51 protein-coding genes and 1 pseudogene (1 of these 52 cut by a window edge) are annotated in these 56,779 nt (G+C 73.2%); 26 read left to right on the top strand and 26 right to left on the bottom strand.

Features of this window, described 5'->3' with window-relative positions:
• From F1615_RS18580 to F1615_RS18565, 4 genes are all read left to right on the top strand, one after another.
• Window positions 1-372: the 3' end of a V-type ATP synthase subunit A gene (locus tag F1615_RS18580; protein WP_149550113.1), read on the top strand. 1,401 nt of this gene lie to the left of the window's left edge; 372 of the gene's 1,773 nt are visible here — the last part of the coding sequence; its start codon lies off the left edge, out of view; its stop codon occupies window positions 370-372.
• The gene (locus F1615_RS18575; RefSeq protein ID WP_149550112.1) at window positions 369-1,784 is read left to right on the top strand and encodes a V-type ATP synthase subunit B; all 1,416 of its coding nucleotides are present in this window, start codon (window positions 369-371) and stop codon (window positions 1,782-1,784) included. The genes F1615_RS18580 and F1615_RS18575 overlap by 4 nt, the downstream gene beginning before the upstream one ends.
• Window positions 1,781-2,389 (top strand): V-type ATP synthase subunit D, encoded by a 609-nt coding sequence (locus F1615_RS18570; protein WP_208818351.1) that lies wholly within the window; start codon window positions 1,781-1,783, stop codon window positions 2,387-2,389. Before F1615_RS18575 ends, F1615_RS18570 begins: the two co-directional genes overlap by 4 nt.
• A gap of 120 nt (window positions 2,390-2,509) precedes the next feature.
• Window positions 2,510-3,235 (top strand): hypothetical protein, encoded by a 726-nt coding sequence (locus tag F1615_RS18565; RefSeq protein WP_149550111.1) that lies wholly within the window; start codon window positions 2,510-2,512, stop codon window positions 3,233-3,235.
• 61 nt (window positions 3,236-3,296) lie between these two features.
• Here F1615_RS18565 and F1615_RS18560 read toward each other — a convergent pair whose 3' ends face one another.
• The 4 genes from F1615_RS18560 to F1615_RS18545 all read right to left on the bottom strand — a co-directional run bounded on the left by F1615_RS18560 (window position 3,297) and on the right by F1615_RS18545 (window position 7,230).
• Window positions 3,297-3,578 carry a hypothetical protein gene (locus F1615_RS18560; RefSeq protein WP_149550110.1) on the bottom strand — a complete coding sequence of 94 codons (282 nt, stop codon included), beginning with the start codon at window positions 3,576-3,578 and terminating at the stop codon, window positions 3,297-3,299.
• A gap of 102 nt (window positions 3,579-3,680) precedes the next feature.
• The gene (locus F1615_RS18555; protein ID WP_149550109.1) at window positions 3,681-4,754 is read right to left on the bottom strand and encodes a TerC family protein; all 1,074 of its coding nucleotides are present in this window, start codon (window positions 4,752-4,754) and stop codon (window positions 3,681-3,683) included.
• 401 nt (window positions 4,755-5,155) lie between these two features.
• Entirely contained in the window at window positions 5,156-6,637 is a 1,482-nt protein-coding gene (locus F1615_RS18550; protein ID WP_149550108.1) for a SulP family inorganic anion transporter, read from the bottom strand.
• An 11-nt stretch (window positions 6,638-6,648) separates the two neighbouring features.
• Window positions 6,649-7,230, bottom strand: coding sequence for a carbonic anhydrase (locus tag F1615_RS18545; RefSeq protein WP_149550107.1), 582 nt, complete (start codon window positions 7,228-7,230; stop codon window positions 6,649-6,651).
• Window positions 7,231-7,937: 707 nt separating this feature from the next.
• On the opposite strand from F1615_RS18545, the gene F1615_RS18540 reads away from it, so the two are divergent.
• Window positions 7,938-9,323, top strand: coding sequence for an MFS transporter (locus F1615_RS18540; protein WP_149550106.1), 1,386 nt, complete (start codon window positions 7,938-7,940; stop codon window positions 9,321-9,323).
• A 43-nt stretch (window positions 9,324-9,366) separates the two neighbouring features.
• On the opposite strand, the gene F1615_RS18535 is transcribed toward F1615_RS18540, so the two are convergent.
• The 4 genes from F1615_RS18535 to lnt form a co-directional block, all read right to left on the bottom strand.
• A complete protein-coding gene (locus F1615_RS18535; protein WP_149550105.1) occupies window positions 9,367-11,355 on the bottom strand; it encodes a helix-turn-helix domain-containing protein in 1,989 nt (662 codons plus the stop codon).
• An 87-nt stretch (window positions 11,356-11,442) separates the two neighbouring features.
• Window positions 11,443-12,243, bottom strand: coding sequence for a 3-hydroxybutyrate dehydrogenase (locus F1615_RS18530; RefSeq protein WP_149550104.1), 801 nt, complete (start codon window positions 12,241-12,243; stop codon window positions 11,443-11,445).
• Between the two features lie 54 nt (window positions 12,244-12,297).
• On the bottom strand, window positions 12,298-12,777 hold the full coding sequence (locus F1615_RS18525) for an NUDIX hydrolase (protein ID WP_149550103.1): 480 nt from the start codon (window positions 12,775-12,777) through the stop codon (window positions 12,298-12,300).
• 56 nt (window positions 12,778-12,833) lie between these two features.
• Entirely contained in the window at window positions 12,834-14,447 is a 1,614-nt protein-coding gene (gene lnt, locus F1615_RS18520; RefSeq protein ID WP_149550102.1) for an apolipoprotein N-acyltransferase, read from the bottom strand.
• 265 nt (window positions 14,448-14,712) lie between these two features.
• On the opposite strand from lnt, the gene F1615_RS18515 reads away from it, so the two are divergent.
• Window positions 14,713-15,777 carry an O-antigen ligase family protein gene (locus F1615_RS18515; protein ID WP_149550101.1) on the top strand — a complete coding sequence of 355 codons (1,065 nt, stop codon included), beginning with the start codon at window positions 14,713-14,715 and terminating at the stop codon, window positions 15,775-15,777.
• Window positions 15,778-16,005: 228 nt separating this feature from the next.
• On the opposite strand, the gene F1615_RS18510 is transcribed toward F1615_RS18515, so the two are convergent.
• A complete protein-coding gene (locus tag F1615_RS18510) occupies window positions 16,006-16,551 on the bottom strand; it encodes a hypothetical protein (protein ID WP_149550100.1) in 546 nt (181 codons plus the stop codon).
• A gap of 50 nt (window positions 16,552-16,601) precedes the next feature.
• On the bottom strand, window positions 16,602-17,396 hold the full coding sequence (locus tag F1615_RS18505) for a glutamate racemase (RefSeq protein WP_167533799.1): 795 nt from the start codon (window positions 17,394-17,396) through the stop codon (window positions 16,602-16,604).
• A 39-nt stretch (window positions 17,397-17,435) separates the two neighbouring features.
• Here F1615_RS18505 and F1615_RS18500 point away from each other — a divergent pair, with 39 nt between their 5' ends.
• Entirely contained in the window at window positions 17,436-18,629 is a 1,194-nt protein-coding gene (locus F1615_RS18500) for a glycosyltransferase (protein ID WP_149550098.1), read from the top strand.
• A gap of 7 nt (window positions 18,630-18,636) precedes the next feature.
• Here F1615_RS18500 and F1615_RS18495 read toward each other — a convergent pair whose 3' ends face one another.
• Window positions 18,637-19,920 (bottom strand): TerD family protein, encoded by a 1,284-nt coding sequence (locus tag F1615_RS18495; protein WP_149550097.1) that lies wholly within the window; start codon window positions 19,918-19,920, stop codon window positions 18,637-18,639.
• Window positions 19,921-20,215: 295 nt separating this feature from the next.
• Here F1615_RS18495 and F1615_RS18490 point away from each other — a divergent pair, with 295 nt between their 5' ends.
• The 4 genes from F1615_RS18490 (at window position 20,216) to F1615_RS18475 (ending at window position 24,765) form a co-directional block, all read left to right on the top strand.
• Window positions 20,216-20,644, top strand: a complete 429-nt coding sequence (locus tag F1615_RS18490; RefSeq protein WP_149550096.1) for a DUF6643 family protein — start codon at window positions 20,216-20,218, stop codon at window positions 20,642-20,644.
• A gap of 40 nt (window positions 20,645-20,684) precedes the next feature.
• The gene (locus F1615_RS18485) at window positions 20,685-21,509 is read left to right on the top strand and encodes an MOSC domain-containing protein (protein ID WP_149550095.1); all 825 of its coding nucleotides are present in this window, start codon (window positions 20,685-20,687) and stop codon (window positions 21,507-21,509) included.
• A 94-nt stretch (window positions 21,510-21,603) separates the two neighbouring features.
• Complete coding sequence (locus F1615_RS18480) at window positions 21,604-22,203, top strand: Rv1733c family protein (RefSeq protein ID WP_149550094.1); 600 nt, start codon at window positions 21,604-21,606, stop codon at window positions 22,201-22,203.
• A gap of 123 nt (window positions 22,204-22,326) precedes the next feature.
• Window positions 22,327-24,765, top strand: coding sequence for a right-handed parallel beta-helix repeat-containing protein (locus tag F1615_RS18475; RefSeq protein ID WP_167533792.1), 2,439 nt, complete (start codon window positions 22,327-22,329; stop codon window positions 24,763-24,765).
• A 10-nt stretch (window positions 24,766-24,775) separates the two neighbouring features.
• On the opposite strand, the gene F1615_RS18470 is transcribed toward F1615_RS18475, so the two are convergent.
• Window positions 24,776-27,130: a hypothetical protein gene (locus tag F1615_RS18470; protein ID WP_149550093.1), complete on the bottom strand. Its 2,355-nt coding sequence runs from the start codon at window positions 27,128-27,130 to the stop codon at window positions 24,776-24,778.
• A 289-nt stretch (window positions 27,131-27,419) separates the two neighbouring features.
• Here F1615_RS18470 and F1615_RS18465 point away from each other — a divergent pair, with 289 nt between their 5' ends.
• Window positions 27,420-28,259: a DeoR/GlpR family DNA-binding transcription regulator gene (locus tag F1615_RS18465; RefSeq protein ID WP_149550092.1), complete on the top strand. Its 840-nt coding sequence runs from the start codon at window positions 27,420-27,422 to the stop codon at window positions 28,257-28,259.
• A gap of 65 nt (window positions 28,260-28,324) precedes the next feature.
• A complete protein-coding gene (locus F1615_RS18460) occupies window positions 28,325-28,795 on the top strand; it encodes an SRPBCC family protein (protein WP_149550091.1) in 471 nt (156 codons plus the stop codon).
• On the opposite strand, the gene F1615_RS18455 is transcribed toward F1615_RS18460, so the two are convergent.
• Window positions 28,769-29,923: a PLP-dependent cysteine synthase family protein gene (locus F1615_RS18455; protein ID WP_149550090.1), complete on the bottom strand. Its 1,155-nt coding sequence runs from the start codon at window positions 29,921-29,923 to the stop codon at window positions 28,769-28,771. The genes F1615_RS18460 and F1615_RS18455 overlap by 27 nt on opposite strands.
• 318 nt (window positions 29,924-30,241) lie before the next feature.
• On the opposite strand from F1615_RS18455, the gene F1615_RS18450 reads away from it, so the two are divergent.
• The 3 genes and pseudogenes from F1615_RS18450 to F1615_RS18440 form a co-directional block, all read left to right on the top strand.
• Window positions 30,242-30,565, top strand: a complete 324-nt coding sequence (locus F1615_RS18450) for a hypothetical protein (RefSeq protein WP_149550089.1) — start codon at window positions 30,242-30,244, stop codon at window positions 30,563-30,565.
• Between the two features lie 183 nt (window positions 30,566-30,748).
• Window positions 30,749-31,294, top strand: a complete 546-nt coding sequence (locus F1615_RS18445; protein ID WP_149550088.1) for an ATP-binding protein — start codon at window positions 30,749-30,751, stop codon at window positions 31,292-31,294.
• Window positions 31,295-31,578: 284 nt separating this feature from the next.
• Window positions 31,579-32,000, top strand: a pseudogene (locus F1615_RS18440) (DUF4865 family protein); the annotation flags it as partial.
• Between the two features lie 58 nt (window positions 32,001-32,058).
• On the opposite strand, the gene F1615_RS18435 reads toward F1615_RS18440, so the two are convergent.
• From F1615_RS18435 to F1615_RS18420, 4 genes are read right to left on the bottom strand one after another with little or no spacing between them, the layout of a single operon-like run.
• Window positions 32,059-32,481: a PPOX class F420-dependent oxidoreductase gene (locus tag F1615_RS18435; RefSeq protein WP_149550087.1), complete on the bottom strand. Its 423-nt coding sequence runs from the start codon at window positions 32,479-32,481 to the stop codon at window positions 32,059-32,061.
• Between the two features lie 45 nt (window positions 32,482-32,526).
• Window positions 32,527-33,417 (bottom strand): NAD(P)-dependent oxidoreductase, encoded by an 891-nt coding sequence (locus F1615_RS18430; RefSeq protein ID WP_149550086.1) that lies wholly within the window; start codon window positions 33,415-33,417, stop codon window positions 32,527-32,529.
• Between the two features lie 37 nt (window positions 33,418-33,454).
• Window positions 33,455-34,693 (bottom strand): ROK family protein, encoded by a 1,239-nt coding sequence (locus tag F1615_RS18425; protein ID WP_149550085.1) that lies wholly within the window; start codon window positions 34,691-34,693, stop codon window positions 33,455-33,457.
• Window positions 34,694-34,729: 36 nt separating this feature from the next.
• Window positions 34,730-35,380, bottom strand: coding sequence for an alpha-ketoglutarate-dependent dioxygenase AlkB family protein (locus F1615_RS18420; protein ID WP_149550084.1), 651 nt, complete (start codon window positions 35,378-35,380; stop codon window positions 34,730-34,732).
• A 68-nt stretch (window positions 35,381-35,448) separates the two neighbouring features.
• On the opposite strand from F1615_RS18420, the gene F1615_RS18415 reads away from it, so the two are divergent.
• Window positions 35,449-36,582 (top strand): methyltransferase, encoded by a 1,134-nt coding sequence (locus F1615_RS18415; protein WP_149550309.1) that lies wholly within the window; start codon window positions 35,449-35,451, stop codon window positions 36,580-36,582.
• 127 nt (window positions 36,583-36,709) lie between these two features.
• On the opposite strand, the gene F1615_RS18410 is transcribed toward F1615_RS18415, so the two are convergent.
• Both F1615_RS18410 and F1615_RS18405 read right to left on the bottom strand, forming a co-directional pair.
• Window positions 36,710-37,564, bottom strand: a complete 855-nt coding sequence (locus tag F1615_RS18410) for a class II fructose-bisphosphate aldolase (protein ID WP_149550083.1) — start codon at window positions 37,562-37,564, stop codon at window positions 36,710-36,712.
• 20 nt (window positions 37,565-37,584) lie between these two features.
• Window positions 37,585-38,466 (bottom strand): SIS domain-containing protein, encoded by an 882-nt coding sequence (locus F1615_RS18405; RefSeq protein WP_149550082.1) that lies wholly within the window; start codon window positions 38,464-38,466, stop codon window positions 37,585-37,587.
• Between the two features lie 134 nt (window positions 38,467-38,600).
• Between F1615_RS18405 and F1615_RS18400 the strand changes: the two genes are divergently transcribed.
• Together F1615_RS18400 and F1615_RS18395 are read left to right on the top strand one after the other, a co-directional pair.
• Window positions 38,601-39,380: a DeoR/GlpR family DNA-binding transcription regulator gene (locus F1615_RS18400; RefSeq protein ID WP_149550081.1), complete on the top strand. Its 780-nt coding sequence runs from the start codon at window positions 38,601-38,603 to the stop codon at window positions 39,378-39,380.
• A 113-nt stretch (window positions 39,381-39,493) separates the two neighbouring features.
• On the top strand, window positions 39,494-41,329 hold the full coding sequence (locus tag F1615_RS18395; protein WP_149550080.1) for a glycoside hydrolase family 15 protein: 1,836 nt from the start codon (window positions 39,494-39,496) through the stop codon (window positions 41,327-41,329).
• Between the two features lie 3 nt (window positions 41,330-41,332).
• Here the strand turns inward: F1615_RS18395 and F1615_RS18390 are convergent, their stop codons facing one another.
• On the bottom strand, window positions 41,333-42,280 hold the full coding sequence (locus tag F1615_RS18390) for a hypothetical protein (RefSeq protein WP_149550079.1): 948 nt from the start codon (window positions 42,278-42,280) through the stop codon (window positions 41,333-41,335).
• A gap of 181 nt (window positions 42,281-42,461) precedes the next feature.
• Here F1615_RS18390 and F1615_RS18385 point away from each other — a divergent pair, with 181 nt between their 5' ends.
• Window positions 42,462-44,714 (top strand): heavy metal translocating P-type ATPase, encoded by a 2,253-nt coding sequence (locus tag F1615_RS18385; RefSeq protein WP_149550078.1) that lies wholly within the window; start codon window positions 42,462-42,464, stop codon window positions 44,712-44,714.
• 112 nt (window positions 44,715-44,826) lie between these two features.
• Entirely contained in the window at window positions 44,827-45,486 is a 660-nt protein-coding gene (locus F1615_RS18380; protein WP_149550077.1) for a phosphatase PAP2 family protein, read from the top strand.
• A 457-nt stretch (window positions 45,487-45,943) separates the two neighbouring features.
• Here the strand turns inward: F1615_RS18380 and F1615_RS18375 are convergent, their stop codons facing one another.
• The 4 genes from F1615_RS18375 to F1615_RS35955 all read right to left on the bottom strand — a co-directional run bounded on the left by F1615_RS18375 (window position 45,944) and on the right by F1615_RS35955 (window position 49,085).
• Window positions 45,944-46,894 (bottom strand): PmoA family protein, encoded by a 951-nt coding sequence (locus tag F1615_RS18375; protein ID WP_149550076.1) that lies wholly within the window; start codon window positions 46,892-46,894, stop codon window positions 45,944-45,946.
• The gene (locus F1615_RS18370) at window positions 46,891-48,021 is read right to left on the bottom strand and encodes a Gfo/Idh/MocA family protein (protein ID WP_149550075.1); all 1,131 of its coding nucleotides are present in this window, start codon (window positions 48,019-48,021) and stop codon (window positions 46,891-46,893) included. Before F1615_RS18370 ends, F1615_RS18375 begins: the two co-directional genes overlap by 4 nt.
• Window positions 48,022-48,138: 117 nt before the next feature.
• Window positions 48,139-48,915, bottom strand: coding sequence for a response regulator (locus tag F1615_RS18365; protein WP_149550074.1), 777 nt, complete (start codon window positions 48,913-48,915; stop codon window positions 48,139-48,141).
• Entirely contained in the window at window positions 48,912-49,085 is a 174-nt protein-coding gene (locus F1615_RS35955) for a hypothetical protein (RefSeq protein ID WP_208818350.1), read from the bottom strand. Before F1615_RS35955 ends, F1615_RS18365 begins: the two co-directional genes overlap by 4 nt.
• Before the next feature lie 245 nt (window positions 49,086-49,330).
• On the opposite strand from F1615_RS35955, the gene F1615_RS18355 reads away from it, so the two are divergent.
• From F1615_RS18355 to F1615_RS18335, 5 genes are all read left to right on the top strand, one after another.
• A complete protein-coding gene (locus tag F1615_RS18355) occupies window positions 49,331-50,314 on the top strand; it encodes a Bug family tripartite tricarboxylate transporter substrate binding protein (RefSeq protein WP_167533798.1) in 984 nt (327 codons plus the stop codon).
• Window positions 50,311-50,898, top strand: a complete 588-nt coding sequence (locus F1615_RS18350) for a tripartite tricarboxylate transporter TctB family protein (protein WP_149550071.1) — start codon at window positions 50,311-50,313, stop codon at window positions 50,896-50,898. The genes F1615_RS18355 and F1615_RS18350 overlap by 4 nt, the downstream gene beginning before the upstream one ends.
• A gap of 1 nt (window position 50,899) precedes the next feature.
• Entirely contained in the window at window positions 50,900-52,393 is a 1,494-nt protein-coding gene (locus F1615_RS18345; protein ID WP_149550070.1) for a tripartite tricarboxylate transporter permease, read from the top strand.
• 169 nt (window positions 52,394-52,562) lie between these two features.
• Window positions 52,563-53,663, top strand: a complete 1,101-nt coding sequence (locus F1615_RS18340) for a GDSL-type esterase/lipase family protein (protein WP_149550069.1) — start codon at window positions 52,563-52,565, stop codon at window positions 53,661-53,663.
• Between the two features lie 100 nt (window positions 53,664-53,763).
• Window positions 53,764-55,401 carry a cellulase family glycosylhydrolase gene (locus F1615_RS18335; RefSeq protein WP_149550068.1) on the top strand — a complete coding sequence of 546 codons (1,638 nt, stop codon included), beginning with the start codon at window positions 53,764-53,766 and terminating at the stop codon, window positions 55,399-55,401.
• A 52-nt stretch (window positions 55,402-55,453) separates the two neighbouring features.
• Here F1615_RS18335 and F1615_RS18330 read toward each other — a convergent pair whose 3' ends face one another.
• Together F1615_RS18330 and F1615_RS18325 are read right to left on the bottom strand one after the other, a co-directional pair.
• Window positions 55,454-56,089, bottom strand: coding sequence for a class F sortase (locus F1615_RS18330; RefSeq protein WP_149550308.1), 636 nt, complete (start codon window positions 56,087-56,089; stop codon window positions 55,454-55,456).
• Between the two features lie 190 nt (window positions 56,090-56,279).
• Complete coding sequence (locus tag F1615_RS18325; protein ID WP_425385652.1) at window positions 56,280-56,684, bottom strand: hypothetical protein; 405 nt, start codon at window positions 56,682-56,684, stop codon at window positions 56,280-56,282.
• Window positions 56,685-56,779 lie beyond the last annotated feature (95 nt).

Here is a 56,779-nt window from a genome sequence, read left to right as displayed (position 1 = left end):
GCGGTGCTGGCGGAGGCCGACCGGCTGGCCGACCTGGTGGACCTGATCGGCATCGCCGCCCTGCCCCCGCGGGAGCGCGTCAGTGTGCTGGCCGGGAGGCTGGTCCGCGAGGGCGTGCTGCAGCAGAGCGCGCTGTCGCAGCGGGACGCGTACTGCGGCCCGGAGAAGACGGCCGCCCTGGCCGACGCCGTGCTCGCGGTCGTCGACCGCTGTCGCGAACTGGTCGACGCGGGCGTTCCGGCGGCTTCGGTCGAGGAGATCGACTTCGGCCCGCTGCTGCGTACCCGCGAGGACACCGGCCCGCACGACGCCGCGGGGGTGGCGGAGCGGCGCGACGCGATGCTCGCCGGGCTGCGGGAGGTGCGGCCATGAGCACGGCCGGTGGGATCGAGTACACCGCGGTGCGCGAACTGCGGGGGCCGCTCGCGATCATCGAGGGGGTCGCGGGGGTCGGCTGGGACGAGTACGCGCACATCACCCTCCACTCGGGCGAACGGCGTCACGGCGTGGTCCTGGACGCCGACCGCGACCTGGCGGTCGTCCAGGTGCTTGAGGGCACCGCGGGCATCGACCCGGAGGGTGTCCGGGCGGCCTTCTCGGGCAGTCCGCTGCGCGTCCCGGTCGGCACGGACTGGCTCGGCCGGGTCTGCAACGGCCGGGGCGAGCCCCTGGACGGCGGCCCGCCCGTCCTCGGCTCCCGGGACGCCGAGGTGGGCGGCGCGCCCATCAACCCGGTGCGGCGCGAGCCGCCGTCCGAGCCGGTGCTCACCGGTGTCGGAGCGGTCGACACCCTGACCACGCTGGTACGCGGGCAGAAACTGCCGGTGTTCTCCGTGGCCGGGCTGCCGCACCTGGAGCTGGCCGCCCAGATCGCCGCGCAGGCCACCGCCGCGGGAAAGGCGTTCGCCGTCGTCTTCGCGGGCATGGGGCTCACCCACGCCGACGCCTCCTTCGTCCGCGACGCCCTGGAGGAACGGTCCGCCGCAGGGGAGCTGGTCCTGCTGCTGAACACCGCGGACGACCCGGTGATCGAACGGCTCCTCACCCCGCGCATCGCGCTCACCGTCGCCGAGCACCTCGCCTTCACCGGCGGGCGGCACGTCCTGGTGGTGCTGAACGACATGACCACCTACGCCGAGGCCCTGCGCGAGGTCTCCGCCGCCCGCGGGGAGATACCCGCCCGCCGTGCCTACCCCGGCTATCTCTACAGCGATCTGGCCTCCCTGTACGAGCGCTGCGGACGGATCAGGGGCCGTCCCGGCTCGGTCACCGTGCTGCCGGTGCTCACCATGCCCGCGGGCGACATCACCCACCCCGTGCCGGACCTGACCGGCTACATCACCGAGGGCCAGATCGTGCTCTCGCCCGAGACGCACGCGCGGGGCGTGTACCCGCCGCTGGACGCCCTGTCCTCCCTGTCCCGGCTGATGCGCAAGGGCGCCGGCCCCGGCCGCACCCGCGACGACCACCTCGACGTCGCCGCCCAGCTGCTGGCCGCCCTGGCCCGCGCGCGGCAGGTGCGCGACCTCGCCGATCTGGTCGGCCAGGCGGCGCTGAGCCCGGCCGACCGCCGGTACCTGGACTACGAGGAGGCGTTCCTGCGGGACTTCACCGACCAGCGGAGCGACGAACCCCGCGGCCTCGACGCCTCGTTGGAACGCGGTTGGCGGGTGCTGCTCACCCTGCCCCGCAGCCGGCTCTCCATGCTCCCCGCCGCTCTCCTCGACGCCCACGGGGCGAAGGACGCCGACGCACTCGACGATCACGGGGAGGCGCCGCGATGACCGGTGCCCGCCGTACGCCACCCGGTCGTGCGGGACGCCTGCGGCTGCGGCACAGCCTCGATGTCGCCGAGCGCGGGGCGGACCTGCTGGAGCAGAAGCTGCGCATCCTGCGGTCCGAACACCAGCGGCTGCTGCGCGCGCGGGAGTCGGCCGAGCGCGCCTGGCGGGACCTGGTGGCCGAGGCCGAGAGCTGGCTGCTGCGCGGACTGCTCCTGAGCGGGGAGCAAGCCCTCGACTCGGCCGCCGCGGGCGTCGCCCCCGCCGAGACCACCGTTCACTGGACCACCTCCATGGGGGTACGCCGTCCGACGGCGGCCTCCACGTCCGTACCCGGCCGTCCGGCCACCTCCGCCGCTCCCGCCAACACGGCCCTCGTGCACGCCGAGGCGGCCTACGGCCGTGCCGTGCGCGCCGCCGCCGAGTACGCGGCGGCCGACGCCGCCGCCGGGACGGTGGGCGAGGAGGTCACCGGCACCCGGCACCGGGTCCGCGCGCTGCGGCGCCACTGGATCCCCCGTCTGCGGGAGGCCCTCGACCGGAGCGACCTGGCCCTGGAGCAGGCCGAGCACGAGGACGGCGTGCGGCGGCGCCGGGCCACCCGGTAGGTCTCCCCGCCGTACGCCCGACGACGATGCCGCTCGTGGTGAGCGCCGGACGGCTGGAATCCGCTGCGACGGACGTGTGCCGTGACGTCCGTGCGCGCGGGAGCGGTGCAGAGTGTCGGCATGGCCGAGGACGAAGCGCGGCTCAGCCCTCCTGAGCCGCTGCTGCAGTTGATCGACAATCTCGCGCGGTTCCACCGCGAGCACGAGGAGTACTACGCGCAGGCACCACTGCGACAGGCGAGTGAGCTGCAGGCGCGGTCCCGGGTGCTGAAGGCGCTGGCGGACCGGTGGAGCGTGGTCGGCGTGGGTGAGCAGGCGTCGGCGGTCGGGTTCGCCGGCACGGAGGACCTGAACGCCCCCGGGCTCGTCGCGGAGTCGGGGGTTCTCTTCATGGAGGGCGAGGGCGAGCCGGCCGAACTGCGTCGGCTGAAGCGTGAGGTCCGGCAGGCCGCGGACGACGCCGAGCAGACGGGTGGCTGGCTGGCTCGGGCGATGGAGCAGGCCTGGGAGATCGCGGGCGGCCTGGCCGACCACCCGGCGCTGGCCGACCTGCTCGGGGAGCGTCACCGGATCATCGCCAATGACTGGCAGTCCGCCGCGCTGCAGTCCCTGATCGCGCGGATGTTGCGGCGGGCCCTCGACCTGCTGGCCGTGGTCGACTTCACGCCGGCGGCCCTGCGGGCCGACCTGGCAGGCCGGCGGCAGGCCCCCGCGTACCTGTACTCGGCCTCCGAGGTGCTGGACCGCGCGGCGGACCTGATGGCGGAGTCGGCCGTGCTGGTGCACGACAACGAGCGGCGCTGGCGCGTCTTCCGTGCCCGGGTCCGCGAGCTGCGGTCCGCGTAGGGCGCGCGGACGCCGTGGGAGCCGGGCCGGTTCCGTACCGCGGTGTCCGACCTGCGGTTCCCTACCGTGTGTCGGGTGCGGCCCCAGCCGTTCGGTGCGCGCCGTTCACCTCGTGCTTCCAGCCGGCCAGGCTCCGCCACGTGGCTCCGCGGGCCGAGGTGACCGGCACGAGTCGCGGCACGTACTGCTCGCACTCGGGATTGTGGCAGGGCCCCGCCACCCAGGCGGGGACGAAGATACCCATCGTCTTGTGCCGTTCCACCACGGCGTCCACCGGCAGCTTGCACGAGCCGCAGACATGGCCCGACCGAGGGGTCGCCCTGTCGTCCTTGCCGCTATCCATGATCACCATTTTATGACCCTTTTGCACACTTATGGAAGCCTTTTGACCGGATCCTTCTCGTGGGCACGGACAGCCGGACAAGACACCCACCTCAGGTTCGGGTCATGTGCCGTCCGGTGGCTCCGCGGTGTTCGGGGGGTCGGCCGATCGTTCCCGCACGGCTTCCCGGGACGTTTCCGCAGTCGGCCTCTCCCCCGTCGGCACACCTGCGTCCGGGCCCGGCCGGTCGTCGGTGTGGCCGGCCGGCGGAGGGCGCAGCATGCTGAGCGTGACGGAGACGGCCAGGATGGTGGCGATGACGGCGAGGCTGAGGAGCGAGGGGATCTCGGGTACGGCGGTGCTGATGGTCTTGTGGGACGCCTGCAGGACGAGTTTGACGCCGATGAAGGCAAGGATGAGCGCCAGGCCCTTGCTGAGGTAGTGGAAGCGGTCCAGCAGACCGGCGAGCATGAAGTACAGCGCGCGCAGGCCGAGGATGGCGAAGGCGTTGCTGGTGTAGACGATGAAGGCGTCGCTGCTGACGGCCAGGACGGCGGGCACACTGTCGACGGCGAAGACGAGGTCGGCGGCTTCGATGGCGACGACCACGGCGAGCAGCGGAGTGGCGACGCGCTTGCCGGCTTCCCGGACGAAGAAGTGGGCGCCGGCGTACTCGTCCCGGACTGGGATGACCTTCCGCAGCAGGCGTACGGCGATGCTCTTGCCCGGGTCGAAACTGTCGTCCTCCTCTTTGAGGATCTTGTATGTGCTGTAGAAGAGGACGGCCGCGAAGACGAACAGGACGGCGGTGAAGCGGCTGACGACCGCCACGCCCGCGGCGAGGAAGATGCCGCGGAAGACCAGGGCTCCCAGCACACCGAAGAACAGGACGCGGTGCTGATAGGCGCGAGGCACCCTGAAGTAGCCGAAAATCAGCGCGAAGACGAAGAGGTTGTCCACCGACAGGCTCTTCTCCAGCAGCCACGCGGTGGTGTACTCCACACCGGCCGTCGTGCCGACGACCAGGAAGACGACGGCACCAAAGGCGACCGCCAGTCCCACCCACACACCGCTCCAGGCGGTGGCCTCCCGAAATCCGATGACGTGCGCGTGCCGGTGCGCGAGCAGATCGACCGCCAAGGACACCACGACGGTGACGGCGAACACCATCCACAGCCACAGCGGCACATCATGCACGGGTGGGCCTCCCACGCGCGATCGACCGGCCTTTCACCTCCGCTCCAGTCTGAGGCACACGACGGGGGCTGTCTTCCGGGCCACCGGGTGACCCGACCCGGGAACGCGTCGGCTCCGCGGAGTTCCGTGCGCGGCACACCCGAGGTGTTCCCGGTCCGGGCAGCCGAGAGCACCGACGTCGGTGATCGTGACGGCAGCACGATCACGACGAAGGACGGCGACAGGCCACCGCCTGTCGGACCGCCGTGGCGGGCCCGAGCCGTCGGCCGGCCGACGGCGGGCCTCAACGCCGTCGTCGGCGGGCCGGGGGTGACGGACGGCAGGTGGCCGTTCGTGCTGCCGCGACGAGCCGCCCGGCGGGATACCTGGGCCGGGCGTCCCGCCGGGCGGCAGATCCCGCGTCACTGCGCCGTGGCCCTCACCGGTTCCGCGGACTTGACCTTCACCGGTTCGGTGTCGGCTCCGCTGTGCCGCTGGGCCCAGTTCTCCAGCGCGGTCCGGCAGGCGTGGTCGAGGTGGTGCAGCCCGGACAGGTCCACCTCGATCGGCCGGTCCTGCGGAAGGGCCTCCAGACTGTCGAGTATCTTCGGCAGCCGCAGGAACGTCGCGTTGCCCGACAGATGCACCTGGATCGGCCCGGCGCCCTTGTCTATGACCTCCGTCTTCAGGTGTGATGCCTGCCAGGCGGTCTTGATCACCGCCAGGGCAAAACCGATGAGCACACCCTCGAACATGTTCACGGCGACGATCGACACGGCCGTGACCACCAGGATCACCGCCTCGCCTCTGTGGCCCCGCCAGAGCCCGACGACCTGGCGGAACGGGATCAGCTTCCAGCCCGCGTGCACCAGGATGCCGGCGAGCGCGGGCAGCGGGATCAGCGCCAGCGCGGAGGGCAGCGCGGCGGCGAACAACAGCAGCCACACGCCGTGCAGCACACGCGACGCCTTGGTCCTCGCACCCGCGTTGACGTTGGCCGAGCTGCGCACGATCACCGCGGTCATCGGCAGCGCGCCGAGCACGCCGCACACCGTGTTGCCCGCACCCTGGGCGATCATCTCCTTGTCGTACTGGGTGCGCGGACCGTCGTGCAGCCGGTCCACCGCCGCCGCACTGAACAGCGACTCGGCGGAGGCGATCAGCGCGAAAGCGACGATGGTGCCCCAGACGGCCGGGCCGGCGAGCTCACCGAAGGCGTCGGCACCGGGCGGCTGGATGACGCCGAGCAGACCCTCCACCTCGACCGTGGCGACCGGCAGGCGGAAGACGAGCGAGACGAGAGTGGCCAGCAGTACCGCGACGAGGGCGCCGGGCACGGACCGTACGGCCTTCGGCATCTTCTTCCACAGCACGATGACGGCTACGGTGCCCACGCCGATCGCGAGCGAGGTGAGGGCCTCGGTGTTGCCGAGCGCGTCGGTGAACGCCCCGGGCAGACCCGCGACCTTGCCGATGCCGGTCTCCGGGGCCTTCAGGCCCGCCGCCGCGTAGATCTGCCCGGCGATGATCACCAGACCGATGCCGCAGAGCATGCCCTCGACGACGGAGACGGATATCGCACGGAACCAGCGGCCCACCCCGAGCAGGCCCATGACGAGCTGGAGCAGCCCGGCCATCAGCACGATCACGCCGAGCGCCGCAACGCCGAACTCGCTGACCGCCTCGAAGACCAGCACGGTCAGGCCCGCGGCCGGCCCCGAGACCTGCAGGCTGCTGCCGGGCATCAGCCCGGTGACGAGACCGCCCACGATGCCGGTGACCAGGCCCAGCTCCGCGGGGACGCCGGAGGCGACGGCCACGCCCACGCACAGCGGGACGGCGACCAGGAAGACGACGACGGAGGCGGCGAAGTCCTCTCGCAGGTGCGGAAACCGTGACGTCACAGCCGGCCCCCTCACAGCGCCTCGAAGGTGTCGGTCTGCGAGCGGTGTTCGCGCACGGCTCCGGTGTGCACCTCGTAGTACCAGCCGTGCAGCCGGAGTTCGTCCGCGTGGAGGCGCTTTTCGATGCAGGGGTAGGAGCGCAGCCGCAGCAGCTGCGTCAGGACATGGCTCTGCACGGCCTCGGCGACGGTCGGGTCGGCCTTGTCGGAGCAGTCGGGCTCGTCGGCGGCGTGCCTGAGCCAGTCGCGCACGGCGGGTACGGCGTCGAGGTCCTCCCCGCGCACCAGCGCGCCGACGGCGCCGCAGTGGGAGTGGCCGCAGACCACGATGTGCTGGACGCGGAGCACTTCCACCGCGTATTCGATGGTGGCCGCCTCGCCGGTGGGGTGCTCGGAGGCGTAGGGCGGGACGATGGTGCCTGCCGTGCGCAGCTCGAAGAGCTGGCCGGGGCGGGCGCCGGTGATCAGGGCCGGAACCACACGGGAGTCGGCGCAGGTGATGAACAGGACTTCCGGTGACTGGCCTTTGGCCAGGCCGGCGAACTCCTCAGGGCGCTGTCCGAACGTGCGGGCGTTGTCGATGAGGGGCTGCATGGTGTGGTGACTCCTCCTGGCGCGCCGTGGGGGGCGCGTCGGACTGACAGGACAGGTGGGGGACTGCTCTGACACCGCGTCACGCATCGCCTTCACTTTCCCGGAGGGCGTGATTCCGAGCCGACCCCGACCCTTGGCCAGGACGCAACGGAATGTATGCGCGGCTGCAAAGAACAAGCGGGATGCGAAGAGAGGGAATGGGGCGAGGCGGCGGCGCCGATCGGCAACACGGTTCGGGCCTTCCTGTCTCGGAACATGAGCCTCCCCCGGGCGAGCCGCAGCCTCTAGAACATACCAACGCTTGGTCAACGGTTGACCAAGAAGCACAATAACCCTGCAAAGTAATTTGCAAGGTGAAGTTTGCGTTTCGGCACTCAAAAGAGTCTGAAAGCGTGTCATGGGTGACGTGAACTGGCCCTCGGCGTGCCGACTTTCGTCGCTTGTGGCCTGGTCACGAGCTCGACAAGCCCTCGAGGGTTCCGGCGCGCCGCGAGCGGGCCGCGCCCGCAGCAGACGGTGCCCATGCCGGGCACCGTCGCGTCGAACACCGTCGAGCCCCCGAACCACCCTTCCCCGAGCCAGCATGGTGGCTGCACGCATACCCAGTCCCCGAACTATGGTGCCCCACCACATGTGCGCCTGACCTGCGTATTTCTACGGTGTGCCGACACGTACCCGTCCCCACCGCACACGAGGAAGTGGCGCACATGGCCTCCGCAGCAACCGCTCCCCCGCCCCCCGGCAACTTGAAGCGCATCGTCGCCGCCAGCCTCATCGGCACCACCATCGAGTGGTACGACTTCTTCCTCTACGGCTCCGCCGCCGCGCTCGTCTTCAACAAGCTGTTCTTTCCGAACTCCGATCCGCTGGTCGGCACGCTGCTGTCGTTCCTGACGTACGCCGTCGGGTTCGCGGCGCGGCCGCTGGGCGCGCTCGTGTTCGGGCACTACGGGGACCGGCTCGGGCGCAAGAAACTGCTGGTGCTGAGTCTGCTGATGATGGGTGGGGCGACGTTCGCGATCGGGCTGCTGCCCACGCACGCCACCATCGGCAGCGCCGCCCCCGTGCTGCTCACCGTGCTGCGGCTGGTCCAGGGCTTCGCGCTGGGCGGCGAGTGGGGCGGTGCCGTGCTGCTGGTGTCCGAGCACGGGGACGCGCGGCGGCGCGGGTTCTGGGCCTCCTGGCCGCAGACCGGCGCGCCGGCGGGGCAGCTGCTGGCGACCGGTGTGCTGTCGCTGCTGACCGCAGTGCTGTCGGACTCCGCCTTCGGCTCCTGGGGCTGGCGGATCCCGTTCCTGCTGTCCGGGGTGCTGGTGATCGTCGGATTGTGGATTCGTCTCTCTGTCGATGAATCGCCGGTGTTCAAGCAGGCCCTGGAGCGTGCCGAGGCCCGCAAGGCGGACGCCGACGCGGAGCGGATGCCGGTCGTGGCGGTGCTGCGGCACCACTGGCGTGACGTGCTGGTGGCGATGGGCGCCCGTATGGCGGAGAACATCAGCTACTACGTGATCACCGCGTTCATCCTGGTGTACGCCACGACCTCGGCCGGCGTCTCGAAGCAGACCGCGCTCAACGCGGTGCTCATCGCGTCGGCTGTCCACTTCGCCGTCATCCCGGGCTGGGGTGCGCTGTCGGACCGGCTCGGGCGGCGCCCGGTCTATATGATCGGCGCGGTCGGGGTGGGGCTGTGGATGTTCCCGTTCTTCGCCCTGATCGACACCGGCGGATTCGGGAACCTGCTGCTCGCCGTGACCGTGGGTCTGGTGCTGCACGGGGCGATGTACGCGCCGCAGGCCGCGTTCTTCTCCGAGATGTTCGCGACCCGGATGCGCTACTCCGGTGCCTCCATCGGCGCGCAGTTCGCCTCGGTCGCGGCAGGTGCTCCGGCGCCGCTCATCGCCACCGCGCTGCTGTCGGACTACGGCAGCTCCACCCCGATCGCGCTGTACGTCATCGCGGCGAGCCTGCTGACCGTCGTGGCCGTGGCGGTGGCCAAGGAGACCCGCCACCGTGACCTGGCGGACGTGGCGCCGTCGGGTGAGCGGCAAGAGGCCGACGAGACCCCGGCCAAGCAGGACGCGCGCACCGTCTGATCCGGTGCGGACCCGGCCCCCGTACGCGCCCCGCGTACGGGGGTCAGGTCTGTGCGGGGGGCCGCGTGGTCCCGGACAGCCGGTGCAGGCGCAGCGCGAGCTGGATCTCCAGTGCCCGGGCCGGGCTCTGCCAGTCGTCGCCGAGGAGGCGGCCGACGCGTTCCAGCCGCTGGGCGACCGTGTTGACGTGGACGTGGAGCTCGTCCTTGGTGCGGGCGGGGCTCATCCCGCGGGCGAAGTAGGCGTCGAGGGTGCGCAGCAGCTCGGTGCCGCGTCGCTCGTCGTACGCGACGACCTGGCCGATGGTGCGGTCGACGAAGCCGGCGATGTCCCGCTCCCCGGCCAGCAGCAGCCCCAGGAAGCCGAAGTCCTCGGCGGCGGAGCCTTCACCGGCGCGGCCGAGGAGACGGAGGGTGTCGAGACAGCGGCGGGCCTCCGCGTAGGCCGCCGCCACGGTGTCGGGGGCGGCGGTGAGCCGCTCGACCGGGGCGGAGGCGCCGACGGTGACCGGCTCGTGGACCGCGGTTCCCAGCTGACGGGCGGTGCGGCGGGCGAGTTCTGTGGCGGTGTCCCCGGGGGTGACGGGCAGCAGCAGGACGGTGCCGCCGTCGCGCGCGGCGGCGAGGCCCTGCCGGGTCGCCGCCAAGTGCGAGGCCGCAGCCCACAGCCGTCTGCGGGCGTCGGCCTCCTGGTCGGCGTCCGCGGCGCCGCCGTCCAGCCGGGCGGCGAGTACCGCGTGGGTGGCGTCGAGGTCGGCGTGCACCCGGGCGGCGCGCTCACGCAGCAGGCGGAGGTCGCGGTCGCGGGCGTCGAGCAGGTCGTCGAGCAGTTCGCCGCGGACGCGCTGCTCGGCCTCGGCGGCGGAGCGGCGGGCGAGCAGCAGCAGTGAGGTGACCATGGCCGCGCGTTCCAGTGTGCGCTGGTCGACGGGGTCGAGGCACGGGTGGCCGCGCAGGACGAGCGCACCGAGGAGTTCGTCCCCGGCCGCCACGGCGGCGATCCAGTCGTCCCCGTGCCGTACCGCGTGGCCTTCCGCCCGCGAGGACTCGAGGGCCCGGGCGGGTGCGGCGGTGGCCTCGGTGAACCGGACCGTCCCGTCCAGGACCTCGGAGACGGCGGCGGCCACGTCGTGCACCCCGCCCCCGCGCAGGACCAGCTCGGCCAGCCGGTCGTGGACGTCCGAGGCGCGTTCGATGACCGCGCTGCGGTCCTGGATGATCTCGTTGGCGCGCTCCAGGCCTGCCAGGGCCGAGCGGGTCTCCGCCAGCAGGTTGGCGGTGTCGATGGCGGCCGCGGCGAGGGCTGCGAAGGAACCGAGCAGGGCGATCTGTTCCCGTTCGAAGACCCTGGCGCGCCGGTCGGCGGCGAACAGGACACCGATGACGTGGTGCCCGAGCGTCAGGGGCACCCCGAGGATGGCGACGAGGCCCTCGTCCCGCACACCGGTGTCGATGGTGTGGGTGTGCTGGAAGCGGTCGTCGCGGAAGTAGTCGTCGGTGACGTAGGGGCGGGCGGTCTGGGCGACCAGGCCGCCGAGGCCCTCCCCCATGCCGAGGCGCAGCTGCTGGAAGCGGGCGGCGACCGACCCTTCGGTGACCCGCATGTAGGTGTCGCCCCTGACCGGGTCGTTCAGGCTGAGGTAGGCGACGTCCGTGCCGAGCAGTGAGCGGGCGCGCTGCACGATGGCCTGGAGGACGGCGTCCAGGTCGCGCAGCCCGGCGAGGTCGTGGGCGGTCTCGAACAGCGCGGACAGCTCGGCCTCCCGGCGCCGCCGTCCCTCGAGTTCGGACCGTACGCGCAGGGCGAGGAGCTTGGCCTGTTCGAGTGCGGCGATCCGGTCGGCGGGCATTCCCCCGGCGCGGGCGAGCAGCACCGGCTGCTCGTAGGCCTCGGCGGGTGCGCCGCGGGCCAGCAGTTCGAGGAACGGCGCCTCGGCACCGCCGGAGCCCGGGCCGGCCTCGGGAAGGGCCCGGCCCGGCGCTGCGGCGGCGGGGGCGGAACGCTCGGCGGGCTGCGTGTGATCGCGGGGCATGCTCACAGGATTCCTCATCCCCCGGCCACCCCGTCAGGCCTGTGGACAACTCCGTCGGCCGACGGCCGGCCGCCGGTGGCCGATGTCTCAGTGCGCGGTCCAGCCGCCGTCCAGGACCAGGGAGGTGCCGGTGACGAACGACGCCCGCGGGCCGCACAGGTACGCCACCGCCTCGGCGACGTCCTCCGGTTCGATGAGCCGCTTGACCGCGCTGTCCTGCAGCAGCACCTCGGACAGGACGCGTTCCTCGGGGATGCCGTGCGCGCGGGCCTGGTCGGCGATCTGCTTCTCCACCAGGGGGGTGCGCACATAGCCGGGGTTCACGCAGTTGGAGGTGACGCCGTGGGGTGCGCCTTCGAGTGCGGCGGTCTTGGACAGCCCTTCCAGGCCGTGTTTCGCGGCCACATAAGCGGACTTGTAGGCGGAGGCCCGCAGTCCATGGACCGAGGACACATTGACGATGCGGCCCCAGCCCTGCCCGTACATGTGCGGCAGGGCACCCCGGATGAGCCGGAAGGGTGCCTCCAGCATCACGGTGAGCACCGTGTGGAAGACGTCGGGCGGGAATTCCTCGAGGGGACGGACCAGCTGCAGCCCCGCGTTGTTGACCAGGACGTCGGTGCCTGCGGCGACGAGCTCGGCGGCGTCCAGGTCGGTCAGGTCCAGGACGTGCGGCTCGACGGTGCCTGAGAGGTCCCGGGCCGTCCCGGCGAGCGCCTCCAGTCCCGTGGCGTCCCGGTCGACGGCTCTGACCTTGGCCCCGGCGGCCGCGAGCCGCAGCACGCAGGCGCGGCCGATGCCGCCGGCGGCACCGGTGACGAGGGCGGTACGGCCACCGAGGTCGACGGGGGTGGCGTGGGGGGCCGGGAGGGCACGGGGCGCGGTCATGGGTCGACCCTAGGCAGCACCCCCGGGCCGACCCATGTGGTCGGGCCCTACAGTTCAACCCTTTCCAATGGGGTCGAACCATGTGGGTGCGTCCGACAGGGCCTGCTTGATACGGAAGCGCGCGAACTCGTTCAGCTCCGGCAGCGCGTCCACGGCGAACCAGCCGACGTCCAGTGACTCGTCGTCGTTGACCCGCGCCTCGCCGCCGAGGGCACGGCAACGGAAGGTGATGTCCATGTACTGGCAGATGTCGCCGTTCTCGTACGTCACCGCGTCCAGCGCCTGCACCAGCACGACCCGTTCGACGGCGCAGCGCACCGCGGTCTCCTCCTCGACCTCCCGCACGGCGCAGGCCGCGGGCTGCTCCCCCGGGTCGGGGATACCGCCGATCACCGACCACTTGCGCGTGTCCGACCGGCGGTTCAGCAGCACCCGGCCCTCGTCGTCGAAGACGAGCGCCGTGACCCCGGGGAGCCACAGCAGCTGATGACCGGCGGAGGCGCGCAGTGTGCGGATGAAGTCAGGAGTGGCCATGGGCCGACCCTAACCGGCGCCGCCCGGCGCTCCCCCGCGCGTCCTGGGGCGTACGCCTACGCGTCGCCGGCGCGTCGTCGTGCGCGCACCCCGGCGCCGACGCCCCAGCCGATGCCGCCCGCGGCGACGAGGACGAGGGCGGCCTCCGGAAGCACGCCGAGACGGGTGGCAGGCGTCAGGGAGGAGCGCAGCGGCACCTCCTGCACCAGCGAGTCGGCGACGAACATGCCGGTCCTCCGCGTGATCTCCCCGTCGGGCATGATGACCGCGCTCACCCCGCTGGTCACCGGCACGGTGACGGCGCGGCTGTGCTCGACGGCGCGGACCCGGGACATGGCCAGCTGCTGGTAGGTCATCTCGCTGCGGCCGAAGGTGGCGTTGTTGCTGGGCACCGAGATCAGCTGGGCTCCCGCGGTGACCGTGTCGCGCACCGCCCAGTCGAAGGCGGCCTCGTAGCAGGTGACCAGGCCGACCCCGGTGCCGTTCATGCGGAACACGCCGGGCTCGCCGCCCCGGCTGAAGTCCTGGCGGACCATCGAGGTCCAGTTCTCGTTGATCGCTCCGACGAGCGGGCGCAGCGGCAGGTACTCGCCGAAGGGCTGGATCTGCCGTTTGTCGTAGGTGTCGACGGGGCCCTTCACCGGGTCCCAGAGGATCTGCTCGTTGAGCAGCTTGCCGTCCCTGGCGACCACGCCGCCGACCGAGATGGGCGCGTCGACGGCCTTGGCCGCCTTGTCGATGACGGCGCGCGCGTCGGGGTTCACGAAGGGGTCGATGTCGGACGAGTTCTCCGGCCACAGCACGATGTCCGGGCGCCCGACCCTGCCCGCCGCCACCTCGGCGGCCAGACGCTCCGTCTCCCGCGCGTGGTAGTCGAGGACGGCGCGCCGCTGGGAGTTGAAGTCGAGACCCAGACGGGGCACGTTGCCCTGGATGACGGCGACGGTGGTGGTGCCGTCCTCGGCCTTGTCGCCGACCAGCGCGCGGGCCGCGAGGGCCGCGACCGGCGGGACGGCGACACTCAGCACGCCGACGACCGCCGCGGCCCGGTGCAGGGTCCCGGTACGGCGTGCCCGCACGGCGAGCCGCACGGTCTCGTACAGGCCGAAGCCGCACAGCACGACGGCGAAGCCGAGCACCGGGGTGCCGCCGAGCGCGGCGAGCGGCAGGAAGACACCGTCCGCCTGACCGAACGCGGTCTTGCCCCAGGGAAAGCCGCTGAACGGCACGCGCGCGCGTGCCGCCTCGCCCGCGATCCACAGGGCCGCCGCCCACACCGGCCACCCGGGCAGTTTCGACACCACGGTGATCCCCGCGCCGACCAGCGCGACGAAGATGGCCTCGATCACCACCAGCGCGATCCACGGGCCGGGTCCGACCTCGACACCGGTCCACACCAGCAGCGGCAGCAGGAAGCCGAGTCCGAAGAGGTAGCCGAGGCCGAGTCCCGCCTTCCAGCTCCGGCCGCGCAGAACCCAGCCGAAGACGGCGAAGGCGGGCAGGGCCAGCCACCACAGGGTGCGCGGCGGGAAGCTGACGTAGAGGAGCAGGCCCGAGAGCGCGGCTGCGGCGGCCGGGAGGAGGCGCACGAGCCGCCGGCCCCGCGCGCTGGACGCGGTCTGCGGCGGCATCGGGTCCGACTCGCCGACGGTGGTTGCGGTGACGGTCACTCCGGGAGTCTACGGCGGGTGACCTGGTGGCCGACAAGCACGGCCGCGCGGGCAGGAGGTCGCCGCCGGTGGCCCGTGCCCCCTCCGGAACGGCCGGCGCGCGGCATCGTTTCCACGGGACGTGTCACCACACATCCCCAAACCGGCCACCAGCCGTTACGGTGTGCCGGTGCCCCGGTCGTGCGGCGCGTCGCGGTGCCGGCGCCCGGGGCCCGTCACAGGTCGGGGGCGACGCGGTGCGGGGTGCGGGGTGGGTTCCACGGTGATGGCTGCCGCCGGTACGGACGCGGACGGCGGAAGACGGATCGGTCCGGACGCGGCGGGCGTCGTCGTGCTGGGTGCCTGTGCGGCCTGGCCCCTGGTCACGGCCGCGGCGCTGGGCGGCCGCCCGGAGGGCATGCTGCTCGCGGTCCTCGCCGTGGCCGCCGGCTATGCCGCGGGCCGGGTCGGCGGGGCACTGCTGCCGGTGGCCGCGCCCTGCGCGGGTGCCCTGGCCGGCATCGGCCTGACGGTGACGGTCCCGCAGCTGACGCCGGGCCCGCAGATCACCGCCCCGCTGGGGCACGCCGGTGCGACGGCCGCCATGGTGACCCTGTCGGTCGGCGCCGCGTGCTGCGCGGCCTGGGCGTCCACCGCGCCGGCGGTGCGGTTCGCGCTGCGGCTGCTGGCCGCGGGCATCGTCGTGACCGCGGCCGTGCTGGGGTCGCTCGCCGGATGCGTCACGGGCACCGCGGTGCTGCTGTGTTCCCTCGCCGTGGGCCGCGTACGGCGCCGCGGTCCCGCACTCGCCGCGCTGGGCGTGGCCGTCGCGGGGGTGGCCGGGCCGGCCTGGGCGGTGGCCGGGAACGCCGTCCCGGACGGGCTCGCGGCGTCGCTGGAGGGCCGGCTGACCCCGCACCGCGTCGGGCTGTGGCGGGACGCGCTCGGCATGGTCCGGGAGCACGCGGGCCTGGGTGTGGGCCCGGGGCGCTTCGGGGACCTCAGCGCGACGTCGGTCCGGTCGCCGCTGTCCGACGGCAAGCCGCACTCCGCGCCGCTCCAGCTCGCGGCCGAGCAGGGCGTCGTCGGGGTGGCGCTGCTGGCGCTCGTGTTCGGCTGGCTGCTGTACGCCCTCTGGTGCAGCCCGCGTGCCACGCCGGTGGTACTGACCGCGGGCGCGGCTCTGACGGGTCTCGCCGCGATCGCCTCGGTGGGCAACGCCCTGAGCTTCACGGCGGTGTCCGTGGGCGGCGGCCTGCTGGCGGGCCTGGCGACCTCCCGCCCCTTCCCGGACGACGCGACCCGCGGCGCGGGCGGCACACGCCCGCGCGGGAACCGCCCCACCCGGTGACCGGCCGCACACGCACGGGCCGCCCCGCCTGCGCGCGGCGACGGCCTGCGGGCACCGGCCGCGGCACCCGTCGGCCGGACGACCGGCCACGGCGGCGACGGGCAGGCCGCGTCCGCGTGGTGACCGGCTCGTCCGGCGGCGGGGTGCGGCCCGTCGGTCCGCACACTCCGCCCGCCCTTCGCGCGACCCGCGGTACGGCGATCCGGCGCCGTACCGGGATCGCTCGGCTCAGTGCTCCGTGCCCGGTTTGCGGGGGCGGAGGCGGTCGCGGATGACGGTGACCGCCGCTTCCGCGTCGTCCACGGTGACCGTGAAGGTGTGGCCGTCCCACAGTCGCAGGACGACCCCCTCGCCGCGGCGCACGACGACCGCCGTGCCCTTCTCGGGCCGCCAGCGGTATCCCCAGCCGCCCCAGTGACGCGGCGTGACGTGCGGGGCGAACTCCGCGCCCGCGACGTGCGACAGCGGGATACGGCGGCGCGGCAACCCCATGTGCCCGCAGCGCACCTCGAGATGGTCCTCGTCGACCCGCAGCGCGACGTGCACGAAGGCGAGGGTGCCGAACAGGACGAGCAGACCGGCGGCGATGCAGCCGACGACGGCCATGACCAGCGGCGCGACACCGGTCGTCCACGCGGAGTCGACGGCCAGCGCGATGCCGAGCGCCATGCAGGCGGCGCCGATCAGCGCCAGGAGCCACTGGAAGCGACCGGTGGCGCGGCCGGTCCAGACCCCGGGGTCGGGGCCGTGCTCGCCGTGGCGGTGGTCCCTCATACGTTTGAGACTACTCAGGATTCGCTCAGCTGGTACCGCGTAGCACAGCGTTACTGGGCCGTCCGGGCGGGAGCGAGCGGCTGGAGCAGCCTGCCTTCGGCGTAGGTGAGGGCGGCCTCGGGCAGCACGCCGTCGCGTCCGCTCAGCAGCACCGTCAGGGTGCCGCTCACCGGCCCCCCCGGGGCAGCCCGTTCACCGAGGCGGCGCAGGGCCTGGGCGGCCACGGCCCCGGCGGAGCCGCGCAGGACGAGCGGCGGACGGCCGGGGCGCTGCACGGCGGCCCGGATGCGCTCGGCGACCAGTTCGTAGTGGGTGCAGCCCAGGACGACGGTCGTCACGTCGTCCGGGGTGAGCCCGGCGGCCGCGGCGACCGCGGCGTCGATCGCCGTCTCGTCCGCTCGCTCCACCGCCTCGGCGAGCCCCCAGCAGGGCACCTCGGTGACGGTCACGCCGTCGGCGAAGTTCTCGATCAGATCGCGCTGGTAGGGGCTGCCGGTGGTGGCGGGCGTGGCCCAGATCGCCAGCGGTCCGCCGCCGGCCGCGGCCGGCTTGATCGCCGGGACGGTGCCGATGACGGGCAGCGCGGGTTCGAGACGGGCGCGCAGGGCGGTGAGGGCGTGCACGGTGGCGGTGTTGCAGCCGACGATCAGGGCGTCGGGGCGGTGTGCCGCCGCCGCCTCCGCGACGGCGAGGGCGCGCCCGGTGAGGTCCTCGGGGGTCCTCGGTCCCCAGGGCATGCCGTCGGGGTCGAGGGAGAGTACGAGATCGGCGTCGGGGCGCAGACGCCGTACCGCGGCCGTGGCCGCCAGCAGTCCGATTCCGGAGTCCATGAGCGCGATCTTCACCCGGTCACGATAGTCGATGAGCCGCTGCGGAGCGGTGCCGTGGTGCAGACTGCGCACGTGAGCGCCGTTGTGTGGAGTGCCGCCGGATCACTCGCCGCCTGGCTGTGGCTGCTGCTCTGCCAGGGATGGTTCTGGCGTACGGACGTCCGGCTTCCGCCGCTCGGCGTGCCCGACGCGTGGCCGGGCGTGTGCGTCGTCGTCCCCGCGCGCGACGAGGCGGCCGTGCTTCCCGCGAGCCTGCCGTCGGTGCTGGCCCAGGACTATCCGGGGCGGGCGGAGGTCTTCCTCGTCGACGACGGCAGTACGGACGGCACCGGAGAACTCGCGCGGGAGCTCGCGCGACGCCACGGCGGGCTGCCGCTCACGGTGGATTCTCCGGGTGAGCCGCCCGCCGGCTGGACCGGCAAGCTGTGGGCGGTGCGGCACGGGATCGCCCTGGCACGGGCGCGTGACCCCGAGTACCTGCTGCTGACGGACGCCGACATCGCGCACGCGCCGGACAGTCTGCGCCGGCTGGTCGCGGCCGCCCGCACCGGCGGGTTCGACGTGGTGTCGCAGATGGCCCGGCTGCGGGTCGAGAGCCGTTGGGAGCGACTGGTCGTACCGGCCTTCGTCTACTTCTTCGCGCAGCTCTATCCGTTCCGCAGGATCGGGAGGGCGGGTACCCGCACGGCCGCCGCGGCCGGCGGCTGTGTGCTGCTGCGCGCCGAGACCGCCGCGCGGGCGCGGATCCCGGACGCCATCCGCCACGCCGTCATCGACGACGTGGCCCTCGCCCGCGCGGTCAAGCGGAGCGGCGGCCGGATCTGGCTGGGGCTCGCGGACGGGGTGGACAGCGTGCGCCCGTATCCGCGGCTGCGCGATCTGTGGCGCATGGTGTCGCGCAGCGCGTACGCGCAACTGCGGCACAGCCCGGTGCTGCTGGCCGGTACGGTCGCCGGGCTGGCGCTGGTGTATCTGGTGCCGCCCGTCGCGGTGATCGCGGGCGCGGTGACGGGGAGCGCCGCGGCGGCGGTGCCGGGTGCGGCGGCCTGGCTCGTGATGTCGGGGACGTACGTCCCGATGCTCCGTCACTACCGGCAGCCGCTGTGGCTCGCTCCCCTGCTGCCGTTCACCGCGTCGCTGTACCTCCTCATGACGGTGGACTCGGCGGTGCGGCACCACCGGGGGCGCGGTGCCGCCTGGAAGGGCCGCACCTACGCCCGTCCGGAGGCCGTGCCGGACGAGGGCTGACGCGCCCTCACTTCCGGCCCGGGGTCCAGTTCATGCCCCATCCGTAGGCGTGGTCGACGGTGCGCTGCGGGCTCACGCCCCGCTCCGGGACCAGGTAGCGGGCCTCGCGCCGGACGACGAGTTCGCCGCCGCCGGTGTTGGTGATGAGGGCGAGGGCGCAGACCGTCGAGGGGACGGTGCACTCGTCGAGGGAGAAGTCGATCGCCGCGCCGTGCTGCGGATTGAGGGTGACCGTGGCGTGCAGGTCGGCGAAGGAGCGGGCGCCCTCGTAGATGGTGACGAAGACGAGGATGCGCCGGAAGAGGTGCTTGTGGTCGAGACTGACGGTGAGGTTCTCGCCGCTGGACACGGCACCGGTGCGGTCGTCCCCGTCGAGGTGGATGAACGGGGGCTGGTGCAGGGCCCCGAAGGCGTTGCCGAGGGCCTGGACGACGCCCTTCCTGCCGTCGGTGAGTTCGTACAGGGCGCACAGGTCGAGGTCGAGGTCGGAGTGCATGGCGACCGGGCGGCCGAGCTTTCCGGCCCATCCCGAGAACTGTTTGCGCACCTCCCAGTTGAGGTTGACGTGCAGGGCGCCCGAGGTGCCGCCCTGCTTGGTGAGCGAGACCGACGGGGCCGACTTGGTGAGCGTGACCTTCGTCAGCCGGACGGGCGCGGTGGGTGCGGACGGCGGGGGCGGAGCGAGAGGCGGGGCCGCCGGCGGCGGGGGCGCGGTGACCGGGGCGGCGACGGGCGGCACCGCGAGGGCCGGGGCCGCCGGGGCGGCGTGCTGCGGTTCGTCCACGGTGATGCCGTAGTCGGTGGCGAGGCCCTCGAGTCCGCTGCTGTAGCCCTGGCCGACGGCGCGGAACTTCCAGGCGCCCTGGCGCCGGTAGAACTCGCCGAGCACGAACGCCGTCTCCGTGGTCGCGCCGGTGCTGTCGAAGCGTGCCGCCACGGTGCCGCTCGCGGAGTCCTTGACCTCGATGTACAGATCCGGGACCTGTCCGAACGCGCCCCCGTCGCAGGAGGCGGCCAGGATCACGGTCTCGATGCCGGGCTCCACGCGCGTGAGGTCGACGAGCAGGGTGTCGGTGACCCGGCCGCCGGCGTCCCGCTTGCCCTCGTGCCGGACGGCGCCGGAGGAGTGGGCCGGCTGGTTGTAGAAGACGAAGTCGCTGTCGGAACGGACCTTCCCGCCGGCCAGCAGCAGCGCCGAGGCGTCCGCGTCGGGTACACCGGGGCCGGAGCGCCAGCCCACATCCACCCGCAGTGCCGTCGTCGGCACCGGTGTGTTCGATCCTTTCGACATTGACATGTCCGCCCCCATCACGGGTCGCCCGCGCCGGGCCAGGTCCCGGCATCCGTCGGTCTTCGTCCGCACAACCTATTGCCCCGGGCCGGGAACGCCCACGGGAAGTGCGCGGGAACCGGTGTCCAACCGCCGGTAACCGCCCCGGAACTCGGCCTTTACACGAAATGCCCTCGACAGAATGCCTGTTTCCCCCAAGTTCGCCCGCATTGGTGATCCCCGGTCACGGCGAGCACAGAAAACAACCCTCTTATCGGACTCCCCAAAAGCACATCGTGGGCTTAACTTATGTGCCATGACCTCCCCCCGCTCCACTTATGGCGGCGGCTACTACTCCGCCTCCTTCCCGGACACTCCGATCTACGACTCGCTCGTGGCCGAGCGGGGCACCCCGCAGATCGCCCCGATCCGGGTCCCCGCCGCGTACGAGGCACCGGTCAGTCATCTGCCCGCGCTTCCCTCGGCGTTGCCCGCCCTCCCGGCGGCTCCGTCCCAGCCCGCCTACGGCTATCCGCAGGCGCAGCAGCCCGCGCCGCTCCAGCAGGCGCACACGGCGTACATCCCGCAGCAGGCCACCGCGCCGCGCGGCTACCCCGGCCCCCAGCCGCAGCCGCCGCGTCCGGCTCCGCCCGCCGGCTACGAGGCGATGCGCCCCGCGGCCCCCCGGCCGGCTCCCGCGCCGTACCAGGACCCGTACTACCACCAGCAGTACCGCGGGTACTAGCCGAACCGGGGCTGTCGGCGCCGGATGGCACGATGGCCCCATGGGGAACGCACGCCTGCACTCGATCAGCATTCATCCGGTCAAGGCCTTCCGGAGCCTGCCGCTCCGGGAGGTCGTCGTGGAGCCCTGGGGTCCGGCCGGGGACCGGCGCTGGATGCTGGTCGACGACGGGGGAAGGGTCGTCACACAGCGGCGTCATCCACGCCTGGCACTGGCCGCCGCCGAGCTCCTGCCCGGCGGCGGCGTCCGGCTGTCCGCTCCCGGGGCCGAGCCGGTCATGGCAAGCGTTCCGGCGCCCGGCGGGACGGTCCCGGTGGAGCTCTTCGGCGACAAGGTCGAGGCGGTCCCGGCCGAGGACGACGCCGTGCACGCCTGGTGCAGTGCCCACCTCGGCGCCGCGGTCCGTCTGGTGCACCTGGACGATCCGGCCACGCGCAGGCCGGTGGACCCCGCGTTCGCGCTGCCGGGCGAGACGGTCACCTTCGCCGACGGCTATCCGCTGCTGCTGACCACGACCGCCTCCCTCGACGGTCTCAACTCCCTGATCGCCGCGGGAGACCACGCGTCGGAGGGCCCGCTGCCGATGAACCGCTTCCGGCCGAACGTGGTGGTCGAGGGCACCGAACCCTGGGAGGAGGAGCGGTGGACGCGGGTCACCGTCGGCGAGGTCGCCTTCCGCGTCGCCAAGCCGAGCGGCAGGTGCGTGGTGACCACCACCGACCAGGAGAGCGGCCGGCGCGGGAAGGAGCCCCTGCACTCGCTGGCGGCCCGTCAGCGGCCCGGTGGCGGACTCGTCTTCGGGCAGAACCTGGTGCCCCTCTCCCCCGGCACCATTCGCGTCGGCGACCCCGTCGAGGCCGAGTAGCGGTCCCCGTCCGCGGGAACGGGAACCGGTCCCCGGCTCCGTCCGTTGGCCTTTCATGAGAGCTTCATGAGAGAACCGGCGAGAGGGGGCGGCGGTGCGGGCGATCAGCGGACTCTGGCGCTGGCGGCACAACCCGCTGTGCCGCGGGACCGACCTGGCCGAGGCCTGGGTGGCGCTCGCCGCCCTGCTGCTCGTCGCCCTCGCCGCCCCGGTGACCGGCTGCCTCGTCGGGAGCGCCGCCCAGGACGCGCTGCAGCGTTCCGTCCGCGCACAGCACCAGGCCCGGCACCAAGTGACGGCCACCGTGTTACGCGAACTCGATCCGTCCCCGCCGCCCGCGGACCCGGAGACGGCCGGGGACCCGCCCAGACGGGTCCTGGCCCACTGGACCGCGTCGGACGGCACCGAGCGGAGCGGGGCCGTGACGGCCCCGCTCGAGGAGCCCCGGCCGGGCGACCGGTTCAGGATGTGGACCGACCGTCAGGGGCGCGTGGCCGCCCGCCCGCTGGACACCGCGACGGCGACGACGCACGCCGTGCTCGCCGGCATCGGCGCCACCCTGGTGGCCGCGGGCCTGGTCGAGGGCTGCAGACGGCTGATCGTCCGGCGCATGGTGCGCCACAGGTACGCCCGCCTGGACCGGGCATGGGACAGGGCGGGACCGGACTGGGGCAGGACCGGAGCCGACAGCTGACGGCGTTACCGCTCTGGTCAACCCGGTGCCCGTGCGCACGCTACGGTGGTCCGGCCGAACCGATCGGCGAATCACGGGCGGGAACGAGCCATCAGTACGACGAGGTGGGGGCACAGCTACGCCATGGCACAGGGCACGGTCCAGGTGACGCACACCGGCACATCGAGGTGGCGCCGCCGCACGGGTGAGTACGCATCGCTCGCCGCCGCCCTGGAGGCCGCGGCGGAAGGCGACGTCCTCACCGTCGCCCCCGGCACCTACCGGGAGAACCTCGTCGTCCAGCGGGCGGTGACGCTGCGCGGCCCGGAGGGCGCACCCGGCTCCGTGCGCATCGCGCCCGTGGACGGCGTCCCGCTGACCGTGCGTGCCTCGGCGGTGGTGCAGGACCTGCACGTCGAGGGCCAGGACGCCACCGCGCCCGCCGTGCTCGTCGAGGAGGGCACCCCGGAGCTGCGCGACGTCCGGGTGGTCGCCCGGTCCGCGTCCGGCATCGAGGTGCGCGGCGGCGCCCGGCCCACGGTGCGCCGGTGCACCGTCGACAACCCGGCGGGCGTCGGCATCGCCGTACTGGACGGCGGGGGCGGGGTGTTCGAGGAGTGCGAGGTCGTCGCCGCGGGGCAGGCGGGTGTCGCGGTGCGCGGCGGCGGCCACCCCCGCTTCGAACGCTGCAGGGTGCACCACGCCGCGGGCTCGGGACTGACCGCGACCGGGGAGAACTCGGCCCTCGAGGCGGTGGGGTGCGAGGTCTACGAGGTGCGGGGCAGCGGGGTCCAGGTGACGGGCCGCGCCACCGCTCACCTCACCGACTGCGATGTGCACCGGACCACCGGCGACGGCGTCACGCTCGACACGGACGCGGTGCTGACGCTTGCCGACTGCCGGATCCACGACATCCCGGAGAACGCGGTCGACCTGCGGTCCCGCTCGGTGCTCACCCTCACCCGCACCAGCGTGCGGCAGTTCGGCCGCAACGGTCTGTCGGTGTGGGACCCGGGCACGCGCGTGGACGCCAACCAGTGCGAGATCTCCGACAGCACGGGCGACTACCCGGCGGTGTGGGTGAGCGACGGCGCCACCGCCGTACTGGACTCCTGCCGGGTGCACGACGTGCCGGACGCGCTGTTCGTCCTCGACCGCGGCTCGCGTGCGGACGTCGTCGACAGCGATCTGTCGCAGGTGCGCAACACGGCCGTGTCGGTGAGCGACGGCGCCACCGCGCAGCTCGACGACTGCCGGATCCGCGAGGCGGCGACCGGCGCCTGGTTCCGCGACCACGGCAGTGGCGGCACCCTGAACAACTGCACCCTGGACGGCACGCAGACCGGTGTGATCGTCACCAAGGGCGCCGACCCGACCCTCGAGCGCTGCACCGTCGACTCCCCCGCCGAGGCCGGCGTCTACGTCTCGGCCGGTGGCCGCGGCACGTTCCTGAACTGCCGGGTCACGGGCAGCGGCGGCTACGGCTTCCATGTGATCGACGGCAGTCGTACGACGCTGAGGAAGTGCCGTACGGAGCGCTGCGCGCGCGGTGGTTACGAGTTCGCCGAGGGCGCGGACGCGGTGTCCGGTACGGGCGGTCCCGTCGTCGAGGACTGCACGAGCGACGAGAGCGGCAGCCTGAGGGCGCCCGCGGCACCCGAACCCGCCGTACAGACGACGGGCCACTCCGCCGGCCTGCTGGGCACCGTGCCCGCCCCGGCGAACGAGCCGGCCCCGCCCGCCTCTCCCTCCCCCGCGCCGGAGCGGGAGACCCGTGCCTCGAAGGCCGTGCTCGGGGAACTCGACGCGCTGGTGGGTCTGGAGAGCGTCAAGCGCGAGGTGCGCGCCCTCACCGACATGATCGAGGTGGGCCGGCGCCGGCAGCAGGCGGGGCTGAAGGCGGCGTCGGTCAAGCGGCATCTGGTGTTCACCGGTTCCCCCGGCACCGGCAAGACCACGGTCGCCCGCCTGTACGGCGAGATCCTCGCCTCGCTCGGGGTGCTGGAGCAGGGACACCTGGTCGAGGTGTCCCGGGTCGACCTGGTCGGTGAGCACATCGGCTCCACGGCGATCCGCACCCAGGAGGCGTTCGAGAAGGCACGCGGCGGTGTGCTGTTCATCGACGAGGCGTACGCGCTCTCCCCGGAGGACGCCGGGCGTGACTTCGGCAAGGAGGCCATCGACACGCTGGTGAAGCTGATGGAGGACCAGCGGGACGCGGTGGTGGTGATCGTGGCCGGTTACACGGCCGAGATGGAGCGGTTCCTGTCGGTCAACCCGGGTGTGGCGTCCCGTTTCTCACGGACGATCACCTTCGGCGACTACGGCCCCGAGGAGCTGCTGCGGATCGTGCAGCAGCAGGCCGAGGAGCACGAGTACCGGCTGGCACCGGGCGCGGGTGAGGCCCTGTTGGCGTACTTCACCGGCATCCCCAAGGGGCCCGCCTTCGGCAACGGGCGAACCGCTCGGCAGACCTTCGAGGCGATGGTCGAGCGGCACGCGAGCCGCGTCGCCCAGCTCGACGAGCCGACCACCGACGACCTGACGCTCCTCTACGCCGAGGACCTGCCCGCGCTCCCCTGAGTCCGGCCCCTCACGCCGCGGGGCCGCCGCCGGGCTCCTCCGTGTGCCGGGGAGCCGGCACCTCGGCGGCCCGCAGCCGGGCGAGCAGCCGGCGCCTCTCCTCGACGAACGCGGGGTCGGCCTGGTAGTCGGAGTGGCCGAGGACCGGCGCGGGCAGGGGATGGGCCTCGGTGCGGCCGTAGGCGAGCGGGTCCTGGAGCGCGGGACGGTCCACGTCGGGGCCCCGGTCGCCGGGCAGCCGCATCGGACCGCCGATGGGGTCGGTGCGCCGGTACAGGTTGCGCCAGCAGTCGACCTCCTGGTGCAGGAAGCCGAGTGCCTCCGGTCCGAAGTGGGCGGGGAACCAGCGGCCGTACAGCCGTTCCAGCGGGGAGCCGTAGGTCAGCAGGGCGACGCGCCTGCGGGCGGACGGCGGGAGCTGCCAGGCCGCCGCGGCGGCGAGGACGCTGCCCTGGGAGTGGCCGGAGATGATCAGCCGCCCCCCGGTCGACCGCGTCCAGGTGGCGATCCGCCAGGTCAGGTCGGGCACGGCGCGCTCGGCGTAGCAGGGCGGCGCGAAGGGGTGCGCGGCCCGCGGCCAGAAGGTGCCGACGTCCCAGAGGATGCCGATGGTGCGCCGCGCGGAGGCGTCCTTGTAGGCACGGCGGCCCCAGGTGACGAAGAGTATGAAGCCGAGTCCGATGAGCCAGGAGCCGAGCGCCTGCGCGGTCTGAGCCGCGCCGTGGACGACGGCGTACGAGCCCTGTGCCGCCTCCCCGGGCGTCCGGTCGGTGGCGAGGGCGCCGACGAGGGCGCCGGCACCCAGCAGCAGGGTGGCGGTGGAGGTGACGGCGAGGATGCGCGGTCCGCGGTCGGTGAGGGCGGCCATGGCGCGCACGGAGGCGATACGGCGGGTGCGGCCGGGGTCGCCCGTCTCGCCCGCGTACTCGCGTTCCACGGCGGCGCACTCCGCGCGCGCGATCCGCCAGGCGCGCCGGGCGAGCCAGCCGCCCAGCACCAGCAGGAGGACGAGCAGCGGCGGGATCACGGACGCCTGCCAGGTCAGCAGCACCGGCGGGCCGGGCATCGACGTCCCGGTGCCGTCCAGCCAGTCGGACACCCGCTGGGAGACACCGCCGGACATGACCCCGCCCAGCGCGCAGGCGAGCATCGCGACCGCCGGTCCGGCCAGGCCCCGCATCGCGGCGCGCCGGTCGGGGTCGGTGCGGTGCAGGGTGTGGGCCACCCCGGCGAGGACGACGACGAGCAGGCCCTGCGCCAGGGCGAGGGCGCCGAAGGTGGCGTCGCCCGGCAGCCGGCCCGCCGACCGCCATCCAGGGCGCTCCCACCCGGCGTACACCACGGTGAGCGCGAGCAGCGCGAGGGCGGCGAGGGGCAGCCACCGCACCAGGCGCCGGTCGAGTCCGCCGTCCAGCCGGCGTTCGCTGCGGCCCCGGCGGCAGACCACCCAGACCACGGCACCCGCCCCGGCGGCCAGCATCGCCTCCAGCAGCACACCGAGAACACCCAGGACGGCCGGGCCGCCCGGCTCGCGGTCGTACCTGGCGGCGGCGGAGCCGACGGCCGCGGCGACCGTCAGCAGGCCGGCGGCGGTGTGCGCGGCACGCAGCCGGGCGACCAGCCGCCGGCCGTACCAGAATCCGGGCCGGCCCAGCGCGGTGGGGCCGCCGTCCTCCTCGGGCTCGGGGGCCCGGGCCATCGGCTGCTGGGACTCGTACGCGCTCCAGGTGCGCAGGGACAGGAACCACAGCAGGCCGGTGAGGGCGGTGGGCACCAGGGCGGCGAGGGCGAGCCTGCGGCCCGGCGGGCTCCACCAGCCACCGTCGGAGATCCCGGGCGAGAGGAAGCCCAGCCAGGAGTGCCGTTCGGCGCACGCCAGCGTGCCCGCGCACTGCCATGCGGCCAGGTCGAGGGCGACCTCGCAGGCGGCCGCGACGAGCAGCACCGTCAGGCTGAGTCCGGCCAGCCGCACCAGCAGCCCGTACAGCCGCACCGTGCGTCGGCGGCCCCGGGCGGTGGGGCGCATCCAGTGGGCGATGTTGACCACCATGAAGGGGAGCAGCAGCAGCCACAGGGCGCGGGTGCCGTTCCCGGAGGTGAGGTTGCACCAGACGTAGGCCTCGGGCACGGGCCCCTCGCGGCGGCCGGCGGGTTGCCGCTCCGCGTCGGCGTCGTCGGCACGGCGGAACATGGCGGCGACGTCGTCACCCGTGATCCGTACCGTGCGAGGGTCGTCGAGCATCTTCTCCGGGGTGGTGCCGCCCACCCCGTGGACGAGGAGCTCCAGGGCGGTTCCGGACTCCCCGGGCCGGGTGTCCTCGCCGTCGGACCCCTCGGCCGGTCTGTTTCGCTGCGCGTTCTCCACCGATTCGCACTTCCCCCGTGACGCCCCGTCGGCTCCGTCCGTGCGCGCACAGGATCTCCCGTGGCGGGACGGCTCGCACCTCTCGTCACGTAATCTCCCCGATCCGCGTGACGGGCAAGCACACCGCGCTCCCTCAATGACATGTGCGCGGCGACCACCGGTGGCGCCACCCGTGGCGCGGCATGCAAGGATGGGACGTCCGCGCACCGGTGCCGGGAGGGGATCCGCTCGTCGCGGCGGGTGCGCGAGGCGTGTCGGACGGCTGTGCGGCGAAAGGACCGGAGCGTACGTGAGCGAGAATCAGAACCTGCTCGCGGAGCAGCGGCGCACCCTGATCCTCGACGAGGTCCGGCGCCGCGGCGGGGTCCGCGTCAACGAGCTGACCCGCAGGCTCGGCGTGTCGGACATGACGGTCCGCCGCGACCTCGACGCGCTGGCCCGGCAGGGCATGCTGGAGAAGGTGCACGGCGGCGCGGTCCCGGTGGTCGAGGCGAGTACGCACGAGCCCGGGTTCGAAGCCAAGTCCGGCCTGGAGCTGAGCGCCAAGGAGGACATCGCGCGGGCGGCGGCCGAGCTGGTCTCCCCGGGGGCTGCGATCGCGCTGTCGGGCGGTACGACGACGTTCGCGCTGGCGCATCAGCTGATCGACGTCCCCGATCTGACGGTGGTCACCAACTCGGTGCGGGTGGCCGACGTCTTCCACGCGGCGCAGCGCTCCTCGGGGCCCCGGCAGGGCGCGGCCACGGTCGTCCTGACGGGCGGGGTGCGCACGCCGTCCGACTCGCTGGTGGGGCCGGTGGCCGACCAGGCGATCGCGGCCCTCCACTTCGATCTGCTGTTCCTCGGAGTGCACGGGATATCGGTCGAGGCGGGCCTGTCGACGCCCAATCTCGCGGAGGCCGAGACCAACCGGCGACTGGTGCAGTCGGCCCGGCGGGTGGTCGTGGTCGCCGACCACACCAAGTGGGGGACGGTGGGGCTGAGTTCGTTCGCCACCCTGGACCAGGTCGACACCCTCGTCACGGACTCCGGGCTGCCCGGGGAGGCACGCGCTGAGGTGTCCGAGCATCTGCGGCACCTGGTGGTGGCGGGCGAGTCCGAGGACTCCGCGGAGGCCGCCGACATCTGACGGAACGCCCGCGTCGCGCCGCCCGTCCGACCCTGAAGCCGGTTCTCGTCAAGGGGGACACGTCCATGGCCCACCGTCTGCGCCCCGTGGGGCACGAGTTCGCCGGGTCCGCGCCCGTGCGTCTGGTCTTCGGCCGGGAGGTCTCCGCCGCGCCGGACCGGGTCTTCCGCGCGCTGGCCGAGGACGTGACCGGCTGGACGGAGTGGTTCGGGCCGGTCACGCTGGCCCGCCCCCTCGACGGCGGCGCCGGGCGGGAGATCCGCCTCCGGGGCGGGGCCCGGTTCCGCGAGACCGTCCTCGTGACGAGGGCGCCCGAGGTGTACGCCTACCGCGTCGACGTGACCAATGTGCCCGGCGCCCGTGCCATGGCCGAGGAGTGGCGGCTCACGCCGGCCGGGACGGGCACGCGCGTGCGGTGGACGATGGCGGCCGACGGCACGGCGCCGTTCCGGCTGGCGCTCGTCGCCGCACGGCCGGGCCTGGGACTGACGTTCCGCGACGCGGTGACCTCACTGGACCGCCGGCTCGCGGGATAGCTCCGCGCCGGGCCAGACACCGGTCCGCAGCAGCGACTCGATCGCCTCCGTGTACGGCGCGACGTCCAGGCCCTGCGCGGCCAGCCAGGCGTCCGAGTAGTACTTGTCCAGGTACCGGTCCCCCGGGTCGCACAGCAGCGTCACCAGGCTCCCGCGCCGCCCCTCGGCGACCATCTCCGCGACGAGCTTCAGCGCGCTCCACAGTCCGGTTCCGGTGGAGCCGCCCGCCTTGCGGCCGATGACCCCCTCCAGGGCCCGCACGGCGGCGACACTGGCCGCGTCGGGCACCTTCATCATCCGGTCGATCGCACCGGGCACGAAGCTCGGCTCCATGCGGGGCCGTCCGATGCCCTCGATACGGGACGCGCTGTCACAGGCGACGTCCGGATCGGCGGTGGTCCAGCCCTGGAAGAAGCACGAGTTCTCCGGGTCGGCGACACAGATACGGGTGTCGTACTGCATGTAGTGGACGTAGCGGGCCAGGGTCGCCGACGTGCCGCCGGTACCGGCCGTGGCGACGATCCACGCCGGTTCCGGGAACCGCTCCGACCGCAGCTGGCGGAAGATCGATTCGGCGATGTTGTTGTTGCCCCGCCAGTCCGTGGCCCGCTCGGCGTAGGTGAACTGGTCCATGTAGTGGCCGCCGGTCTCCGCCGCGAGGGCGGCGGAGGCCTCGTACATCGTGCGGGGGTCGTCCACGAAGTGGCACTGCCCGCCGTGGAACTCGATCAGGCGGCACTTCTCGGCGCTCGTCGTGCGCGGCATGACCGCGATGAAGGGCACGCCGATCAGCTTCGCGAAGTACGCCTCGGACACGGCCGTGGAACCGCTGGACGCCTCGATCACCGGGCGGCCCGGACGGATCCAGCCGTTGCACAGCCCGTACAGGAAGAGCGAACGGGCCAGCCGGTGCTTGAGGCTGCCGGTCGGGTGGGTCGACTCGTCCTTGAGGTAGAGGTCGATGCCCCACCGCTCGGGCAGCGGGAAGAGCAGCAGATGGGTGTCGGCCGAGCGGTTGGCGTCGGCCTGGACCCGGCGCACGGCCTCTTTCAGCCAGGCTCGGTAGGCGGGGTCGCTGTGGTCGACGTCGAGGGTGGCGCCGGTCAGGGTCCGTTGGGGGGTGCTCACGACAGGGCTCCTTACGCTGAGCGCCGACGGCGTTCCGCGCGGCCGGTACCCCGATCATAGGCATCATCAGCACCACCTCCCACCTGCATAAACAGTCCTTTGGGAAGCCCAAAGGCCCCGCTGGGGCCGGGGGCGCGGGGGCGCGGGGGCGCGTTGGCGCGAGTGCTCCTCGCGCCCCGGGGAACAGGGGCGCGCGTACTGGTGCTCGGCGGCGGCTGCGGGCAGACTGCACCGGCGGGAGCAAGGGCACACTGGATCTGGCAGGAGCCGGCCCGCGGAGCGCGGTCCGGCACACCGACGCGCAAGGGGGCGGGTGGCATGGCGGAGCCGGAGTTCACGGCCACGGGCGTGCGGATCGGCAAGCGGCTGCGTTCGCTCACCCGGGCCGGGCAGGTCCGGATCAGCGACGGCCGGCTGGAGTTGCTCACCAGCTACGGCAGCGAGATCGACAGCGCTCCGGTGCAGGCGGTCCGCGCGACCAGGCCCTGGTTCGCGCCCGAGGACCGGGCACTGGCGGACCTCAACGGCAACCGGTACCTGCTCACCCTCGGCGACCACGATCCCGCGCCGGGCGAACCGGGCCCGCCGGCCGCCCGCCGATTCATCGAGGCCGTCCGCCGGGCGTCGGGGCGTGGCGCCTGAGATGTCCGCGAGTTGCGCCACCCCATCCGCTGCGCCACGCTGTTCTCACGTCACTCTGGGTTTACCGGCGATAACGCTGCGAACCAGCCCGCCGGCCACGACAGCAGGCTGCAGCGTCACGCAGGCGCCCTGCTGGATCCGTACTCCGTGTTCTTCCGGACCTCACGTCGGGGAGTCGCAGCCGTGATCAGTCATCCAAGCAGGCACTGCACGGTGGAGCTCCAAGCCCTGCCGTCGCGGATCGGCCAGGTCCGCAGAATCGTATCTGCGCAGTTGCGCTACTGGCACATGGATTCGCTGATAGACCGGGCCTCGCTCGGTGTGACAGAGCTGTTGTCCAACGTCCACCGGCATGCCCAGCCCGACAAGACGTGCACCGTCGAGATGGAGCTGCTGCTCGACCGGCTCAAGGTCTCGGTGTACGACCGGGATCCGCGCCTTCCGGTCGTGGCGGACGCCGCACCGCTCGCCACCTGCGGGCGCGGGCTGGCGATGGTGGCCGCGATGAGCGAGAGCTGGGGCGCGGTGCCGGACGGCGAGTCCGGCAAGGTCGTGTGGTTCACCCTGCCGGCTCCGTCCGCGACCGCCCAGGCGGCCTGGGACCGACGCCCCCGACTCACGACCGCCGAGCCCGCGGGCCCCCGGTTCCCGGAGGTCGCACTCGTCGAGCACACCCTCGACAGCCACGACGCCGAACGGACCCCGGCCCGCTCGACCGTCCCGGGCTGACGGCCGGCCGCCCACCGCGGGCGGACGGCCGCGCGCCGCCCACCGCGGGCAGTCGCACCTCCCCCAGTGCCGGCGGGCGGCACGGGTGGGCGCGGCACCCCGCAAACGCCGGGCCGCACGGGCACCACCCGGCCCGCGCCGACGCCGCGGCGTTCGTGGGTGCCGTACGCCGTGACGGTTTCCATGGCCTGGGCGGCGGTCCGTGCCGAAGGGCCGGGGGTGATCATCCCCCACCGCCCCTGCCGGGCCGGCCGAACTGTTCGTCCAGGACGGACAGCCGGCGCCGGTACTCGTCCTTCTTCCTGTGGAACACCGTGTCCGGCATGAACGCCTTCCTCTTCGGCGGCGGCTTCCAGGGCATCGCCGACGACTTCGGGCGTCCCTCCGTGCGGCAGTGGACGGGTCTGGCGTACGAGGAGGGGGTGGCCGCGGCCGATCCGGTGGTCGTCGCGGTACGGCACCGGCGTCCCGTCCCGGACGGACTGCCGGTGGGCGAGGCGGCGGAGGAGGCGGCCCGGAAGTGCGGGCGGCTGGCCGGCCGGGACGGTGCCGTGCTCGCGGCGGCCGTCATGAACACCGCCCGCTGGGAACTGGCGCACGTCTCGCTCTGGCGGCACGACGCGCCCCGGGCGACGGTGAGGTGTTCCAGGTGCTGCACCTGTCGGCACCGGAGCGGGACCGGCTCCCCCGGGGACGGCAGTGGTGATCGCGGCCCGCACCTCCGCGGGGAGAGGACCGCCCGATGCCCGGCCGGACGCGGCGGGTCAGCCGGACGCCCGGGCGCTGTCCTTCATCGCGCCCCAGCCGTGCCACCGTTCGACCTCGACCCAGCCGCTGACCCTGGCCCGCTCCCGGTCCGGGTACGGGTTGCCGGTGTAGTGCCGGGAGAGGCGGTCGATGTCGGCCAGCCCCTCGTCGTCGTACAGGTCGGCCACGCGGCCGATCAGGGTGACGTGGGTGTACCAGTCGTCCCCGGCCAGGACGGTCAGGGTGACGCGCGGGTCCCGGCGGACGTGCTTCAGACGCACCCGGCCCTCGTCGAAGTTGATCAGCGCGCGGCCGTCCTCCCACAGGTACCAGGTGGGGGTGGAGACCGGCGTGCCGTCGGAGCGCAGCGTGGCCATCACGCAGGGGTTGGGCCTGCGCAGCAGGGCGTCGGCCGCGGGCGGCAGTGGGGGCTTGGACACTTCGCGACTCCTCGGTGTGCTGGACGGTGGAGGCCGGACCGGTGCTCAGGCAGCGGGCCCGTCGTCGAAACTGGCGTAGTAGGCCGCGGCCATGTCCTCGTCGCCGTGGCCCCGGTCGGCGGCCCGCTCCAGTCGTCCGGCGCTCGCGGCGGCGACGTCCAGACGGACACCGTGCTGTTCACCGGCCCGCACGATCAGTCTGGCGTCCTTGGCGGCGGTCGTCACGGCGAACTGGGCCGGGGTGAGCCGCCCGTCAAGGATCAGCCGGGCCTTGGCGCGCAGATGGCCCATGTCGAGCGGGCCGCCCGCGATGAGGTCGAAGAAGCCGTCCGGTGCGACGTCCAGGGCCTCGGCCAGGGCGAGCGTCTCCCCGGCGGCGGCGGTGGCCGCGACCACCCAGCTGTTGGCGACCAGCTTCAGACGGGTGGCGCCCGCCGCCGCCCCGTCCTCGCCGGTCCACACGGTGCGGGTACCCACGGCGTCGAAGACCGGAGTCACCCTGTCCCGGCCCTCGGCGGGGCCGGCGGCGAGCACGGTCAGCTGTCCCGCCTCGGCGGGCTGACGGGTGCCCAGGACCGGGGCGTCGTAGAAGATCAGCCCGTGCTCACGGGCGAAGCCGGCCAATGCGGCGGTGCCCTCGATCCCCGCGGTGGTGGACTGCGCCCAGACGGTTCCGCGGCGCAGGGCGGGGGCGGCCCGGCGCATCGTCTCCAGTGTGGCCGGTCCGTCGTACAGCACGGTCAGCACGACGTCGGCGGACTCGACCGCCTCGGCGGGGGTCCCGGCGATGTGCGCGCCCTCGGCGGCGAGCGGCTCGGCCTTGGCACGGGTGCGGTTCCAGGCCCGGACGGCGTGGCCCGCGCGGGCGAGGTTGCGGGCCATCGCCGCGCCCATGATGCCGGTGCCCAGGACGCTGACGGTGAGCTGGTCGGTCATGAGGGCGGCCTCCTGTGCGTCGAGCGGTTCTGGTTGTTCACGCCAGTGCCCCGAGAGGGTCGTCCAGCACCGGCTGCCAGGCGAGTTCCGCCGCGCCGACCAGACTGTTGTGGTCCAGGGTGCAGGCGAGGATGGGCACGCCCCCGCTTCGGCCCCACAGGCTGCGGTCGGCGACTACGGCGCGGAGCCGGTCGGGGTCCGCCTCCAGCAGGGTGCGGTGCAGACCGCCGAGGATGATCCGGTCGGGGTTGAGGATGTTGACCAGGCCGGCGAGGCCGAGGCCGAGCCGGTCGATCAGGGACTCGGTGGCGGCACGCACGTCCGGGTCGTCGTACTGCCCGTGGATCAGGTCGTCGGCCTGCTTGAGCAGGGACATCTCGGGGCCCGGCGCCCGTCCCGCCGCGGTGAGGAGGGCCAGCGGGTCCGCCTCGACGTCGAGGCAGCCGCGGCTGCCGCAGTGGCAGGGGCGGCCCTCGGGATTGACGCCGAGGTGGCCGACCTCCAGGGCGAGCCCCGAACTGCCCGAGTGCAGACGGCCGTCGAGCACCAGCGCCCCGCCCACACCGCGGTGGCCGGTGGCCACGCACAGCAGGTCGCGGGAACCGCGCCCGGCACCGTGCCGGTGTTCGGCCAGGGCGGCGAGGTTGACGTCGTTGGCCGCGAAGGCGGGCCCGTCCAGTCCGGCCGCGCGCACCTGCTCGGCGAAGATCTCCCGTACCGGGGCACCCGCGGGCCAGGCCAGGTGCAGGGGGTTGAGGGCGAGCCCCTCCGGTTCGGCCACGGCCGACGGCACCGCGAGCCCCGCGCCCACGCACCGCCGCCCGGTCTCCCGCAGCAGGTCGGCGCCGGCCGCGACGACGGAGCCGAGGACCTTGGCCGGGTCGGCGTCGACGACCTCGCAGCCGGGAGCCGTGGCGACGATACGGCCGCCGAGTCCGACCAGGGCCGCCCGGAAACCGTCGGCGTGCACCTGCGCGGCGAGCGCCACGGGGCCGTCCTCGGCGACGGAGAGCCGGTGCGAGGGGCGTCCCTGCGAACCGGCGGCCGCACCGGGCCGCGCGTCCACCCTGATCAGCCCGAGCGCCTCCAGCTCGGCGGCGACCGCACCGGCCGTCGCGCGGGTCACGCCGAGCTCGGTGGTGAGCACCGCGCGGGTCGGCGCACGTCCGGTGTGCACGAGCTCCAGCGCGGGTCCGAGCGCGCCACGCCCCCGGTCCAGCCGCGTCCTCGAGGTGGTCCCTTCCCCCGCCGGCCGGGGGTCCGCCTTCCCGCTCATGAGGGCGAGTCTCCCATGATCCGCAAGCCCCGCGGACTACAGGCCGCTGACCCGCAGCGTGATGTTCAGCCGTCCGGACAGCCCCAACTCCGGCGGCCCGGTGCCCGCGTGCACCCGCGGGACCCCGTGGTACGCGAGCCGGGACGGCCCGCCGAAGACGAACAGGTCGCCGCTGCGCAGCTCCACGTCCGTGTACGGGCGGGTGCGGGTCGCGGTGTTGCCGAAGCGGAAGACGCAGCTGTCGCCGAGGCTCAGCGACACCACGGGCGCCTGCGACTTCTCGTCGCTGTCCCGGTGCATACCCATACGGGCGTCGGCGTCGTAGAAGTTGACCAGCGCGATGTCGTACGCGGCATCCCGTGCGGCGTGCGCGCCGAACGCGTCGGTCAGCGCGCGGCGGCCCAGTTCGCCGAGCCGCCGGGGGAACGGTTTCACCGGCGCGCCGTCGCCGTCGACGACGGTGCGCGCGTAGCCGTAGGGATACCAGTGCCATCCGAGGCACACCTGCCGGGCGGTCATGGTGCCGCCTCCGGGCGTGCGCACGGTACGCAGTCCGGCGGGCGGGCGGGACCACTCGCGACAGTCGTCGAGCAGCTCGCGCTGCTCCCGCGCGTCCAGCCAGTCCGGCACGTGCACCGCGCCCGGCGCGATCTCGCTCCGTTCCCTCGTGAACAGCTCGGAGTCCATGTCTCCCATCCTCCCCCACACGTGCTGAGCTGCGGCTCGGCTAGCCTGGTCGGACGATGAACGACCGTATGACGACTCCGTGGGGCGAGCCGGTGCTGGCCCGGTTCCCCGAGGATCCGCGGGACAGGCTGCGCGCCTGGGACGCCTCCGACGAGTATCTCCTCAGGCATCTCGCCGACCGGCGGGTTCCGCTGTCCGGCACGGTCGTGGTCGTCGGCGACCGCTGGGGTGCGCTGGTCACGGCGCTCGCCGCGCACCGGCCCGCGCAGATCACCGACTCCTGGCTCGGGCAGGAGGCGACCCGCGCGAACCTGGCGCGCAACGGCGTGGAGCCCGGCACGGTCCGGCTGCTCACCACGCAGGATCCCCCGCCCGACCGGATCGACGTCCTGCTCGTCCGCGTACCGAAAAGCCTGGCGCTGCTGGAGGACCAGCTGCTGCGGCTGGCTCCCGCGGTGCACGGGAACACGGTGGTCGTCGGCACGGGCATGGTGAAGGAGATCCACACCTCGACGCTGAACCTGTTCGAGCGGATCCTCGGCCCGACCAGGACCTCGCTCGCGGAGAAGAAGGCGCGGCTGATCTTCTGCACACCGGATCCTGCGCCGGTCCGCCCCGCGAACCCGTGGCCGTACCGCTACACGCTTCCCGACGGCATCGGCCCGGTCTCGGGCCGGACGGTCGTCAACCACGCCGGGATCTTCTGCGCGGACCGCCTGGACATCGGCACCCGCTTCTTCCTCCGCCACCTGCCGGCCGGCCGCGACGGCGGCCGGGTGGTGGACCTGGGCTGCGGGAACGGCGTCGTCGGTACGGCGGTGGCGCTGGCCGATCCGCGGGCCGAGGTGCTGTTCGTGGACGAGTCCTTCCAGGCGGTGGCGTCGGCGGAGGCCACCTACCGGGCGAACGACGTCTCCGGGCACGCCGAGTTCCGCGTCGGCGACGGTCTGGCGGGCGTACCGGACGGCAGCGTCGACCTCGTCCTCAACAACCCGCCCTTCCACTCCCACCAGGCGACCACCGACGCCACCTCGTGGCGCATGTTCACCGGTGCCCGTCGCACCCTGCGCCCGGGCGGCGAGCTGTGGGTGATCGGCAACCGGCACCTGGGGTACCACGTGAAGCTGCGGCGGCTGTTCGGCAACAGCGAAGTGGTGGCGAGCGACCCGAAGTTCGTGGTGCTGAGGGCCGTGAAGCGCTGATTCCCGTCAGGGACCGTGGATGAGCGGCGGGCCGGCGCGTCGAGGTGCGCCCGCTCCTCCCCGGAAACGGCTCGGCGTGGCCGTCCGTCGGGTCACGGAGCGTCCGCCCGGGGCACGTGCGGTGGGGTCAGGGGGTGGTCAGTGTCCTGATGATCGCCGCCACCGTCCGGGACATCGCCTCCCGGCCGGCCGTGAGGTAGCCGCGGGAGTCGGCCGCCTCGGGGTGGGCGGTGAGGAATTCCCTGATCGCGCCGGTCATGGCGAGGTTCAGGGCCGTTCCGACGTTGACCTTGGCGATGCCGCCCGTGACCGCCGCCGCGAGTTCGTCGTCGGGGAGGCCGGAGGAGCCGTGCAGGACGAGGGGGACGTCGAGGGTGGCGGCCAGCCGTTTGAGGAGGGCGTGGTCGAGGGTGGCGGTGCGGGTGGTCATGGCGTGGGTGGTGCCGATGGCGACGGCCAGGGCGTCCACGCCGGAGTCGGCGACGAAGGCGCGGGCCTGGTCGGGGTCGGTACGGGCACCGGGGGCGTGGGCGTCCAGCGCGGGCCGGCCGGCCTTTCCGCCGATCTCGCCCAACTCGGCCTCGACCCAGAGCCCCTGGGCGTGGGCCCAGTCCACGGCCGCGCGCGTCGCGGCGAGGTTGTCGGCGTAGGGCAGCCGGGCGGCGTCGTACATCACGGAGCCGAAGCCGGCGTCCGCGGCCTGGCGCAGCAGGGTGTCGCTCTGCACGTGGTCGAGGTGCAGCGCGACGGGCACGGCGGCCTGCTCGGCGGCGGCGACGGCGGCGCGGGCGAGCGGGAGGAGCCGGCCGTGGCGGTACGTGACGGCGTTCTCGCTGACCTGGAGGACGACGGGGGTGTTCACCGACTCGGCGCCGGTGACGACGGCCTCGATGTGTTCGAGGGTGATGATGTTGAACGAGGCGACCGCCGAGCGCTTCGCGGTGGCTCGGTCGACGAGTTCGCCGGTGGTGGTGAGGGGCACGGGCCGTCCTTTCCGACGGTTCAGGGCGCGAGGACGACCGAGCGGGTGAGGTGGCGGGGCCGGTCGGGGTCCAGGCCGCGGGCCGCGGCGACGGCGACGGCGAGCCGCTGGACGCGGACGAGTTCGGCGAGCGGGTCGAGGGTGCCCTCGATCCACAGCCCGCCGGTGTCGCGCACCTGCCCGGCCAGTCCCTCCGGGGCGTCGCCGAACATCCAGGTCGCGGTGCCGGAGGTGGTGATGCTGATGGGTCCGTGCCGGTACTCCATCGCCGGGTAGGCCTCCGTCCAGGCCAGTGCGGCCTCGCGCATCTTCAGCCCGGCCTCGTTGGCCAGACCGACGCTCCAGCCACGGCCGAGGAAGGTGAACTGCGAGCAGTCCACGAGCCCTTCGGGCAGCGGTGCGGCGAGGGCCGTGCGCGCGTCCTCGACGACCCGGTCGGTGTGCAGGCCCAGGTGGGCGCGGAGCAGGGTGAGGGCCGTGGTGGCGAACCGGGTCTGCACGACGGAGCGTTCGTCCGCGTGGTCGAGCACGACGGTCCCGTCGGCGAGCGACATCACCGGGGTGGCCGGGTCGGCGGTGAGCGCGGTGGTGGGCGTGCGCCCCTGCAACCGGTCTAGCAGGTCGAGGACTTCGGTGGTGGTGCCGGAGCGGGTGAGGGCGACGACACGGTCGTAGGCGCGGTGGTACGGGAACTCCGAGGCGGCGAACGCGTCGGTCTCGCCCTGCCCCGTGCCCTCGCGCAGGGCCGCGGCGGCCTGCGCCATGAAGTACGACGTCCCGCAGCCGACCACCGCGACCCGCTCGCCCGGAGCCGGGAGCACCCGGACATGCGCCGGGGCCTGTTCGGCGGCGCGCTGCCAGCACTCCGGCTGGCTGGTGAGTTCGTCCTCGACATGCGTCATGCCGCACCCCTGAAGGTTAGATGATTGTTCTTGCAAGATAGGGCGAGTTTTCGAGCATAATCAAGCATCATGCGCTCGGCCGGGTGGGTTAGGGTCGCCGCAGACGCGGAGAACGGCCGGAACGGGAGGGGCGGATGTCACGGGACGCCCGCTGGAAGACGCTGCTGGAGCTGCTCGTCGAGCGCGGCCGGCTGGACGTCGACGAGGCGGCCGGCGAGCTGGCGGTGTCGGCCGCGACGATCCGGCGCGACTTCGACCAGCTCGCCGAGCAGCAGATGCTGGTGCGCACCCGGGGCGGCGCGGTGGTGCACGGGGTGTCCTACGAGCTGCCGCTGCGCTACAAGACCGCGCGGCACGCGTCGGAGAAGCAGCGCATCGCGAAGGCGGTGGCGGATCTCGTCGCTCCGGGCGAGGCGGTGGGGCTGACCGGGGGGACGACCACCACGGAGGTGGCGCGGGCGCTGGCCGTGCGCGGCGACCTCGCCTCCGGGTCACCCGCGCTGACGGTGGTGACGAACGCGCTGAACATCGCCAACGAGCTGGCCGTGCGGCCCCAGTTCAAGATCGTGCTGACCGGAGGGGTGGCGCGGGCCCAGTCGTACGAGCTGGTCGGGCCGCTCGCGGACGGTGTGCTGGGGCAGATCACCCTGGACGTGGCGGTGCTCGGTGTCGTCGCCTTCGACGCCGCGCACGGGGCGGCGGCCCACGACGAGGCGGAGGCCGCGATCAACCGGCTGCTGTGCGAGCGGGCCGAACGGGTGGTCGTGGCCGCCGACTCCAGCAAGCTGGGCCGGCGGGCGTTCGCCCGGATCTGCGCGGCGGAGGCGGTGGACACCCTGGTCACGGACTCCGCCGCGGACCCGGAGGCCGTGCGCCGCTTCGAGGAGGCGGGGCTGCGGGTGACCGTGGTCTGAACCCTGCCTCCGCCCGGCCCCGGCGTCCCGTTCGTCCCGCTCGATCCGCTGGACGGGCCTAGGCTGGACAGAGCGGTGCATACGGGACGAGATGCCCCGCCAGGGAGGCTGTGATGGACGGGACGGCCGAGGAACGGGACGCGTCCGGGACACCGCGGTACGTGCCGATCGCCGATCACGGGCTGATCGGCGACCTGCGCAGTGTGGCGCTGGTGGGGACCGACGGCACGATCGACTGGTACTGCTGTCCGTCCTTCGACGCGCCGAGCGTGTTCGCCGCCGTCCTGGACGCCGAGCGGGGCGGCTGCTTCGAGCTGGCGGCGGCCCTGCCGGCCCGCACCAAGCAGTTCTACTTCCCCGACACCAATGTCCTGATCACCCGGTTCTTCACCGAGGACGGGGTCGGCGAGGTGCAGGACTTCATGCCCGTCGTCGACGATCCGGTCGAGGAGCGGCGGCACCGGCTGATCCGGCGGGTGCTGTGCGTGCGCGGCTCCGTGCCCTTCCGGACGCGGGTGGCACCGCGGTTCGGCTACGGCGCCCGGCCGCACACCGTGCGACTGACCGGAGACATCGCGGTCTTCGATTCCCCCGAACTGTCCCTCGCCCTCACCGCGACCGTCCCGCTGGAGGCGGACGAAACGGACGTGCGGGCCGACTTCAAGCTGAACGAGGGCGACACGGCGGTGTTCGCCCTGGACCGGGTCGGCGGAGACGTGTCCCCGAGCCGCTGCGAGTGCGGGGAGGCGGAACGGCAGTTCGCCGCGACGGTGGCGTACTGGAGGCGCTGGCTGTCCTCCTCGCGCTACCGGGGCCGCTGGCGGGAGATGGTGCACCGCTCCGCGCTCACACTGAAGCTGCTCACCTACGAGCCGACCGGCGCGATCGTGGCGGCACCGACGACCAGCCTTCCCGAGGAACTCGGCGGGGAACGCAACTGGGACTACCGCTACGTGTGGGTACGCGACGCCGCGTTCTGCGTCTACGCGCTGCTGCGCCTGGGGTTCACCGAGGAGGCCGCGGCGTTCATGGGATTCGTGTCCCGGCACATCAGCCCCGGTGACGGCACCCCGTCCGGCCCCCTGCAGATCATGTACGGCATCGACGGCCGCGCCGACATTCCCGAGACCGAGCTCGGCCACCTCGAGGGGCATCAGGGCTCGGCGCCGGTGCGGATCGGCAACGCCGCGGCCGGTCAGTTGCAGCTCGACATCTACGGGGCGCTGATCGACTCGATCTATCTGTACAACAAGTGGGCCGAGCCCGTCTCCAGCGAGCAGTGGGACCACGTGACGGCGCTGACGGACTGGGTGTGCGCGCACTGGGACCAGCCCGACGAGGGAGTCTGGGAGACGCGCGGCGGTCGCAAGAACTTCCTGTACTCGCGCCTGATGTGCTGGGTGGCGATCGAGCGGGCCATCCGGATGGCCGGCCAGCGCGGACTGCCCGCCGACCTCTCCCGCTGGCGGGCGAGCAGGGACACCATCTACCGGCGGATCATGGACCGCGGCTGGTCCGCGTCACGTCAGGCGTTCGTGCAGCACGAGGACGGCGAGGTGCTGGACGCGGCGGTGCTGATGATGCCGCTGGCGAAGTTCATCGCGCCGACCGACCCCAAGTGGCTGTCGACGCTCGACTCCCTCACCGAGGACCTGGTGTCGGACTCCTTGGTCTACCGCTACGACCCGCGGGTGAGCCCCGACGGACTGCACGGCGACGAGGGGACGTTCTCCATGTGCTCCTTCTGGTACGTGGAGGCGCTGACCCGGGCCGGGCGGCTCGACGAGGCGGCCCTCGCCTTCGAGAAGATGCTGACGTATGGCAACCACCTCGGCCTGTACGCCGAGGAGATCAGCCACACCGGGAAGCAGCAGGGCAACTTCCCGCAGGCGTTCACTCATCTCTCCCTGATCAGCGCCGCGTTCAATCTGGACCGTGCCCTGGGCTGAGGCTCAGTGTCCGTGGCCGTCGGAGTGTTCCGGGGTGCCACTCGACGGTGTCCCGGCCGCTCCGGCGTGCACGGTGAAGGCCGCGGTGCGGACGACGCCGTCGTGCTTGAAGTCGAGGAACAGCCGGTAGCTGCCGCCGCTGGGGGCGGTCGCCGTGAAGGAGACCTCCGGGCCGGGCTCGGTCGTGCCGTCGCCGGGTTCGCCGTGGGGGTGGACGTGCAGGTAGGCGAGGTCTCCGGAGCGCAGGGCGACGAGGTGGCCGTAGGCGCCGAGGTAGGGCTGGAGGTCGGTGACCGGCTTGCCGTCACGCGAGACGCTCAGCCGCAGATCGCTCGACCGTCCGGGCCGCAGCGACCCGGTCAGCCCGACCTCGTAGCCGTCGACGCGTGCCGTGGCACTGGCCCGGGGCAGTTCCCGCGGCCGGTAGGAACCGGAGGCGGCGAGGTCCGCTCCGAGGGTGAGGTTCTCCGCGCCCTTCTGCGCCGGGGTGAAGTCGGCGAAGACCCGGTATCCACCGGCCCGGGGCAGGTCGACGGGGGTGCTCCAGGTGCCGTCGGCAGCGCGGGTGGGGTGGAGATGGCGGTAGGTGAGCAGATCGCGTGAGGCGACGATGAGGTGGAGTTCCTTGTCGTGCTCGCGGCGATACTCGGTCACGGCGCGCCCCTGGTCGTCCCGGACGGTGAAGCGCAGGTCGGTGCGGTCCCCGGCGGTGACGCGCGGGGTCTTCAGGTCGAGGGTGTAACCGCCCTCGGAGATCTGCAGCCCGCCGGCCGGAGCGGCCTCGCCGCCACCGCCCTCCTTCGCCGCCGGTGCGGAGGGTTCGTGCTGCTCGTCGTGAGCCGGCGCACGGTCCGCGACGACCGGGTCGAGTCCCTCGCCGACACCGTAGGCCACGCCGAAGGTGGCGGCCAGGGCGGCGGCGAACGCGGTGATCTTCAGTCCGGTGTTCATGACCGTCTCTCCTCGACAAACAGGGTCCGCGGCTCACTCCAAGCCGATCGATACAGCTCACCATACCCCTAGGGGGTACCAAGTCAAGCCGTTCCGCCCCTTGCCGAAGATACCCATGGGGGGTATACATGTAATCCCCCGGCGGGTATCCCCCGCCCCGTATCTGTCACAGGAGTGCAGCATGACCGTCCGTACAGCAGGCGCCGATGCCGAGGTGGAGCTCGCGATCGGCGGGATGACCTGCGCCTCCTGCGCCGCCCGCATCGAGAAGAAGCTCAACCGGATGGAGGGGGTCACCGCCACCGTCAACTACGCCACCGAGAAGGCGCGGGTCAGCTACGGCGGTGAGGTGACCGTCCGCGATCTGATCACCACCGTCGAGGCCACCGGCTACACGGCCCAGGAGCCGACACCACCGGACGAGCCGGCCGGGGAGGACGACGAACCCGACGGGCTCCGGCCCCTCAGACAGCGGTTGATCACTGCGGTGGCCCTGGCGGTGCCCGTCGTGGCGATGGCGATGGCCCCGGCTCTGCAGTTCGAGTACTGGCAGTGGCTGTCCCTCACCCTGGCGGCGCCGGTCGTGACGTACGCGGCGTGGCCCTTCCACAAGGCGGCGTTCACCAACGCGCGGCACGGTGCCGCCACCATGGACACGCTCATCTCGGTGGGCACCTCGGCCGCGTTCCTGTGGTCCCTGTGGGCCCTCTTCTTCGGCACGGCCGGCACGCCCGGTATGACCCACCCCTTCGAACTGACCATCGCCCGCAGCGACGGCGCCGGGAACATCTACCTGGAGGCCGCCGCCGGAGTGACCGCCTTCATCCTGGCCGGCCGCTACTTCGAGGCACGTGCCAAGCGGAAGGCGGGAGCGGCGCTCCGGGCCCTGCTGGAGCTGGGCGCGAAGGACGTCACCGTACTGCCCGCCGACGGCCCCGAGAAGACGGTTCCCGTCGCCGAGCTGAGGGTCGGCGACCGCTTCCTGGTGCGCCCCGGCGAGAAGATCGCGACCGACGGGACCGTCGCCGAGGGCTCCTCCGCGGTGGACGCCTCGATGCTCACCGGCGAGTCGGTGCCGGTGGAGGTCGCCGCCGGGGACCCGGTCACCGGAGCCACCCTCAACGTCGGCGGGCGTCTCGTCGTGACGGCCACACGGGTCGGCGCGGACACCCAACTGGCCCGTATGGCCAAGCTGGTGGAGGACGCGCAGAACGGAAAGGCCGCCGCGCAGCGGCTCGCGGACCGGATCTCCGCCGTCTTCGTGCCCGTCGTCATCGCCCTGGCCCTGGGCACCCTGGGCTTCTGGCTCGGCAACGGCGCCGGTCTGACGGCCGCGTTCACCGCCGCCGTGGCCGTCCTGATCATCGCCTGCCCGTGCGCCCTCGGCCTGGCCACCCCCACCGCGCTGATGGTCGGCACCGGGCGCGGCGCCCAGCTCGGCATCCTCATCAAGGGCCCCGAGGTCCTGGAGTCCACCCGCCGCGTCGACACGGTGGTCCTCGACAAGACCGGCACCGTGACCACGGGCCGGATGACCCTGCTGTCCGTGCACACCGCCGCCGGCACCGACGAGAAGGAAGTGCTGCGGCTCGCGGGCGCGTTGGAGCACTCCTCCGAGCACCCGATCGCGCGGGCGGTCACCGACGGCGCGCGGGACAGGCTGGGCGAGCCCCTGCCCACGCCGGAGGACTTCGCGAACGTCCCCGGGCTCGGTGTCCAGGGCGTCGTCGACGGCCACGCGGTCCTCGTCGGCCGCGACGGGCTCCTGCGGGAGTGGTCCCTGGAACTCCCCGAGGACCTGGCCCGGACCAGGGACCTGGTGGAAGAGGCGGGACACACCGCCGTCCTGGTCGCCTGGGACGGTGAGGCGCGCGCGGTACTGGAGATCGCCGACGCCGTGAAGGAGACCAGCCCCGAGGCCGTCCGCCGGCTGCGCGCGCTCGGTCTGCGGCCGGTCCTGCTGACCGGGGACAACGAGGCGGTGGCCCGCTCGGTGGCCCGGGAGGTCGGTATCGCGCCGGAGGACGTCATCGCCGAGGTGCTGCCGCAGGACAAGGTGGACGTCGTCAAGCGGCTCCAGTCCGAGGGCCGTTCGGTCGCCATGGTCGGCGACGGGGTCAACGACGCGGCGGCACTCGCGCAGGCGGACCTGGGCCTGGCCATGGGCACCGGAACGGACGCGGCGATCGAGGCCGGCGACCTGACCCTGGTCCGCGGGGACCTGCGGGCCGCGGCGGACGCCATCCGGCTCGCCCGCCGCACCCTCGGCACCATCCGGTCCAACCTGTTCTGGGCGTTCGCCTACAACGTGGCGGCGCTGCCGCTCGCGGCGGCCGGTCTGCTGAACCCCATGATCGCTGGGGCGGCCATGGCGTTCTCGTCGGTCTTCGTGGTCGGCAACTCGCTGCGCCTGCGCACGTTCCGGGCCGCCTGAAGCGCCGGGGCGGGCGGGCCCCCCGGATGGATCATGCGTACCGTGGGCACTTGGTGATTCCCGCTCCACGGTGCGGGTACGCCACTCCAGGACGCCACCGCGGGAGAGACAGATGAGCGAGCCGCCCACCACCGACCAGGACGTCACCCGTCCGCTCACCAGGCCCGTACCGCCCGCCGACGGACTGCGCAGGGTCGCCTCCGCGGTACTCGGCGACCTCAGGGCCGTGGACGGTGCCCTGTACGCCGCGGTCGCCGCCACCCCGACGCCGACCCTCGACCGGGCACTGCGCCGTCTCTCCCACGCGGCCGACCACTCCAAGATCTCGTTCACCATCGCGGGAGCGCTCGCCCTGGCCGGCTCACGGCCGCGCCGCGCGGCGCTCGCCGGGGTGGGGGCGATCGCCGTGGCGTCGGCGTCGGCCAACCTGCTGGGCAAGCGCCTGGTGCGCAGGGACCGGCCGGACCGGGAGGCGGCGCGGGTGACCGTGGACCGCCACGTGCCGATGCCGACGTCGGCGTCGTTCCCTTCCGGGCACACCGCGTCGGCGGTCGCGTTCGCCACGGCGGTGGGGACGGTGCTGCCCGCGGCGTCGGTGCCGCTGGGGGCGTTGGCGGGGGCGGTCGGCTACTCGCGTATCCACACGGGTGTGCACTATCCGGGCGACGTGGCCGCCGGGGCGGTCCTCGGCATCGCCAGCGCCGCGACGGCGCTGGCCGTGGCGTCGGCCCGTCTTCCCGCGTCGTACGCGCGCGGGCTCCGGCGGAACTGAGCCGAGGCACATCGGGCCGACGCTCCCTTCGTCACCGGTGAGAGTGTCGCCGGGCGCTCCGCGTGGGCTTCGAGGATGTTCGCGCACCCCGGCGCTGGCGCGTACCCCGCGAAAGTGGCGCAGGGGTGCCGTCGCGCCCCCTCCCCCATCGCCCCAGCGGCACGACTGCCCGCGGAAGCCGCGCGACAGCGGAGCGGGAACGGCGGAGCGGGGCGGATCCGCGGGACGGCGGGGCGGAGGGCGGCCGGCGGTCGCGTACGGCGCGGAGGGGTCGGGGCGGGGGTGTTCGCCCGCAGTGGCTGGCGCGTCCGCGCCCTCAGCCCCTTCCGGCAATCCCAGTCGCGCCAGTCCGAGGACGGACACCCCCGACCCGGCCCCGACCCACCCACCGGCATCCGGCGCTACGCGCACCCCACCCCACAGACCGCTGCGCCGCAGGCATACGACCACGCACCGCTCACCACACCAGTCCGCCCAGATACCCTTCCACCCGCTCCCGGTCCCACGCACCGTCCGCGACCACGACCCGGTACCGGTACGCGAAGGACTCCCCCGGCGCCAGCGCGAACTCCTCGAAGAACGCCCAGGAGAACGCGACCGACGGAATCGGCTCGGAGCGCACGAACCAGTGCGACGGATGAACGGCACGCCCGTCAAGATTCTCCGGCGCGTGCGCGAAGACGAGCGTGGAGTGACCGTCGCACTCATCGTGCTCCGCCGTAAAAGCGAGCCAGGAACTCTGCGTACCCATGAGCTCCCCGGCCCCAGCCCCAGCCCCGGCCCCAGCCCCGGCCCCGGCCCCGGCGCCCGGCGCGAAGACCGTCCCCCCGGTGAAGTCCCGCGGCCCCCGCCACTGCAGCCCGGTGTAACCGGCCATCTCCCGCCCCGCGGTGGTCGGAGACCCGAACTCCAGCACCGACCCCCGCACATTGGTCAGCCGTATCGACCAGTCCAGCACCCAGGCCCCGGCCTCCTCGTCGACGGAGTGGACGCTCAGCCCCCGCGCCTCCCGCGCCCACTCACCACCGCCGTTCTCCACCCAGGTGAGGTCCTCGACGCAGTCGAACCGGCCGTCCCCGACGACGAACGCGGAGAAGCCGTCGTGCCGCATCGAACCGACCCGCTCGGGAAGGGGGAGGTAACCCCGTCCGTGCACATAGGAGTTGCCGCCCCAGAAATTCTGACCGGAGAGATGACTGGCCGTCATCTGCAGTCCCTTGTGCCACCGGTGGTCGTTCGGCCGGTACCCGGTCACCGTGCGGCCGCCGAGCGTGCGCACGGGATGGGCATACGGTTTCCGGGACTCGAACGGCTCAGGATCCGGACGGTAGGCATAGCGGAGGATCTCCGCACCACCCGCCCCCACCTCGACGGCCTCACCCACACGATGGACGACGCGGATCCTCACACCCGCTCCTCGGACGCCCAGTCGGAACGCCCTCCGTGCATGGCCTCGTGGAAGGGATCCCCGGCGACGATCTCACCGGCCCGCACCGCCCGGCCGGTGAACGCGGCCTTGTACAGGGCGGCGGCGAACTCCAGGGTGCCCCGGGCCTCCGGCCCGCTGCCCGGCGGCCGCGTTCCGGCGTCGTAGGCGTCGAGGAGAGCGCCCAGTTGGGCCGTGTGCGAACTCGGCACGTCCCGCGCGGGCGTGCGCCAGGCATCGGCGCGCTCGGCGGGGACGTGCCGGGCCGGGGTGTACCTCCAGTCGTCATTGACGTGCCCGTAGAGATGAGTGAGTTCCACCGTCGCGTCCGCGCAGTCGATCCGGATCCGGCTGACCTCGTCCGGCGAGAGCACGCTGTTGACGACCGTGGCGAGCGCGCCGCCGCGGAAGCGGACCAGGGCGGTGGAGACGTCCTCGCTCTCGGTGTCGTGGACGAGCCGCGCCGCCATGGCCCGTATCTCCTCCCACTCGCCGAGCAGGTGCAGCAGCAGGTCGTACTGGTGGATGCCGTGCCCCATGGTCGGCCCGCCGCCCTCGGTGGCCCACCGTCCGCGCCAGGGCACGGAGTAGTACGCGGCGTCCCGGTGCCAGGTGGTCTGGCAGTGCGCGACCAGCGGGGCGCCCAGCTCGCCGCTCCGGATCAGTTCCCGGGCGTGGGCGGCGCCGGAGCCGTAGCGGTGCTGGAAGACCACGGAGGCGTACGCCCCCGAGGCCTCCTCGGCCGCGGCGATGTCGTCGTACTCGGCGAGCGACAGGCACAACGGCTTCTCGCACAGTACCCAGGCACCGGCCTTGAGCGCGGCCACCGTCTGCCGGCGATGGAGCGACGGCGGTGTCCCGATGAGCACCAGGTCGGGCCGTACGGCGTCCAGCATCGCGCTCATCGAGGTGAACCCGGCCACCTGTCCCCCTGCCGGCTGCTCCCCGGCGGACGCCCGGAAGGCGTCGAGCCGGCCCTGGTCCACGTCGACGGCGGCGACCAGTTCGGTGCGGTCGGCGTGGGCGCGCAGCGCGGGCAGATGACCGCCGACGACGATGGCACCGGTGCCGACGACGGCGACTCGACGGCGGACAGGGGTCAAGGACATGCGGCGCTCCTCGGAACGTTCAATTAGAAAGCGCTTTCTCAAACCCTGACCCTAGGCCCCTCCCCCACCGGAGACAACCCCACCTCCCCGGGCTCACCAGCCGCAGCCCCACCAGCACTACACCCGCGCCTCATCCCCGGACCGCAGCGCCCCACCCCGTCCGCCCCGTCCACTCCCGGCCCCCACGAACCGGTACCGCCGCTCCGGCCGCCCCGTGGCCCCGTACCGCAACGACACCTCCGCGCTGCCCGCCGCATGGAAGTACTCCAGGTACCGCCGGGCACTGACCCGCGAAACACCCGTCAGACCGGCGCACTCGGTCGCGGACAGACTGCCGTCCGCCTCCCGCAGGGTCCGTTCGATCAGCCCCGCGGTCTCCGCGCTCATCCCCTTGGGCAGCACCGGCGACGCGGGCACCGCAGCCCCCGCCAGGACCCGGTCGACGTCCGCCTGCCCGCGCACCACCGTGTCCCGCATCCGCCCGCGCTGCACGGCATACCGCTCGAGCCGCCCCCGCAGGTCCTCGAAGTCGAAGGGCTTGAGCAGGTAATCGACCACGCCGTGCCGCACCGCGCCGCGCACCGCATCCGCCTCCCGGGCGGCGCTGATGACCATCACGTCGCACTCGTGCCCGGCGGTGCGCAGGCGGGGTATGACATCGAGCCCGAAGAGATCGGGCAGGTAGAGGTCGAGCAGAACCAGATCGGGGCGGAGCTCGTCGACGGCGGCGATGGCCTGCTCACCACTTCCCGCGACACCGACGACCCGGAACACGTCGAGTCGTTCGACGTAGGCGCGGTGCACCCGGGCCACCCTGAAGTCGTCGTCGACCACCAGCACATCAATGGCGTCGACGGCCGCGGGCACGGACCGCCCGCCTCGCGTGCCGCTCATCGATTCCGCTCCTTCCGCCACCGCGTCGTCGAGGTGACCACATCCGCAAGCGCGACCACGACCACGACCACGACCACGACCACGACCGCAAGCGCGACCACGACCACGACCACGACCGCGACCGCGACCGCGACCGCGACGACAACGACAACCGCCCCAACGACGGCCACCGGACCCGGCCGGGCGCGGCGCGACGCCGCACACGGTGCCGGAGCCGCCCATCATGGCCCCCACCTGCGGCCGGGGAAAGAGACGTGCACCACTGACGCACTGGCGCTGACGCAATGACCACAACTTCCATTGGTTCCGCAAGCGCGACAGCCGGCCGCGGCGCGGGCACCATGTGGCCCGCGTCACCCTCCCCCCACAGGGCCTGGCGTGATCCCAGACGACCGACCGACAGGTGGTGGCACTCGTGCGCCTGCGCACACCCCTCGCCCTGCTCGGGGCCGCCGTGCTCGTACTCGTGGGCCCGCCGCTGCTCACGACCGGCAGCGGCTCCGAGAGCGGCACACAGATCCCGGGCCTGCGTCTCATGGTTCCCAACTCGCCCGGCGGCGGCTACGACATCACGGCCCGTACGGCCGCGAGGAACGCCGAGGACGCCGGGCTCACCCACTCCGTCGAGGTGTTCAACCTGCCCGGGGCCGGCGGCACGGTGGGCCTGAGCCGGCTGGTGAGCGAGCACGGCAACGGCAAGCTCGCCATGTCGATGGGCCTGGGCGTGGTCGGGGCCGTCCGCTCCAACGACGCCCCGAAGACCCTCGGCGACACCACCCCGATCGCCCGGCTCACCGAGGAGCAGGACGTCGTGGTGGTCGGAAAGGACTCCCCCTACAGGACGATCGACGACCTCATCGCGGCCTGGAAGGAGAACCCCGGCAAGCTCCCGGTGGGCGGCGGGTCCTCCCCCGGCGGGCCCGACCACCTCGCGCCGATGCTGATGGCGCGGGCCTCCGGCATCCCGCCGAAGCAGGTCAACTACATCCCCTTCGACGGCGGCGGCGAGCTCCTCGCCTCGATTCTCGGCGGCAAGGTCGCCTTCGGCGTCTCCGGCGTCGGTGAGTACCTCGACCAGATCACGTCGGGTGAGCTGCGACTGCTCGCGGTCACCGGTCCGGAGCGTGTCGCGGGACTCGACGCGCCCACACTGCGGGAGGCGGGCTACGACGTGGACTTCACCAACTGGCGCGGCATCGTCGCGCCGCCCGGCCTCACGGAGGCCGAGCGCGGCAAGCTCGTGCGCCTGGTGGAGGAGCTGCACGACTCGAAGGAGTGGCGGGAGTCCCTGGAGCGCAACGGCTGGGACGACGCCTTCCTGACCGGCGAGAAGTTCGGGGCGTTCCTGGACGCCGAGGACAAGCGCGTGGTCTCGGTACTGAAGGAGCTGGGACTGTGACGACCCCGACCCCACCCCCGACGCCGCCCTCGGCCTCCACCACGACCACGTCCACGTCCACGGACAAGACCCCGGCGCCCGCCTCCGAACGCCGCTCCTGGCTCCGTGACCATTCCGAACTCGGCGTCTGCGTCCTGCTGCTGGCCCTGGGCGTGCTGGTACTGACCGACGCGCTCACCATGGACGTCGACATCACCCAGCGCGGTCCCGTCGGCCCGAGGACCGTACCCCTCGGCGTCGGCACCGGCCTGCTCGTCGTCGCCGCACTCCTGGCCGTCGACGTACTGCGCGGCGGCCGGGGCCAGGCCGGGACCGGGGAGGACATCGACCTGTCCGAACCCGCCGACTGGCGCACGGTGGTGCTGCTGGCCGGGGTGTTCCTCGGCACCGCCGTCCTCATCGAGCCGCTCGGCTTCCCGATCGCGGGCGCGCTGCTGTTCTGGGGGGCGGCCTTCGCGCTCGGCAGCCGCAGATTCGACCGCGACCCGCTGATCGCGGCGGTGGTCTCCTTCGTCACCTACGCCGTGTTCAACAACCTGCTCGGAGTGCCGCTGCCCGGTGGTCCGCTGATGGGAGTGCTGTGACATGAACGCCCTCAACTCCCTGATGGACGGCTTCGGTACGGCGCTCACCCCGCTCAATCTGCTCTGGGCGGCCGTGGGCGTGCTGCTCGGCACGGCGATCGGTGTGCTGCCCGGTATCGGCCCGGCGATGGCGGTGGCACTGCTGCTGCCGGTGACGTACGGACTCGAGCCGACCGGCGCGTTCATCATGTTCGCGGGCATCTACTACGGTGCGATGTTCGGCGGTTCGACGACCTCCATCCTGCTGAACACGCCCGGTGAGAGCGCCGCCGTGGTGGCGGCCATGGAGGGCAACCCCATGGCCAAGGCGGGGCGCGGCGCGCAGGCCCTCGCGGCCGCCGCGATCGGGCACTTCGCGGGCGGAATGGTGGGCACGGTCCTGCTGGTGGCGCTGGCACCGGCGGTCGCCGACCTGGCGGTGGACATCGGCGCGCCGGACTACTTCGCCATCATGGTGCTGGCGTTCATCGCCGTGACGTCGGTGCTCGGCTCCTCCCGGATCCGCGGCATGGCCTCCCTGCTGATCGGCCTGACGATCGGTCTGGTGGGCCTGGACCGGATGACCGGCCAGCAGCGGCTGACGTTCGGTTCGCTGCAGCTCGCGGACGGCGTCGACGTGGTGATCGTCGCGGTGGGCCTGTTCGCCATCGGTGAGGCGCTGTGGGTCGCCGCGCATCTCAGGCGCCGGCCGCCGGACCCGATTCCGGTGGGGCGGCCGTGGCTGGGCCGCGCGGATGTGAGGCGCACCTGGAAGTCCTGGGCGCGCGGCCCGTTCATCGGCTTCCCGTTCGGTGCGATCCCGGCGGGCGGTGCGGAGATCCCGACCTTCCTGTCGTACGTCACGGAGAAGCGGCTGTCGAAGCACCAGGACGAGTGGGGCAAGGGCGCCATCGAGGGCGTCGCGGGCCCGGAGTCGGCGGCGTCGGCCTCGGCGGCGGGAACGCTGGTGTCCATGCTGACCCTGGGGCTGCCGACCACGGCGGTCGCGGCGGTGATGCTGGCCGCGTTCCAGCAGTACGGCATCCAGCCCGGCCCGCTGCTGTTCGAACGCGAACCGGACCTGGTGTGGGGTCTCATCGCCTCGCTGTTCGTCGGCATGGTGCTGCTGCTCGCCCTCAACCTGCCGCTGGCACCGGTGTGGGCGAAGCTGCTGCGCATCCCGCGGCCGTACCTCTACGCCGGGATCATGTTCTTCGCGGCGGTGGGCGCGTACGCGGTCGGGGGTGAGGTGATCGACCTGGTGATCCTGCTGATCATCGGTCTGATCGGTTTCGGGATGCGTCGCTACGGGCTGCCGGTGCTGCCGGCCGTCATCGGGGTCATCCTCGGCCCGGCCGCCGAGCAGCAGCTCCGGCGCGCCCTGCAGATCAGCGACGGCAGCGTCACGGGTCTGGTCAACACCCCGTTCTCGGTGATTGTTTACGCGGTCGTGGCCCTCCTCCTCGCGTGGCCGCTGGTGCGCGGGGCACTGCCCCGGAGGAACCCCCGGACCTGATCGAACACCGGTTTCGACCGTCGGGGCGCGGCTCGGGAAGCCGCGCCCCGACGGCGTACGGACGGGGCGGCGCTCGTACCGCATCCCGCCCAGCCTCTTGACGCGTCAGCGACAAGAGTGGCTTCATGTCGGACATGGGAGCGCTCCCACCTCCAGGGAAGGGGAATCCATGCGCGACACCCGCCTCCTGCGCTTACGTACGCTTCCGCTCCTCGGCCTGCTCGCCACCCTGCTCCTGCCCCTCGGACTGATCCTGGCGCCGGGCGCGGCAGCCGCTCCGGACGCGGCCGCGCCGGTGCGCATCATGCCGCTCGGCGACTCCATCACCGGCTCGCCCGGCTGCTGGCGGGCGGTGCTGTGGAACCGGCTGCTGGACGCCGGCCACACGGACATCGACTTCGTCGGCACCCTGCCCGAACAGGGCTGCGGCGTGGAGCACGACGGCGACAACGAGGGCCACGGCGGTGAGCTGGTCACCCAGGTCGCCGACCGGGACCTGCTGCCCGCACGACTTGCCGTGACGCGTCCGGACATCGTTGTCATGCACTTCGGGACGAACGACGTCTGGAGCAACGTCTCCCCCGACCGCGTTCTCGCCGCCTACACCGAGCTGGTCGCGCAGATGCGGGCGTCCAACCCCGACATGCGTGTGGTGGTCGCCCAGCTCATTCCCATGAACCCCGCCTCGTGCGCCGCCTGCGCCCAGCGCGTCGCCGACTTCAACGCCCGCATCCCCGGGTGGGCCGCGGCGACGGGCACCAGCCGCTCACCGGTGAGCGTGGTGGACCAGTGGACGGGCTTCGACACCGCCCTCGACACCTACGACGGCGTGCACCCGAACGCCGCCGGCGACGAGAAGATCGCCGCCCGCTGGTTCCCGGCCCTGGCCGCACTCCTGGAGGAGGGCGTCCCGGGCGGCCCGGATGATCCCGGCGATCCGGGCGACGAGCCCGCCTGCACCGCATCCTTCCGGGCCGTCTCCGCCTGGCAGGGCGGCTACCAGGCCGAGGTGACGGTGACCAACACCTCGGCCACCCCCGTCACGGGCTGGACGGTGACGGTCGCACCGGCCGACGGCGCCCGCGTCACCCAGGTCTGGAACGGCACCCTCGGCACGGCCACCGACGGCACGGCCACCGTCACCGACGCGGGCTGGAACGGCACCCTCGCCCCCGGTGCGAGCGCCGCCTTCGGCCTCATCGCCACCGCACCGGCAACCTCCGCCTCCCCGGCCGCGACCGTCGGCTGCGCGGTCACAGCCGCCGCCTGACGAACGGCACGCACGCCACGCACGGCAGCACGGCACGCACGGCACGCACGGCACGCACGCAGATCCGATCCCCCCTCCCATCCCACTCACTGGAGCCGCCATGAGATCCCCCGAACGCACCGTCCCACGCACCGCGGGCCTCCTCGCCGCCCTGCTGGGACTCCTCCTCCCGCTCCTCGCCCTCACCCCCGCGGCCCACGCGGCACCCACCGGGTTGCGGGTGGAGAATGGCCGGCTCCTCGAGGCGTCCGGGAACGACTTCGTGATGCGCGGTGTCAACCACGCGCACACCTGGTACGCCGACCGGATCGGCTCGCTGGCCCACATCAAGGCCAAGGGCGCCAACACCGTGCGCGTCGTCCTCTCCAGCGGTGACCGCTGGACCCGCAACGACACCGCCGACGTGGCGAACGTGGTCGCGCAGTGCAAGCAGAACCGGCTGATCTGTGTGCTGGAGGTGCACGACACCACCGGCTACGGCGAGCAGAGCGGAGCGGTCACCCTCTCCCGCGCGGCCGACTACTGGATCAGCGTGCAGAGCGCCCTGACCGGCCAGGAGGACTACGTCGTCGTCAACATCGGCAACGAGCCGCACGGCAACAGCGGTTACACGGCCTGGACGGCCGACACCAAGGCGGCGATCCAGAAGCTGCGCGGCGCCGGTTTCGGCCACACGCTCATGGTCGACGCCCCCAACTGGGGCCAGGACTGGGCGTTCACCATGCGCGACAACGCCGCCTCGGTCCTCGCCGCCGACCCGGACGCCAACACGGTCTTCTCCATCCACATGTACGGCGTCTTCGACACCGCCGCCGAGATCAGTGACTACCTGGGCCGCTTCGTCGCCGCGAAACTCCCGATCGTGGTGGGCGAGTTCGGTCACGACCACTCCGACGGCAACCCCGACGAGAACACCGTCCTGGCCGTCACCCAGCAGCTCGGCCTCGGCTATCTCGGCTGGTCGTGGAGCGGCAACGGCGGCGGGGTCGAGTACCTGGACATGGTCACCGACTTCGATCCCGACCGGCTGACCAGCTGGGGCGAGCGCCTCTTCAACGGCGCCAACGGCATCGCCGCCACCTCCGAGGAGGCGGCGGTCTACGGATCCGGCCCGGGCGACGACACCACGGCCCCGACCGCTCCCGGCACCCCGCGCGCCTCGGCGGTGACCGCGTCGTCCGTGACCCTGAACTGGGGGGCCGCCACCGACGCGGTCGGTGTCACGGGCTACGACGTCGTGCGGATCAGCGGCGGCACGGAGTCCGCCGTCACCACGACGACCGGCACCTCCGCCACCGTCACCGGCCTCGGCGCGAACACCTCGTACACCTTCGCCGTCTACGCCCGGGACGCCGCCGGCAACCGCTCGCAGCGCTCGGGCACGGTGACCGTCACCACGTCGCCGGGCGGCACGACGGGAGCCTGCGAGGTGGGCTACCGGGTGACCGGCGAGTGGCCCGGCGGCTTCCAGGGCGAGGTCACCGTGCGCAACACCGGAAGCTCGGCCGTCGACGGATGGACGCTGCGCTGGGCGTTCCCCTCCGACCAGCGGATCACCCACATGTGGGGCGGAACCCCGGCCCAGAGCGGTGCCGAGGTCACGGTCACCTCCGCCTCGTACACCGCGTCGATCCCCGCGTCCGGCTCGGTCACGCTCGGCTTCACCGGCACGCGGTCCGCCGCGAACCCCGGCCCCACGGCGTTCAGCCTCAACGGCGCGGACTGCTCCGTGGCCTGACAGTCCGCTGCCCGGAAGGTCCCTCCCCTTCCGGGCAGCCACTCCCGCCGGCTCAGACGAGGTGGGCGAAGACCACCAGGTTCTCCGTGTAGTCCTTGGCGGCGCGGTCGTAGTCGCCGGCGCAGGTGATGAGCCGGACCTGCGCGTCCGGCGTGTCGGCGTACACACGCTCGTCGGGGAAGTCGTCCTTGTCGAAGGACTCCGTCTCGTCCACGACGAACGTGGCCTTGCTGCCGTCGGCGCGCAGGACCCGGAAGCGGTCCCCCTTCTCGAGTTCGCTGAGCCGTGCGAACACGGCCGGGGACGTCTTCGTGTCCACGTGCCCGGCGACGATCGCCGTACCGCGTTCTCCCGGGGAGACACCCTTGGCGTACCAGCCGACCAGGTTGGTGTCGTGGGCCGGCGGCGGCTCGAGCTGCCCCTTGCCGCCGATGGCGAGGTCGGTGAACGGCGCGTCGACGCCGATGCCGGGGATGAGCAGCCGGGTCGGCTCGGACCGCGGCAGATGCCGGCCGGCCGACTCGCGGGGAGCGGGCTCGCCCGCGGCCGGCTCGGTGGAGCCGGACGGTGCCGCGGAGACGGCGGGGGGTGTGCGGGGCGCGTGGGCGTCGTCAGGGGGATCCTCGCCGCCGCCCATCAGCGTCGCGGCCAGCACCAGGCCGGCCCCGGTCCAGAACACCGCCGTCATTATGGCGCGCAGTCTCCGCCTCGTCGGCGACGCCGGATCGGGTTCGAGGGGGGTGGGAGGACTGGCCGGCATCGGGGGAACCACCTCATTCGGGCACGGCAGGGGGTACGACACACGGAAGAGCGAGCGGGGCCGTCATGACGCGCGCGGCACGTAGGACGGCCCCGGCCGCTATGACGCAGGGCATGACTCAGGCCACGTTCCCGGTGGCCTTCTTGCGGCGCAGCGCGTAGGCACCGGTGCCGAGGACCGCGAGTGCGGCCAGGCCGCCCGCGGTGACACCGGGCTCGGCGAGTCCGCCGCCGCCGGTGTGCATGCCGCCGCGCGGCTTCTCGTGCTTCCAGTCCTTGTCCTGCTTGCCGCCGTAGGAGTCCTCGCTGTGCGAGTCACCCTTGTCCTTGTAGGTCTCGGGGTCGTACTTCGGGTCCTTGGCGGTCCCCCAGTCCTCCTCGTTCACGGCGGCCAGGGCGCCACCGCCCGTGTGCATCCCGCCGTGCGGCTTGCCGTACTCCTCCTCCTCCTTCTTGTCGTCCTTGCCCTCCTTCTCCCAGTCCTTCTCGCCCACGGCGGCCAGGGCCCCGCCACCCGTGCGCATCCCGCCGTGCGGCTTGCCGTACTCATCCTCCTTCTTGTCGTCCTTGCCCTCCTTCTCCCAGTCCTTCTCGCCCACGGCGGCCAGGGCCCCGCCAC

Origin of the sequence: Streptomyces marokkonensis, assembly GCF_008312835.1 — a bacterium.
Classification (GTDB): Bacteria; Actinomycetota; Actinomycetes; order Streptomycetales; family Streptomycetaceae; genus Streptomyces; species Streptomyces marokkonensis_A.
This window is presented reverse-complemented; position numbering and strand designations above follow the sequence as displayed.

Excerpts from the sequence above, each read along its gene's own strand:
- F1615_RS18575 (WP_149550112.1), top strand. The coding sequence starts at position 369 with ATGAGCACGGCCGGTGGGATCGAGTACACCGCGGTGCGCGAACTGCGG.
- F1615_RS18560 (WP_149550110.1), bottom strand. The coding sequence starts at position 3,578 with ATGGATAGCGGCAAGGACGACAGGGCGACCCCTCGGTCGGGCCATGTC.
- F1615_RS18450 (WP_149550089.1), top strand. The coding sequence starts at position 30,242 with ATGGCGGAGCCGGAGTTCACGGCCACGGGCGTGCGGATCGGCAAGCGG.
- F1615_RS18325 (WP_425385652.1), bottom strand. The coding sequence starts at position 56,684 with ATGCGCACGGGTGGCGGGGCCCTGGCCGCCGTGGGCGAGAAGGACTGG.
- F1615_RS18565 (WP_149550111.1), top strand. The coding sequence starts at position 2,510 with ATGGCCGAGGACGAAGCGCGGCTCAGCCCTCCTGAGCCGCTGCTGCAG.
- F1615_RS18380 (WP_149550077.1), top strand. The coding sequence starts at position 44,827 with ATGAGCGAGCCGCCCACCACCGACCAGGACGTCACCCGTCCGCTCACC.
- F1615_RS18510 (WP_149550100.1), bottom strand. The coding sequence starts at position 16,551 with ATGAGGGACCACCGCCACGGCGAGCACGGCCCCGACCCCGGGGTCTGG.
- F1615_RS18395 (WP_149550080.1), top strand. The coding sequence starts at position 39,494 with ATGGACGGGACGGCCGAGGAACGGGACGCGTCCGGGACACCGCGGTAC.
- F1615_RS18390 (WP_149550079.1), bottom strand. The coding sequence starts at position 42,280 with ATGAACACCGGACTGAAGATCACCGCGTTCGCCGCCGCCCTGGCCGCC.
- F1615_RS18425 (WP_149550085.1), bottom strand. The coding sequence starts at position 34,693 with ATGAGCGGGAAGGCGGACCCCCGGCCGGCGGGGGAAGGGACCACCTCG.
- F1615_RS18530 (WP_149550104.1), bottom strand. The coding sequence starts at position 12,243 with ATGACCGCGCCCCGTGCCCTCCCGGCCCCCCACGCCACCCCCGTCGAC.
- F1615_RS18345 (WP_149550070.1), top strand. The coding sequence starts at position 50,900 with ATGAACGCCCTCAACTCCCTGATGGACGGCTTCGGTACGGCGCTCACC.
- F1615_RS18330 (WP_149550308.1), bottom strand. The coding sequence starts at position 56,089 with ATGACGGCGGTGTTCTGGACCGGGGCCGGCCTGGTGCTGGCCGCGACG.
- F1615_RS18415 (WP_149550309.1), top strand. The coding sequence starts at position 35,449 with ATGACGACTCCGTGGGGCGAGCCGGTGCTGGCCCGGTTCCCCGAGGAT.
- F1615_RS18490 (WP_149550096.1), top strand. The coding sequence starts at position 20,216 with ATGACCTCCCCCCGCTCCACTTATGGCGGCGGCTACTACTCCGCCTCC.
- F1615_RS18535 (WP_149550105.1), bottom strand. The coding sequence starts at position 11,355 with ATGCCCCGCGATCACACGCAGCCCGCCGAGCGTTCCGCCCCCGCCGCC.
- F1615_RS18570 (WP_208818351.1), top strand. The coding sequence starts at position 1,781 with ATGACCGGTGCCCGCCGTACGCCACCCGGTCGTGCGGGACGCCTGCGG.
- F1615_RS18545 (WP_149550107.1), bottom strand. The coding sequence starts at position 7,230 with ATGCAGCCCCTCATCGACAACGCCCGCACGTTCGGACAGCGCCCTGAG.
- F1615_RS18430 (WP_149550086.1), bottom strand. The coding sequence starts at position 33,417 with ATGACCGACCAGCTCACCGTCAGCGTCCTGGGCACCGGCATCATGGGC.
- F1615_RS18460 (WP_149550091.1), top strand. The coding sequence starts at position 28,325 with ATGGCCCACCGTCTGCGCCCCGTGGGGCACGAGTTCGCCGGGTCCGCG.
- F1615_RS18365 (WP_149550074.1), bottom strand. The coding sequence starts at position 48,915 with ATGAGCGGCACGCGAGGCGGGCGGTCCGTGCCCGCGGCCGTCGACGCC.
- F1615_RS18525 (WP_149550103.1), bottom strand. The coding sequence starts at position 12,777 with ATGGCCACTCCTGACTTCATCCGCACACTGCGCGCCTCCGCCGGTCAT.
- F1615_RS18495 (WP_149550097.1), bottom strand. The coding sequence starts at position 19,920 with ATGTCGAAAGGATCGAACACACCGGTGCCGACGACGGCACTGCGGGTG.
- F1615_RS18405 (WP_149550082.1), bottom strand. The coding sequence starts at position 38,466 with ATGACGCATGTCGAGGACGAACTCACCAGCCAGCCGGAGTGCTGGCAG.
- F1615_RS18485 (WP_149550095.1), top strand. The coding sequence starts at position 20,685 with ATGGGGAACGCACGCCTGCACTCGATCAGCATTCATCCGGTCAAGGCC.
- F1615_RS18340 (WP_149550069.1), top strand. The coding sequence starts at position 52,563 with ATGCGCGACACCCGCCTCCTGCGCTTACGTACGCTTCCGCTCCTCGGC.
- F1615_RS18400 (WP_149550081.1), top strand. The coding sequence starts at position 38,601 with ATGTCACGGGACGCCCGCTGGAAGACGCTGCTGGAGCTGCTCGTCGAG.
- F1615_RS18335 (WP_149550068.1), top strand. The coding sequence starts at position 53,764 with ATGAGATCCCCCGAACGCACCGTCCCACGCACCGCGGGCCTCCTCGCC.
- F1615_RS18515 (WP_149550101.1), top strand. The coding sequence starts at position 14,713 with ATGGCTGCCGCCGGTACGGACGCGGACGGCGGAAGACGGATCGGTCCG.
- F1615_RS18475 (WP_167533792.1), top strand. The coding sequence starts at position 22,327 with ATGGCACAGGGCACGGTCCAGGTGACGCACACCGGCACATCGAGGTGG.
- F1615_RS18420 (WP_149550084.1), bottom strand. The coding sequence starts at position 35,380 with ATGGACTCCGAGCTGTTCACGAGGGAACGGAGCGAGATCGCGCCGGGC.
- F1615_RS18385 (WP_149550078.1), top strand. The coding sequence starts at position 42,462 with ATGACCGTCCGTACAGCAGGCGCCGATGCCGAGGTGGAGCTCGCGATC.
- F1615_RS18540 (WP_149550106.1), top strand. The coding sequence starts at position 7,938 with ATGGCCTCCGCAGCAACCGCTCCCCCGCCCCCCGGCAACTTGAAGCGC.
- F1615_RS18370 (WP_149550075.1), bottom strand. The coding sequence starts at position 48,021 with ATGTCCTTGACCCCTGTCCGCCGTCGAGTCGCCGTCGTCGGCACCGGT.